This window comes from Sulfitobacter sp. TCYB15, from assembly GCF_040435955.1.
Lineage (GTDB): Bacteria > Pseudomonadota > Alphaproteobacteria > Rhodobacterales > Rhodobacteraceae > Sulfitobacter > Sulfitobacter pontiacus.
Genome location: NZ_CP159193.1, coordinates 2,846,297 through 2,899,774, shown reverse-complemented (window position 1 = coordinate 2,899,774; position 53,478 = coordinate 2,846,297). Strand labels below are relative to the sequence as shown.

The window sequence follows — 53,478 nt, the reverse complement described above, 5'->3', positions numbered from 1 at the left end:
GTCCCTGGTTCAAATCCAGGTAACGCCACCATCTCCCCCCCCCGCACAGATATGACTTTTGTAGGTTAGCTGTTGTTCAGCATGGCCCGTCGTGTGTCGTGTTCCCGAGCTACGTGTTTTTCATCTGCTTGTACCGGAGGTGATTGATAATCCCCTGTCGCTGGTGTCAGAGTGTCACTCAGCTAAAGGCTCGGAACTGCTCGGCAACAGAGCGGTCCGTTTTGACTGAACACGGGAGATTAGAATGATGATGAGAAGAACCCTGATGGGGATCGCGGGTGCGGCCCTTGCCGTTGGCATGAGCGCGACCGGCGCGATGGCGCAAGAGGTTACCCTGCGCATGCACCAGTTCCTGCCGCCACAGGCCAATGTGCCCAAACTTATTCTGGATGTCTGGGCCGATAAGGTCGAAGCCGCCAGCGACAACAAGATCAAGATTGAACGCTACCCCTCCATGCAGCTAGGCGGGAAGCCACCGGAGCTGATGGACCAAGCGATTGACGGTGTGGCCGATATCGTCTGGACCGTGGTGGGCTATACCCCCGGTCGCTATCCCACGACCGAAGTGTTCGAGCTGCCCTTTATGGTCACCGACGCCCGCGCGGCGAGCTCTGCCTATTGGCAGATGTTCGAAAAGCACATGAAAGACACCGAGTTCAAGGACGTACATATTCTGGGCACATGGGTTCACGGCCCCGGCATGCTGCACACCAACACCGAAGTGCGGTCGCCCGACGATATGCAGGGTCTGAAGATTCGCGGCGGGTCGCGTCTGGTGAACCAGCTGCTCGAGATTACCGGCGCGACGCCCGTGGGCATGCCGGTTCCGGCGATTCCCGAAGGTCTGTCCAAGGGCGTGATCGACGGCACCACGATCCCGTGGGAAGTGACGCCATCGTTGAAAGTGCCGGAACTGGTGAAGAACCACACCGAATTTGACGGTGCCGCACTTTATACGCTGACCTTCGTGCTGGCGATGAACAAAGACCGCTATGATGGATTGTCGGATGAGCTGAAGAAGGTTCTGGATGAAAACTCCGGTCTGGAATTCTCGGTCTTTGCGGGGGGCACGCAGGCGGATGCCGATGGCCCTGCGCGTCAGGTCGCGGTTGATCTGGGCAACAACATTGTCGAGCTGAACGAAGAAGAGACCCAGGTCTGGCGCGATGCGTCGCAGCCGATCTACGACAGCTGGATTGCCGATATGGACAGCAAGGGCATCGACGGTCAGGCGCTGATCAATGAGGCGCGTGAATTGATGGATGCCTACGGCAAATAATCCCTGACGACGATAGCAGGCCCGCGGTGCATTCCTGCGCCGCGGGCCTGATTGCTTGATACACCCCAAAATACCTAGACAAGATTGAGAGAACCATGCGTCGGCTGATATATTTTCTTGCCCGCTTTACCGCCGTGATCGGAGGGCTGGTGCTGATGGCGCTGGTGCTGATGACCACGGCCTCTATCATCGGGCGCACGGTCAACAAGATGCTGCATAGCCCCTTCTTTCAGGAGAAGCTGACCGGCCTGTCGCAGGGGCTGATTGACATGGGCATCGGCGAGATCAACGGCAATTATGAATTGCTGGAGGCGGGGGTCGCCTTCGCCATCTTCTCGTTCCTGCCGATCTGCCAGTATTACGGCGCCCATGCCACGGTGGATGTGTTTACCTCTTTCCTGCCGGCGCGGGTGAACCGCTGGATCATGGCCTTTTGGGAGGTCGTTCTGGCCGCGGTGATCGTGCTGATCATCTGGCGTCTCTACGAGGGGATGCAACGCTATCTTGGCAATGGCGAGACGACATTGTTCCTGCAATTTCCGGTGTGGTGGGCCTATGCCGCCAGCTTTGCGTCCGGCGTGATTGCCAGCGTTGTGTCCGTCTATTGCGCCGTGATCCGCGTGATAGAGGCGATCCGCGGCACCGATATTCTTCCCAGCGAACAAGGGGCCCATTAAGATGACCAACCTAGAACTGGGCTTCTGGTCCTTTCCTGTGCTGCTGCTGATGATCTTTCTGCGCGCCCCTATCGGGCTGGCGATGCTGCTGTGCGGGTTTGGCGGCTGGTATCTGGCAATGGGGGGTAACCCCACGCCGCTGCTGTCAAAGCTCAAGTCCGAGACCTATACGACGTTTTCCAGCTATTCGCTGAGCATCATTCCCATGTTCCTGCTGATGGGCCAATTCGCGACCCTATCGGGAATGAGCCAGGCCCTGTTCAAAGCGGCAGAAAGCTTTCTGGGGCATCGTCGCGGGGGTGTGGCGATGGCGGCCGTGGGGGCCTGCGCGGGCTTTGGCGCGATTTGCGGCAGCTCGCTGGCGACAGCGGCGACCATGTCGAAGGTCGCGCTGCCCGAGCTGCGCCGCTATGGCTATTCCGGCGGGTTTTCCACCGCGACACTGGCCGCGGGGGGGACACTGGGCATCCTGATCCCGCCGTCGGTCATTCTGGTGATCTATGCGATCCTGACAGAACAGAATATCGCCAAGCTGTTTCTGGCGGCCTTCCTGCCCGGTGTGCTGGCGGCCATCGGCTATGTTATCACGATCTCGATCTACGTGCGTCTGAACCCCAAATCCGCGGGCGTGCGCCCTGCGGTGCCCATGGGGGACCGCTTCAAGGCGCTGGCGAATACATGGCCGGTGCTGGTGATCTTTTTCGTCGTCGTGGGCGGCATCTATCTGGGGTGGTTCACCCCGACCGAAGGCGCGGCTGTGGGCGCTGCTGGCACTGGTCTGGCGGCGTTGCTGGCGGGCAGTCTGAACTGGACGGTCTTGCGCGAAAGCCTGATGGGCACGGCGAAAACCACGGGGATGATCTTTTTCATCGTGCTGGGGGCAGGGTTCTATAACGGCTTTCTGGCCCTGTCGGGCGTGCCGCAGTTCATGGCTGACTGGGTCGTGGGGCAGGGCTATAGCCCGTGGTTCGTGCTGGTCGTGATCCTTGTCTTCTACCTCGTTTTCGGCTGTCTGATGGACAGCCTGTCGATGATCCTGCTGACCGTGCCGATCTTTTTCCCCGTGATCTCGGCGATGGATTTCGGGATGAGCACAGAGCATCTGGCGATCTGGTTCGGCATCCTTGTGCTGATCGTGGTCGAGGTCGGTCTGATCACGCCACCGGTGGGGATGAACCTGTTCATCATCAACTCGATGGACCGTGAAACCCCGATGACAGAGACCTATAAGGCCGTGATGTATTTTGTCGGCTCCGACATCGTGCGGGTGATCATTCTGGTGATGTTCCCCGCGATTACGCTGTTCCTGCTGCCCTGAGGGGACACAGCGCTGTGACATGAAAAAAGGGCCGCGTCTGACGCGGCCCTTTTGTTTTGGGAATGGCAAACGGGTGGTTACGACGTCCAGGCCATCCGCGCAGGGTGGTATTCAAAGCCGATGTGGTGTCCGGCCCCGACCAGCCCTTCGCGAGTGTGATTATAAAGCGAGCGCCAGTAAGGCTGGATCGTGACGCCTTCGTTCTGGATCAGCGCTTCGCCCTTGGCCATCAGAGCGCGACGTTTTTCGACATCGGCGACCGAGAGGGCCTCGGTCAGGAGGGCGTCGAATTCGGGGTTGGACCAGCCAAATTCGTTCCATGCCTCGCCCGAGCGATAGGCCAGCGCCCAGATCTGCACACCCAGCGGACGCGCGTTCCAGTTGGTCGAGGAGAAGGGGTATTTCGTCCAGTCGTTCCAGAAGGTCGACCCCGGCAGGATCGTGCGTTTCACCTTGATGCCAGCGTCACGCAACTGTGCGGCGACCGCATCTGTGGTGTCCTTGCGCCATGCATCGTCGATCGAAAACAGCTCATGCTCGTAGTCGGCCATGCCGGCTTCTTCCATCAGGGCGCGGGCACCTTCGGGGTCCGCCTCGCGCGGGGGGAGCTCGGCATATTCGGGGTGCATCGGGCCGACGTGGTGGTTTTCGGCCACCAGCCCGCGACCGGCATAGCCCAGTTCAAGCAGCACGGCGTTATCGACCGCCATGGCCAGCGCCCGGCGGACACGCGCATCGGCATAGGGTGTCTTGCCATCCACCTCGGCCAGTTGGTTGGGGCGGATCACAATAGTCGCACCCGTGGCGATTTCGTTCTGGTTCCAGCCGTCCAGCGTGCTGAACACGTCGATGAATTCACCCTCGATGGAATAGGTGGCGTCGATCTCTTCTGCTTCGGCGGCGGCGACAAAGGCCGAAGGGTCAGTGCCGTAGTCGATGTATTCCAGCCGGTCGATATAGGGCCCGCCGTAGACCTCGGTGCCCCACCACGTGTGGTCGGGGTTCTTGACCAACACGGCCTTGATCCCGACTTCGACCGATTCAGGCAGGTAGGCGCCGGTGCCGACAGGGTTGTCGAGCATGGTTTCCGGATCAAACCCTTCGGGGACGATGGCCGCGGGATAATCGGCCATGCCGGGGATCAGGGTGATGTCGGGGCGGGGCAGCGACAGCTTGACCGTATGGTCATCCACCACGGTGATCGCGCCTTCGATCGCCTGACCGGAGTCCTCGTCGATCAGCGTGGCAAAGCGCCCGGCCATCGAGTTGCCCTCGACCGATTTATCGCACCAGCCCGTGATATTGCGCGCCACATCGTTGGCGGTGAAGGGCGTGCCATCGTTCCACGTCACACCTTTGCGCACATTCAGCACATATTCGGTGGCGTCTTCGTTGATCTCCCAGCTTTCGAGCAATGCGGGGGTGAAGGTGCCGTCATTCTCCCAGATCGCGAGATATTCAAGCCAGCCACGGGTGATGTTGGCGATCTGCGACCAGTCGTAGGTGCGCGGGTCTTTCAACGCGCGGACCTCCATCTGCATCCGTACGGTGCCGCCGGATTTATGCGCGGCCGCTTGTGCGGGCGCTGCCATGCCGATCATCGCATAGGCGGTGGTCGCCGTGGCCCCAAAGGCGCTGGCGAGGGCCAGAAATTCGCGTCGGTTGACCGGATCGCGTTTGGCAGCTTCGGCAGAGGCGTGGATGGCGGCGGGTAAGGGGGTGCCGGTACGGGTTAAGAACGTCATGATCTTCCTCTCTGGTCGGGTGCTGCCCCTGTGGTTCGGGCGGCGGATACGAAGCACAAGCACAGGCGCTGGATGCTTTGCGGTGATGCAGCTTTGCTGCGTTTATTGGCTATGAATGTAACTAGCATGTATCACAGAGTTTCAAGCATTGCGCGGCGGTGCGTCAACCCACAGCAGCGGCGGTCCCCGGAGTTTGCACAAAACGCACTGCGCGCCCGATCCGGTTCAGGATCAGACGCGCGATCGGTGGCGCGCTGTTGGGCGCCTCCGGCGGGAGTTTATTTGGCAAAATGAAGCGCGGTTATGGCGTGGGTTTCGCGGGGAGGATCGTACCGGCACAGGCCCCGAAGCCGATGCGATACCCGTCGCCTGCGGCGTGGCCGGTCAGGATCATCGTATCCCCGTCCTGCACAAAGCTGCGGGTGGTGCCATCGTTCAGCGCGATCGGTTCCGCGCCGCCCCAACTGAGTTCGAGCAGGCTGCCGCGGGCATCTTTGTCGGGGCCGGATATGGTGCCGGAGCCGAGCAGATCGCCCGCGTTCATCGCGCAGCCAGACGCCGCGTGATGCGCTAGCTGTTGCGGGGCGGAATAATACATCGTGTTGTAATTGGTGCGCGCGATGACCTGTTGTGCGCCGCCATCGGGCTGGATGATCACCGAGAGGTCAATGTCGTAGAGCATCGGTTTCGGCTCTGCCAGATAGGGCAGCAGATCAACCTCGCGCTCGGGCGTGGAGGCGCGGAAGGGTTCAAGCGCCGCTTTCGTCACGATCCACGGAGAGATGCTGGTGGCGAAGGCCTTGGCCTGAAACGGCCCGAGCGGTTGATACTCCCACGCCTGAATGTCGCGCGCGGACCAATCATTCAGCAGCACATAGCCAAAGATCATCTCGTCCGCTTCGGCCACGCTGGGGGTGTCGCCCATATCGGTGGAGGTGCCGACGATGGCCCCCATCTCGAGCTCGATATCAAGGCGCTGGCTGGGGCCGAAATGCGGGGTCGCGGCGTCCGCCGGTTTGATCTGCCCGTTGGGCCGCCGGATGTCGGTACCAGAGACGACAACGGTCGAGGCGCGACCGTTGTATCCGATGGGCATGTGCAGCCAGTTCGGGGGCAGCGCATTTTCCGCGCCCCGAAACATGGTGCCGACGTTGGTCGCATGGTGCCGGCCCGCGTAGAAATCGGTGTATTCCGAGACGACAATCGGCATGTGCAGGCGGATGTCAGCCATAGGGACAAGATGCGGGGCGACCTTGGCTTGGTCGGGGCTGCCGGTTGCTAGCAGGTCGGTCAGGCGGTCGCGCAGGGTGGCCCATGCGTCGGGGCCCAGATCCATGACGTCATTCCAGTAGGGCACATCGAAGACAGGATCGAAGTGGAGCAGGATCAGATCTTCGGCCTCTACCGCGGCCATGTCGAGCACCATATCCCCGATCGCCACGCCGCAGCGCGGTTCGAGCGTGTCGGTGGAAAACACACCGTAAGGCAGGTTGTTGAGCGGGAAGTCGGTGTCGGCGCTGTTCGCGCTTTCAACCCAAGAGGTCAGCAATGTCATCGGTGTTCCTTGCGTGTCGCTGCGGGTGCGGGAAAGCTACCTTGCAAAATCTGCTTCGTTGGTAATAGTCCTTTGTGTAACTAACAAGCGATTGCCCTGATGCCAGACCAGAATTTCGAGCTGACCCATTTCCTGCCCTACCTTCTAAACCAGGCAGCGGAAGCGAGCAGTCTGGCGTTTCAGCGCACCTATAAAGATCGCTACGGGATGCTGCGGACCGAGTGGCGGGTGCTGTTTCATCTGGGGCTTTATGGCGAGATGACGGCCAGCGATATCGGGCAGCGGGCGAATATGCATAAGACCAAGATCAGCCGTGCGGTGCAAAAGCTGACAGAGCGACGGTTCGTCACGCGGCTGCGCGGGGATCAGGATCGGCGGACCGAGATGCTGTCGCTGACGACACAGGGGCGCGCGGCCTATGAGCATCTTTACGAGGTGGCAAAGGCCTATGACGCACGTCTGACGGCGGATTTAACGGCGGCGGAGCGGGAGACGCTGAAGCGGTTGCTGGTCAAACTGGCGGCGGGACAGGGCAGCGCGGGCTGACGGCGGGCTGACGGCGAGCTGTCGGGGGGCCGGAGGGCGAAGGGGGGAGGGCGACGGGGGGCACATGCCCCCGCGCGCCGGTTCAAAAGTTGATGTCGACGCCGGGTAGGTCGAGCGCTTTCATCAGGTCGCGCAGCTCTTGCCGTGCCGCGACATTCGAGATGTTCAGCTGCTTGACGCCGATATCCTTGAGGTCGAGCAGGGTCAGGCCACGGGGGAAAAGCTCGCGGAAGATGACGCGTTCGTTAAAACCGGGGGCAATGCGGAACCCGATGCGTTTGCTCAGGTTGGCGATGGCGCGTTCCATCTTGTCCTTGTTCACCATGCGCTGCGCGCCCATGCGGTTGCGCACGACGATCCAGTCAATTGGGGCAAGGCCCGCCTGAGCCCGCAACTGCCGCGCGTTCCAGACCATTTCGGAATAGACAGAGGGGCCGGTGATCTTGTCACCCATAGCGTCGGTGCGCGCCAGCAGGTCGAAATCGATAAAGCTGTCGTTCAGCGGCGTGATCAGCGTATCAGCCAGCGAATGCGCCACCTGGCTGAGACGGGTGTGGGACCCCGGGCAGTCGATCAGGATGAAATCGGACGTCGGTTCAAGCTCCGCCACGGCGGCGCTGAGGCGATGGTCATAGATGTTTTCGCCCGGCTGCAAGCTGCTTGCCTCGATCTCTGGCAATTCGTGCATCTCGGGCGACGGGAGGTCGAGCTCGGCACTGGCGAGAAAGGATTTACGGTTGTCGACATAGCGCCCGAAGGTGCGCTGGCGCAGGTCCAGATCCAGCACGCTGGTCTTATGCCCCATCCGCGCAAGGGCTGTTGCCACATGCATCGAAACGGTGGATTTCCCCGCCCCGCCTTTTTCATTCCCGACGACGATGATATGCGCCATTGCCTTTTGTCCCTTTCACTCCCCGTTTTTATCGGGGTCACATTGGGAAAAACCATATGGCAGCGATGGCGCTTTTGAAAGCGTTTGTGGCTCTAGATTGTGGTTATTGTTGCGAAATTCACCCGCAGGAACGCGCCGTGCAAGCGCAGTGCCTGCTAGCCCGATCGGCGCAGCGGCGGGGTGTGCGCACCCATGCCGCCGGTTTCGATCGCGACGGCAGTATCTTGGGGCACAGCCAGATGGGCGCGGCAATCAGCGGCGATCTGGGTCAGCGCATCATGAGGCCCGTGCAGACGTTCTAGTGCGCCAGCAAGCACCAGCGCCTGCGCATAGCAACCACGGGCGACCAGATCACGGGCCGCGGTCAAATCCTCGGCCGGGAGGGGGGCGGGATCAGACTGGGCGCGCGGAGCCTTGCCGCTGTTGGCACCGCGAGGCGGTCGGGGTGGGGAAGAGAGCGGGAAAGCGGGCATCAGCGAACCTTTCGTGGAGGGCTGAGAAGACTATGGGCCGTAGTTGCTTTCTAAAACCTAAACAGCCGCCGCTTTGTTCCGTAAAATGTGACCTGACCCTTGGGTAAGGACGCGATGTCGCGCCTCGGGCTAAGTCACAGTCGCGAAACGAAAAATGGCGCGCCCGCGAGGGCACGCCATTTCTGAATTCCGCAATGGAAAGGGTTTAGAAGCCCAGACCTGCGTATTTGTTTTTGAACTTGGACACGCGGCCGCCGGTATCCATCAGGCGGGATGTGCCGCCGTTCCATGCAGGGTGCACGGAGGGGTCAATATCCAGCGCCAGTTGGTCGCCTTCTTTGCCGTAGGTCGATTTCATTTCCACAACGGTGCCATCTGTCATTTTGACGTTGATGGTGTGGTAATCGGGGTGTGTATCGGCTTTCATGACAGCTCTCCTTACGCGTTCGCGCCAGATTTTGGCTTGTAGTGTACGTTTTCAACGATACGTGCCGACTTACCACGACGCGAGCGCAGGTAGTACAGTTTCGCACGACGCACACGGCCACGACGGACAACGGTGATGCTTTCGATGTTGGTGGAGTGCAGCGGGAATACGCGCTCTACGCCTTCACCAAAGGAAATCTTGCGCACGGTGAACGAACCGGCAATGCCGTGGCCGTTGTTGCGTGCAATGCAGACGCCTTCGTAGTTCTGAACGCGGGTACGTGTACCTTCGGTCACTTTAAAGCCCACGCGGATGGTGTCACCGGCGCGGAAGTCTGGGATTTCTTTCCCCAGTTCGGCGATTTGTTCCGCCTCGATCTGTGCAATCAGGTTCATCTGATCGTCTCCTATGAATGCTCGCGGTTAGTCCACGAAGTTTTGTGCGATCCAATAGCTTCGGTCTGTCTGGCGGGCCCGCCGTGGCGTCCCATCGAAGGTAGGGTCATCTTTGCTTGTCATCTGCGGATGCAGAAAAGACTGGAGCCGCACGTGCGCGATTCCAGACTTGCGCGTCGTATAGGCGGGATGCCCCTTCAGATCAAGAGCGTATCACCCGTACTCGCGCATGTTTTCAGCCGGTGAAATAGGGGCGCAGATTGTGCCGCACGCGGTCCAGCACGGTGTCGCACTCCAGATCGGGGACGAAACGTTGGCCGGTAATCGCCTTGAACGCGTCGATATAGACTTGCGAGGTGGCGGCGATCAGGTCGGCGGGGATTTCGGGGATGTCATCGTGATAGGGGTCGCAGCGGGCATCGACCCAAGACCGGATCACATCCTTGTCGAAGGACGGCGGGCGTGTGCCGTTTTCCAGCGCGGCGTCATAGCCTTCGGCGAGCCAGAACCGCGAGCTGTCGGGGGTGTGGATTTCATCGGCCAGCAGGATATTGCCCTGCGCATCGGTGCCGAATTCATATTTTGTGTCCACGAGGATCAGCCCGTTTTTCGCCGCCATTTCCTGACCGCGGGCAAAGAGTTTCAGGGCGATGTCGCTGATCTGGTCCCATTGCGCCTGGGTCAGCAGCCCTTGGTCCACGATCTCTTGGGCGGTTAGCGGGGCATCGTGTCCGCCGTCGAATTCCTTGGAGGTGGGGGTGATGATCGGCGCGGGCAGCGCCTGATTGTCGCGTAGGCCATCGGGGAAGCGGTGGCCGTACATCTCCCGTTCACCTTTCTTGTATAGCGTCAGCACCGATGTCCCTGTGGAGCCGGCAAGATAGCCGCGCACGACGATCTCTACGGGCAGGATGGTCAGATGCTTGCCGATCACCACATTGGGGTCGGGGTAGTCGAGCACGTGATTGGGGCAGATGTCGGAGGTGTTGTCGAACCAGAACCGCGCGGTCTGGGTCAACACCTGACCCTTGAACGGAATGGAGGTGAGGATACGGTCAAAGGCCGAAATACGGTCAGAGGAAATCAGGATGCGCCGGTCGTCGGGCAGGTCGTAGCAGTCACGCACCTTGCCGAAATAGGGGTTCGGCAGCTCATCAATGCGGGCGTGATCAAGGGTGCGGGTCAGGTCTGTCATGGTCTGCCTTCCGTGGGGGTCACTTCTTGGACGTATATTTCGCCCACATATCGGAGCGTCGTTGTTCTGTCAGGGTTTCTGACTGGGCCTGCCGCCATTTGGCAATTTCGCCATGGTTGCCGGACATGAGAACCGGCGGAATGGGGCGGTCTTTCCATTCGGCGGGGCGGGTGTATTGCGGGTGTTCCAGCAGGCCAGAGGAATGGCTTTCCTCGACCACGCTGTCGGCGTTGCCCAAGACACCGGGCAAGAGACGCACGGTGGCGTCGATCATGGCTTGCGCGGCCAACTCTCCGCCGGTCATGACAAAATCGCCAAGGGAGACTTCGGTGATGCCGTAATGGTCGATCACCCGCTCGTCGACGCCTTCGAAACGGCCACAAAGGATGGTCACGCCGGAGCAGGTGGCCAGATCCTGCGCCATCGCCTGATCAAACCGCCGTCCGCGTGGAGACATATAGAGGATCGGCCAGCGTCCGGCGGCACCGGCCATCGCATCCTCGATCGCGGGGCCGACGACATCGGCGCGCATGACCATACCTGCGCCGCCGCCCGCGGGGGTGTCGTCAACATTGCGATGCTTGCCTACGCCGTAGCCGCGCAGATCATGGGTGCGCAGCTGCCATGTGCCTTCTTGCAGGGCGCGGCCCGTCAGGCTGGCTCCCAGCACACCGGGGAACAGTTCGGGGAAGAGGGTCACGATCTCGGCCCGCCAGACGCCGGCGTAATCGGGCGTGTCCTGCATCAGCTCGCGCGGCTTGAACGTCGGACGGACAGATTGCCGCCCGTGGGAGCGTGAAGGGGTGCTCATGTGATCGCGGCCTGTGTCATGCGGGCCTTTCGTACGGGCTTAGACGTCTTTTGCATCGGGCAGGATGCCCTCGGGCGGGTCGGCGATGATGCGGCCCGTGGCCAGATCGACCGTGGGTACCGCCGCCTTGGTGAAGGGCAGGAACACGGTCTGCGCGCTGCCCGCAAGCTGCGTTTCCAGCAGATCGTCAGCGCCGTGGTTCTGGACGGTCTTGACCTTGCCGATTAGCGTGCCGCCGGTGTCATAGACCTCTAGCCCAATCAGGTCGGTGTGGTAGAATTCATCGTCGGGCAGCGACGGTAGCTGGTCGCGCTGCGCAAACAGCACGGTGCCGCGCAAGGCGTCGGCCTCCTCTTTAGAGGTCACATCGGTGATGCGCGCGACAAAGCCGTTTTTGACCGGACGCACCAGCGCGAGGTTGAAACTGCGCGTGCCATCCTCGCTCGAGAGCGGGCTGTAGCTTTCGATATCTTCGGGCACCGCGCAGTAGCTTTTGATCCGCAGTTCCCCGCGGACACCATATGCGCCAGAGATCGCGCCCACCGAAATTTTATCGCTCACTGCAAAAGCTCCGAGTTTAAGCAAATTGTACCGGTCCACTGACCCTCGCCCGCGCGGCATTCCGATTTCATCAGGGTGCGTTCGAACCAGATGCCGATGGCGACACCGATACCGAGGATGAGAAGAAGGCGCAAAAGACGAAACATTGTCAGCTTCCAATCTGGTCCAGGGGCGGGGCGCAGGGGACCGATGAGGGCGGGCCGCTGCGGCGGGACGTGTCATTTCGTGTACCACGTACATCGGACAGGCTGCACGCGCAAAGATGCGGGCTGTCGGATATACCTGAAATCCCCGGCGCGGCAGGAACCGCGCCGGGGGATGTGCCGATTATTCTTCGGCGGCGTCTTCTGCAGGTGCAGCAGCGGCTTCGGCAGCAGCGGCGGCCTTGGCTGCTTTCTCTTCAACGCGCTCTTGCGCTTTCTTGCCGGGGGTACCCTTCTTGGGGTTGTTCCGCTCGGTTTTCTCTTTCACGCCAGCGGCTTCCAGCATGCGTGCAACACGGTCGGTTGGCTGCGCACCCTGGCTGATCCAGTATTGAACGCGCTCGACGTCCATTTTCACGCGCTCTTCGCTGTCTTTCGCCAGCAGCGGGTTGTAGGTGCCCAGCTTCTCGATGAAGCGGCCGTCACGTGGCATGCGGCTGTCCGCTGCAACGATGCGGTAGAAGGGGCGCTTTTTGGAACCGCCACGGGCGAGACGAATTTTCATGGACATAGGTAGTTTCCTTTAGTTGAGACTGGGGTCAGGGACGCGCCCGGACCTATGATTGGTGTTGTTTGTGGTGCTGAATGACTTCAGCGATGATGAAGTTCAAAAACTTCTTGGCGAATTCGGGATCGAGGTCAGCCTCTTTCGCCAAATCTTCGAGCCGCTTGATCTGGTTCGCTTCGCGGTCCGGATCAGAGGGGGGAAGGTCGTGTTCGGCTTTGAGTTTCCCCACAGCCTGGGTGTGTTTGAACCGCTCGCCCAGAGTATAGACCAGGATCGCGTCCAGACGGTCGATGGAGGCGCGGTGTTCTTTCAGAACCTCGGCGGCGCGGGTGACAGGATCGGTCATGCGGCGGCTCCTTTCACGGCGAAGGGGAGGGCGCGTTGCACGGGCAGGCGCCTCCGGCGGGAGTTTATCTGGCAAAATGAAGCGCGGATCATTTCTTTTTCCCGAAACCGGAGAGGCCGCCGGGCAGGCCGGCACCGCCGCCTATTCCGCCCAGACCACCAGGCAGTTTGCCGCCCATCTGTTTGGCCGCGGCTTCCAGTGCTTTGGGGTCCATCTGGGACGGGTCCATGCCACCGGGCATGCCGCCTTTGCCCATCATGCCCTTCATGGCTTGTTTGAGCATGCCGCCTTTGCCCATTTTGCCCATCTTTTTCATCATGTCGCCCATCTGGCGGTGCATTTTCATGAGCTTGTTGAGTTCGGACACTTCCAGACCTGCGCCTTTGGCGATGCGCTTTTTGCGGCTGGCTTGAAGCAGCGCGGGGTTGGCGCGCTCTTTCTTGGTCATGGATTGGATCAGGGCGATCTGGCGTTTGAGGATCTTGTCGTCAAAGCCCGCGTCTTCGACCTGTTTCGCCATTTTTCCCATGCCGGGCATCATGCCCATCATGCCTTGCATCCCGCCCATCTTGAGCATCTGTTCAAGCTGCATTTTCAGGTCGTTCATGTTGAACTGACCTTTGGCCATGCGCTTCATCATCTTTTCGGCTTGTTCAGCCTCGATGGTTTCTTGCGCTTTCTCGACAAGGGCGACGATGTCGCCCATGCCAAGGATACGGCCCGCGATGCGTTCGGGTTCGAAGGTTTCCAGCGCGTCCATCTTTTCGCCCAGGCCGACGAATTTGATGGGTTTGCCGGTGACGGCGCGCATCGACAGCGCAGCACCGCCGCGGCCGTCGCCGTCCATGCGGGTCAGCACGACGCCGGAGATGCCAATGCGGTCGTTGAAGTTTTCGGCGGTTTGCACGGCGTCCTGGCCGGTGAGACCATCGACGACCAGCAGGGTTTCACGGGGGTTGGCGACATCGCGCACCGCTTCGACCTGGCGCATCAGCTCTTCGTCGATCGACAGGCGGCCCGCGGTGTCGAGCATATAGACGTCGTAGCCGCCCATCGATGCCTGCGTCTTTGCGCGTTTGGCAATCTGGACGGGGTTTTCGCCTTTGACGATGGGCAGCGTATCGACACCGATCTGCACGCCGAGGATCGCCAGCTGTTCCATCGCCGCAGGGCGGTTCACATCGAGCGAGGCCATCAGCACGCGCTTGCCGTCGCGGTCTTTCAGACGTTTGGCGAGCTTGGCCGTGGTCGTGGTTTTACCGGAGCCTTGCAGACCGACCATCAGGATCGGGGCGGGGGGGCTGTCGATTTTCAGCGCGCCGGGTTCGCCTTCGCCTTTCAGCGTGTCGATCAGCGCGTCGTGGACGATCTTGACGACCTGCTGGCCGGGGGTGATCGATTTGGTGACGGCCTGACCGGTGGCCTTGTCCTGCACCGCTTTGACGAAATCACGTGCGACGGGCAGGGAAACATCGGCCTCGAGCAGGGCGACGCGGACTTCGCGCAGGGCGGTTTTCACATCCTCTTCCGAGAGGGCACCCTGTTTGGTGAGACGGTCAAAGACGCCGGAGAGGCGTTCGGAAAGATTCTCAAACATGGGCCATGGCCCCCTTCGATCGGTTGCGGTGCCCCTCAGATAGGATGCCCGCGTTAAATACGCAAATGCCCCCACGGGCGTAACACGCTGGTGGGGGGCGATCTCTGGCCGCGCCAGAGACCGGAAGACATGTTGCTTCCGGAGATTGCGGATCGTTTAGGCGAGCGGCGGGGCTGAGTCAACCCGCCGCGCCGCCCGAGGATTATGCTGCCTTGAGCGCATCCACAGCTTCGTTCGCGCGGGCGATGGTGCCTTCGGCATCTGTTGCCAGCGCGTCGGCGGCCACGATTGTCACGTCGGTCATGCCCATGAAGCCCAGAACGGCCTTGAGGTAGCCGGTGTTGAAGTCCGCCTCGGACCCAGCGGGCACGCCACCGGAGGCCATCGCCACGATCACGCGCTTGCCTTTGACCAGACCTTCGGGGCCGTTTTCGGTATAGCGGAAGGTAACGCCGACACGGGCGACCAGATCGATCCACGCCTTCAGCGACGCGGGCACGCTGAAGTTATAGATGGGCGCGCCGATGACGATGGTGTCGGCGGCCAGAAGCTCTGCGACGAGCTTGTCGGATTCAACCAGCGCTTCGCTTTGTTCGGGCGTGCGGTCTGTCTCGGGGGTGGCGCGGGCGATGGCCCATGTTTCAGTGATCTGGGGCAGGGGTTCGAGAGCCAGATCGCGGACGGTTACATCATTGTCGCCCAGTTGTGCGATGATCCGGTCGGTGAGGCCGCGGGTCACAGAGCTGGTGGTGTTGGCAGAGGAATCGATACGCAAGATAGACATGGGAGGATATCCTTTCGTGTTAACTTTCTTCCCTCTACATGATCCTTGCCCGTACGAACGCAACTGGCGAAACTGCAGGTGATGTGTTCGATAATGCACAGTGGAAGGCGAGGGGCCGAGAATGGACAATTGGGAAGAAATCAAGACGGCCTATCAAGTGGCGCGCATGGGCACGGTCAGTGGCGCGGCTGAGGTTCTGGGGGTCCATCATGCGACCGTGATCCGCCATGTGGATGCGCTGGAACGACGGCTGTCGGTGAAGCTCTTCCAACGGCACGCGCGCGGCTACAAGACGACGGAGGCAGGCGAGGATCTGCTGCGTGTGGCCTCTGCCACGGATGACCAGTTCAGCCAGCTTGCCAGTCGCATCAAGGGGCGCGGCGAAGCGGTGTCGGGCGAGCTGGTCGTGACCTCCCTGATGGAGCTTTCAAGCTGGATGACCCCTTTGTTGGTCGCGTTCCAGAGGGAAAACCCCGATGTGACCCTGCGCTTTCTGACCGGGGAGAGATTGTTCCGGCTGGAGTATGGCGAGGCGCATATCGCGATCCGCGCGGGGCAGGTGCCCGAGCAGCCGGACAATGTGGTGCAGCCTTTCTATCAGTTCCAGATGGGGCTGTTCGCGCATAAGGACTATATCGCGGCCTTCGGGATGCCGTCGGGGGTCGAGGAGTATGGCAACCATCGGTTTGTCGGCCATGACGACGCGCAGATGCGTGCGCCCTTCTTCAAATGGATGCGGGAGGTGGTGCCTGCCCATGCGATCTCCTTTCGCGGTCTACATGCAGACGCGCTCCGCGTTGCGGTGCTGGAGGCGGCGGGGATCGGGTTTGTCGATCTGATCGAGGGGCGCGCCAACCCCGATCTGGTCGAGGTGCACCCGCATCTGCCGGAATGGGATTCGATGCTGTGGCTGGTCACCCATGTTGATCTGCACCGCACGCCCAAGGTGCAGGCCTTGCTGTCGTACCTGAAAAAAGCCGTGAAGACGGGGCTGTGATGCGTTCTGATCTGCAGGGGCATCTGGCGATGCTGGCATTTTCGGCGCTGGTGGCGGGGTCATTTTCGCTTGGGTCGCTGTCGGCCAATCTGATCTCGCCCACGGCGTTGAATGCGGCGCGGTTCGTGATCGCGGGCATGGTGATTGCCGTGGCGGTCGCTGCGACGACGGGTGTGCCGAAAGGGGCCTCGCGCGCGCCCTGGCGCTATCTGGTGCTTGGGGGGCTTTTCGCTGTCTATTTCGTGCTGATGTTTGAAGGGTTGAAGACCGCGCGCCCCGTCAGTGCGGCGGCGGTGTTTACGCTGACGCCCGTGATTGCTGCGGGGTTTGGGTGGCTCTTGTTGCGGCAGGTAACGACAGGGCGGATGGCGCTGGCGCTGGCCATCGGTGCGGTCGGCGCGCTTTGGGTAATTTTTCGCGCGGATCTGGCCGCGCTGCGGCGGTTCGAGCTTGGGTATGGCGAAGCGGTGTATTTCGTCGGCTGCGTAAGCCATGCGCTTTATACGCCGATGGTGCGCAAGCTGAACCGCGGAGAGCCGGCGGTGGTGTTCACCTTGGGCACGCTGATCGCCGGTGGTGTGTTGCTGTTCATCTATGGCTGGCGCGATGTGCTGGGGACGGACTGGACCGCGCTGCCCGCGATTGTCTGGATCACCATCCTCTACGTCGCGATTGCTGCGTCTGCCGCGACTTTCGTATTGCTGCAATTTGCGTCCCTGCGGCTGCCGTCGGCCAAGGTGATGGCCTATACCTATCTGACGCCCAGCTGGGTTATTCTGTGGGAAGTCGCATTGGGCAATGGCGCACCCGGTCCGCTTGTTTTTGGGGGCGTCGGGCTGACGATTGTGGCGCTGTATCTGCTGTTGCGGGACGATACCAAAGCGGTTTGATCAAAAGGGCGGGAACCGATCCGACATATCCAGCGTTAAGATCACATAAAGTTTATAAAGGGACTATTCTAATGCGTAGCATTATTTATCTGATCGGTTTGATTGTTGTTGTTCTGGCGATCCTGCGCTTTGCGTTCGGCGTCATTTAATAACATCAAGTTTGGCCCTTCTGTGTAAAACCTCGTCGCAGGAGGGCCAATATTTACCTACTCTTCCAACGTCTCCGGATCATTCTGCGCCGCATCCCCTGACGTTTCGCGTATCTCGGCGGCCAGAAACCTTTCAAAGTCATCAAGATTGATCGGGTCATATTGACCGAAGCCCTGCATCCACACGGACGGGGCCTTTAGGGCTGCCGGCTCGAGCTTGCACCATTTGAGCCGCCCGCGCTTTTCCTGCACGATCAGACCTGCACGTTCCAGCACCGACAGATGTTTTGATATCGCAGCAAGCGAAATGCCGAAGGGCTCGGCGACGTCTGTGACGGCCATATCATCCTCAAGAAGCATCGCCAGAATGGCGCGCCGCGTCGGATCGGCGAGCGCGGCAAAAATCGCGTCGAGCTGTGTGGCGGGCGGTTGGGGCACGGCTGTCTGGATGTCCTTGATGCGCGGGTAGGGGCGGTTCTTATGAGGTAGCGGAAACCACGCTTAACCAAAAGGTTGAATATGATTGTCACGCGAATTTGCAAGGGGTGGGCGCAGTTTGCACCTGAATATGAACTGCGGCTCAGCGTAAAACCTTTTTATTACAATGCTTTGGGGTGTCGGCTAACAGAGTTGACTCTGAAGCGGTGTGAAAGTAGCTACTGCGCAACACATCCAACAGGGATTTTGGCGTGACCGATCCGGACCAACAGCAGCGGCTAAAGCAGCTTGAGGCAAAGATCGAAGCGGCCAAACGGGCGCAGGCTCCAAAACCCCGGGCGGATGAACATTATTCCCAGGCATCGCTGGCCTGGCGGATGGTGATCGAACTTTGCGCCGGTCTGGGGATCGGTTTTGGCATCGGATACTCGTTGGATTGGTTCTTAGGAACGCTCCCGATTTTCATGGTGCTGTTTGTAATGCTGGGCCTTGCGGCAGGGGTGAAGACGATGCTCCGCTCCGCGCAGGAAATCCAGGAAAAGAAGATGGCCGATGTGGCCGATGAAGAAAAAGGGCCCTGACATGGCGGCAGAAGCACACGGCGAAGAAACAGGCGGTTTGGCTTTTCACCCGATGGATCAGTTCATCGTCAAGCCATTCTTTGGCGACGGCGCTGTATCCTGGTACACGATCACCAACGCAACAGTCTGGATGGCCGTTGCCGTTCTGGCGATCTTTGCGCTGCTGGTTCTGGGCACCTCCAAACGGTCGGTTATCCCGTCGCGCATGCAGTCGGTCGCTGAACTGGCCTATGGCTTCATCTACAAGATGGTCGAGGATATCTGCGGTAAAGAAGGGGTGAAATACTTCCCCTACATCATGACCCTGTTCATGTTTATCGTCTTCTCGAACTTCCTGGGCCTGCTGCCGATGGCCTTTACCCCGACATCGCATATCTCGGTCACCGCCGTGATGGCCTTTGCCGTGTTCTTTGGTGTGACCATTCTGGGTTTCGTCAAGAACGGCGCATCGTTCCTGAGCCTGTTCTGGGTCAGCAGCGCGCCCCTGGCACTGCGTCCGGTTCTGGCCGTGATCGAGCTGATCTCGTACTTTGTACGTCCGGTCAGCCACTCTATCCGTCTTGCGGGTAACATGATGGCGGGTCACGCCGTGATCAAGGTTTTCGCGGGCTTCGCGGCACTTGCTGCCATCGCCCCCTTCTCGGTTCTTGCGATCACGGCGATGTATGGTCTCGAGGTGTTGGTTTCCTTCATCCAGGCATATGTTTTCGCGATCCTCACATGCGTTTATCTGAAAGACGCATTGCACCCGCACCACTAACACCAAGGCGGGATATTCCCGCCTGACCAATCACCAAAATTCCATTGTAAGGAGAAATGACATGGAAGGCGAACTCGCACAAATGGGCCAATTCATTGGCGCAGGTCTGACAGCATTCGGCATGGGTGGCGCAGCCATCGGTGTGGGCAACGTTGCAGGCAACTACCTGGCTGGCGCACTGCGCAACCCATCTGCTGCTGCTGGTCAAACAGCAACTCTGTTCATCGGCATCGCCTTTGCAGAAGCCCTGGGGATCTTCTCGTTCCTCGTTGCTCTGCTGCTGATGTTCGCTGTCTAAGCTTAAGACACCTACGTCCTTACGCTTCGGGCAGTGCGCTATGGCGCGCTGCCCGAAAGACTTCCACGCTTTGACAGGAGCCCGCTATGGCGACGGAACCGATTACTAGGGAAATCGCTGGCACATGTGTCAACGAATTTGGCAGCGCCATTGGTATGCCACAGCTTTGCATTGATTGGTTCGGCAACCAGATTTTCTGGCTTATCGTCGCTCTGGTCGCAATTTACTTTATTCTGTCGCGCGTTGCCCTGCCACGCATCGGCGCTGTTCTGGCGGAGCGCCAGGGCACCATCACCAATGACATCGCCGCCGCCGAAGACCTGAAGGTCAAAGCGACGGAGGCAGAGGCCGCTTACGACAAAGCCTTGATCGACGCCCGTGCAGAAGCACAGCAGATCATCGCCGCCGCGAAAGCCGACATTCAGGCCGATCTGGACAAGGCGATTGCCAAGGCAGACGCCGAGATCGCCGCCAAATCCGCCGAGTCCGAAAAAGCGATCAGCGAAATCCGCGCCTCCGCGATGGAGAACGTTGAAGCTGTCGCCAAAGACACAGCCGAGGCAATCGTCGCCGCCGTCGGTGGCTCTGCTGACGCGAAAACAATTTCCGCGGCCGTCGATGCCCGGATGAAAGGATAAGCCATGCGTTTGACCTTCTCAGCCCTCATCGCCGGTCTGGTCGCCTCCCCTGCTTTTGCAGCTGGTGACGTGTTCTTTTCGCTGCGCAATACGGACTTTATCGTCCTGCTGGCTTTCCTGCTTTTCGTCGGTGTTTTGATCTATTTCAAAGTGCCAAAGATGATGGGCAGCATGCTCGACAGCCGCGCCGAAGGCATCAAGTCCGAACTGGACGAAGCCCGTGCGCTGCGTGAAGAAGCGCAGACGCTTCTTGCCAGCTACGAACGCAAGCAGCAGGAAGTGAAAGAGCAAGCGGACCGTATCGTGACATCGGCCAAGGCCGAAGCGAACGAAGCCGCGGATCAGGCACGTGCCGACCTGGAGAAATCGATCGCGCGCCGTATGGCCGCCGCCGAAGAGCAGATCGACTCCGCTCAGGCTGCTGCCGTTAAAGAGGTCCGCGATCAAGCTGTCGTTGTGGCCATTGCCGCTGCCAAGGATGTTATCGCAAAGAAGATGACAGCCGCGGAAGGCAATGCATTGATCGACAGTGCAATTGCAGAAGTCGACACAAAGCTTCACTAAGTTTTAACGAACTGACTTTAAAAGGCCTCGGTATTGACCGGGGCCTTTTTACGTTGGGCTAGGTGTTTGTCTCGTGTTGAAGACGTTGTCGCGCGACATCTTCATTACGCTCGGCCTTTTGATGATCGCGCAGGGCGTTCTCGACATAGGTCAGATGCGCCTCTACTGCGGCTTGTGCTGCGGCGGGATCACGTGCCTGTAACGCGTCGTTGATGGCGCGGTGTTGATCCAGCAGGGCGGTGCGCGTTGTGCGCTGTTTGAACATGACTTCGCGATTGTAGAACACGCCGCCACGCAGCAGATCATACATCGACCGCATCATATGCAGCATGACGACGTTATGACTCGCTTCTGTGATCGCCATATGAAACTGCGCGTCCAGTTGCGCTTCGTCATCTGCGTTACGCTTCTGGTGCGCCGCTTCCATCTTGTCGAAAACTGCCTGAATGACCCCAAGGTCGGTGTCAGAACCAAGCCGCGCGGCCCGTTCGGCTGCCAGCCCCTCCATGTCGCGGCGAAACGAAAGATAGTCGAACACGGCTTCGTCGTGACGTGCGAAAAGCTCTGTCAGGGCAGGGGAGAACGCGCTGCCGAGCACATCGGCGACATAGACCCCGGCGCCGGGCTTTGCGGCCAGCAATCCGCTGGCCTGAAGCTGGGCAATAGCATCCCGAAGCGAGGGGCGCGAAACGGCCAGACGCTCTGCCAGCTCCCGCTCTGCGGGTAGCCGTTCGCCGGGCCGCAGAATGCCACGCAGGATTAGCTGTTCGACCTGTCTTACGACAGCGGCTGACAGTTTTTCGGAGGCAATAGGCTGAAAGGGCATCGGCGTTTCCTTGGATTGGTCAAATTATATGACCGGAGGGGCGGGGCGGCAACGCGATTGTTTTCTGCACAATGTTGGACCGCATTAACACTTGCTTAGGGTGTCGCGCGTTAGATGGGCTCATGATGATAGATACGCGATTCCTTACGGTCTTGCTGTGGGCCTTGGTGATGGTGTTTGTCACGGGCTGCAACATGCCGAGTGCGCATTTCAGCGGCCTGCCTGCAACTGCCATAACGGTAGACGGTTCTGACTTTGACGTGCGCGTTAACGGCAATCAGGCTGAAGCGATACGCACCAATATGGAATACGCCCCCCGCTTCGGCCCAATCCGCGACCGTGCGGCGCGGGCGATGGCGCAGGTCAGCGGGTGCGAGGTCACGCATGTCGCGGGGGATCAAGCGCTTGCCGTCGGGAAGCTGGACTGCGGATGAGGGGCATAACCGTCAAACAACCATAGCGAAAGGGAAACGCGATAACAGATATAGAATAACAATATCTTGTGGATAAGGCGGCTACTTCCCGCTCTACCTAGCGGGGTCGCGTTGACTCTAAACCCGATGATCCGCAATTCTGGCTATCCATAAGAATCAGGCGGGCACGAACATTGCGGTTTTCCAAACTCAGGCTGACAGGCTTTAAAAGCTTTGTAGACCCTACTGATCTGATCATCTCGGATGGTCTAACCGGCGTTGTTGGCCCGAATGGTTGCGGCAAGTCCAACCTGCTTGAAGCGCTCCGTTGGGTGATGGGCGAAAACCGTCCGACCGCTATGCGCGGCGGGGGGATGGAAGATGTGATTTTCGCGGGCGCGTCCTCTCGTCCGGCCAAGAACTTCGCCGAAGTCGCGTTGCATATCGACAACTCCGAACGTCTCGCGCCGGCTGGGTTTAATGACGGTGATAGCATCGAAATCATCCGGCGGATCACCCGTGATGTCGGTAGCGCCTATAAAGCGGCTGGAAAGGATGTGCGCGCGCGCGATGTGCAAATGCTGTTTGCCGACGCATCAACGGGAGCCCATTCGCCAGCGTTGGTACGCCAAGGCCAGATTTCGGAACTGATCAACGCCAAACCGAAGAACCGGCGCCGTATCCTTGAAGAAGCCGCCGGCATTTCGGGGCTTTATGCCCGCCGTCACGAGGCTGAACTGAAGCTGAATGGTACGGAAGCCAACCTTGCGCGCGTTGACGATGTGGTTGAACAGCTTGCCGGTCAGCTTTCGCAATTGGCGCGCCAGGCCCGTCAGGCTGCGCGTTATCGCGATATCGGGGATGCCCTGCGCCGGACCGAAGGGGTGCTGCTGTATCGGCGCTGGCGCGTGGCCGAGGATGCTCGTCAAACCACGGCCGAAGCGCTGCGCAGCCAGATGGCCGTCGCCGCCGAGGCGGAAAAAGCAGTGCGTCAGGCCACTGTGGCACGGCAAAAAGCCGAAGAGGCTTTGCCGCCCCTGCGTGAGGAAGAAGCGATCGCGGCCGCTATCGTACAGCGGCTTGGTGTACAGCGCGATACCTTGAGCGATCAGGAAAACCGCGCCCGGGCCGCGATTGACGCGTTGACCAAACGCATCGCGCAGTTGACCCGTGATCTGGATCGCGAAGGTGAGCTAAACCGCGACGCCGAAGAAACGATCACGCGGTTGGAGCGGGAAGAACGTGACCTGTCGGATGCGGGCGAGGGCCATGAAGCTGCGGTCGCGGAGGCGGCAGAGCGCGCGAAAGAGGCCGCCGGCGTGCTCGAAAAACAGGAAGCGGATCTGTCAAAGCTGACCGAGGATGTCGCCCGTTTGGTCGCGCGTCACAGCTCTGCCGAACGTTTGCTGAACGATCACCGCAAGACGCTTCAACGATCGGAAGCGGAAGCGGATAAAGCGCGTGCCGCCGTCGCGCAGAGTGCCGCCGCACTCGAGAAGGCAAACGCCGATTTCAGCGCCGCCCAAGCTGCAGAGACACAGGCGCATGCGGCCTCTGTCGCTGCCGAGGAAGCCTTGCAAAAGGCGGAGGACGACCGCGCTGCCACCCAAAGTCGCGAAGCAGATGCCCGTGCCGAACGGTCAGAGGCCGAGGGCGAGCTGAACGCCATTCGCGCCGAAGCAGGCGCGCTGGCGAAGCTGGTAGAGCGTGACACCGCCGAGGGTGGTCAAATTCTGGACCGCCTGCAGGTCGAGCACGGGTTTGAAAAAGCGCTTGGTGCTGCCCTGGCTGATGATCTGCGCGCCCCGGATGTCGATGCGGACGGGCCCTCGGGGTGGGCATATTTACCTGCATATTCAACGGTCCAGCCTCTACCCGAGGGGATCACCCCGCTGACGGCGCATGTCTCGGTGCCTGACGTTCTGAATCGCCGGATGAGCCAGATTGGTCTGGTCGACGCGGACGACGGCACGCGGCTTCAACCGCTGCTGCTGCCGGGCCAGCGTCTCGTCTCGCCAGAGGGCGATTTGTGGCGGTGGGATGGTTTCCGGGCGTGGGCGGAGGATGCGCCCTCGGCCGCTGCGCTTCGTTTGCAACAAATTAACCGTTTAGAGGTACTCAAGCAGGGGCTAGAGCAAACGAATCAACGGGCGGAGGCCGCGCGTGATGCACATGAAACATTGCAAAAGCTTCTGCTTGCTCAGGCAGAGGCAGACAAAAATGCGCGGGCGCTGCGGCGCGATGCAGACCGTGCTGTTGCGGATGCAGGACGGGCCCTAAGCCGGGCTGAGGCGGATCGGAACCTGGCGGAGAGCCGGTTGGACAGTTTGGGATTGGCCGTCGCCCGCCACGAGGAAGAGGCGATCGAGGGTCGACGTTTGGTGACGGAGGCAGAGAATGCGCTTGCCGCGCTTGACGACGTATCAAGTGCCCGCGCCGATGTGGAGATGTTGCGACAGACCGTTGAAGGCGCGCGCATTGCGATGATGACGAGGCGTTCTGCGCTGGACGAACTGCGTCGCGAGGGCACCGCGCGCGAGAGACGTGCCCAGGATGTCGCCAAGGAGTTGGGCGGCTGGCGGAACCGCCTGGACACGGCGGGTAAACGCAGCGCCGAGCTTCTTGAACGTAAAGAAGCGTCTGAAAGAGAGTTGACCGAAGCGAGCTCTGCCCCCGGGGAAATCGCGGCGAAACGTGAAGAGTTGACGGGCGCAATTTCTGCGGCAGAGACCCGCAAGCAGGCGGCCAGCGCAGAGTTGTCTACCGGGGAAGCCGATTTGCGCGATACGACATTGGCTGAGCGTGACGCAGAGCGCTTGGCCTCGGAGGCCCGTGAGGCGCGGGCGCGGGCGGAGGCGCGCGCAGATGCGGCGAAGGAAACGGTAACCCTTGCCGCAGAGCGCATTGATGAAGAACGTGACACGACCCCCGAAGCGCTGGCAGAAACACTTGAGATCAATGCAGATGAGATGTCAGATGTCGAGGTTCTTGAAAACCAGCTGAGCCGTTTGAAGGGACAGCGCGAAGCCTTGGGTGCTGTGAACTTGCGTGCCGAGGAAGACGCGAAAGAGGTTCAGGCGGAACACGACACTTTGGTTGGCGAAAAGGCGGATTTGACCGAGGCGATCCGGACATTGCGCAGCGGTATCGCGAGCCTGAATAAAGAAGGCCGTGAACGCTTGCTGACCGCATTCGAAGAGGTGAACAGCAATTTCTCTATGCTGTTTAAACATCTTTTTAACGGTGGTGAGGCCAACCTTGTGATGGTCGAATCGGACGATCCTCTGGAGGCGGGGTTGGAGATTATGTGCCAGCCGCCGGGCAAAAAGCTTAGCACGCTTAGCCTATTGTCGGGGGGCGAACAGACCTTGACCGCGATGGCGCTGATTTTTGCAGTGTTCCTTGCGAACCCTGCGCCAATTTGTGTGTTGGACGAGGTTGACGCGCCTTTGGATGATGCGAACGTGACGCGCTTTTGTGACCTGTTGGACGAGATGTGCCGACAGACTGACACGCGCTTTCTGATCATCACGCACCATGCTGTCACCATGGCGCGAATGGATCGGCTGTTCGGCGTCACCATGGCGGAACAGGGCGTCAGCCAGCTGGTCTCTGTCGACTTGAAGAAGGCAGAAACGCTGGTGGCCTAACGCCCCTGTCCCTAATCGCGCCCATGTGGGGCGGTGAAATCGACCGTCGGGTTAATCGGGATGATCTGATGCGGGTTCACCGTGGTCTGACTGAAATGGTAGTGCCGAACAATGTGATCAAAATGCACGGTCTCGGCGATATCAGCGTGTTGATAGAGTTGCCGGGTATAGGCCCAAAGGTTCGGGTAATCGGTCAGACGCTTATGGTTGCACTTGAAATGGGTGTGATACACGAGGTCAAAGCGCGCGAGGGTCGTGAACAGCCGCCAGTCGGCCTCGGTCAACTTGTCGCCCGCGAGAAAACGGTTGTTTTCGAGGATGCTTTCTAGCCACGCCAGACTGTCAAAAAGCGGATGGACCGCGTCGTCATAAGCGTCTTGAGACGTCGCGAACCCGGCTTTGTAGACGCCATTGTTAACGGTCTCGTAAACGCGTTCGTTGATGTCGGCGATTTGTTCGCGCAGGTCAGTCGGCCAATAATCATCAGTATTGCCGGTGATTTCATTAAACGCACTGTTGAACATGCGAATGATCTCGGCCGATTCGTTCGATACGATCGTGTTCTGCGCCTTGTCCCAAAGCACAGGCACCGTGACGCGGCCTGTGAAATTTGGATCGGCTTTGATATAAATGTCACGCAAAAAGTCACTGCCAAAGAGGGTGTCTCCGGTCGCGCCTTCGAAATCTGTTGCGAAAGTCCAGCCGTCTTCCATCATATCGGGGTGTACGACCGACACGCTGATATGGTCGGTAAGGTCTTTCAGCGCGCGGAAAATCAGTGCGCGATGTGCCCAGGGGCAGGCATAGCTGACGTAGAGGTGATACCGCCCTGATTGAGCCTGAAAGCCTGATTTTCCTGACGGGCCCGCGCTGCCGTCCGCTGTGACCCAGTTGCGAAATTTGGAGGTGGAGCGTTCAAACTTACCTCCGGTAGACTCCGTATCGTACCATTTATCGCGCCATTCTCCGTCGACCAGCAGTCCCATACACCACTCCTTTACTTGTTTGTGTTCAAGGTAAGTTCAGACGGGCGAAAGGCCATAGCACGCAACGCACAGGGGGGCTGCGTTGATGCACGTCGAATAAATTCTTGGGGCGCACTTGATTTTGAATCCCAGCACGTCACGCTTCATGTTGGAAGCCTTTGGAGGGAGGAAGCTGTGGAAGCCATATTGCCGAAAGACATTCAGGCCGGGCTGGATGCCGCACGGGTGGATAGCCTGCGAAAATCGTCGCGTTTGCGGGTACACGCGGACGGGGTGGAACATAAGGTCCTGCGTTATTGGGACACTGGCTTCTCGCTTGATGCGCAGACGGCACCGCAGTTGCGCGGTCGGGTCGATTTATTCGATGGCGCGGCGCATCTGTTTCAATGTTTGATCGTCGCGGTAGAGCAAGAGGGCGGCGAAATGCTGTTTGATTTCAAACGCGCAACCCGTGTCGCGAAGTCTGCGGCGCTGGATTTCGAACGGGCTGCAGATGCGCCGGCGGGCTTGATCACCGTCGACGCACCGCATTGATTTTATTGCAGGTCTTTGAACGCCTCGCGCAAACGGTTGCAGGCTTCTTCTACCCGGGCGCGCGGGGTGGCGATGTTGAACCGCAGGAAGCTTTCCCCGCCCTTGCCAAAAGTTGGCCCGTGGTTTGCAGCAATCCCAGCGGAGTTTTCGACCCGTTGGGTGAACTCTGATCTGTCCATTCCGGTCCCGCTGAAATCGACCCAAGCAAGGTAGGTTGATTGAAGCGACATGGATTGCAGCCCGGGAATGTCCTTTATCGCAGCGTCAAAGATCTGCCGGTTGCCGTCCAGATAGCTGACCAGATCATCAACCCATGCGGCCCCTTCCGGCGAATAGGCTGCGGTCGCCATAAACAAACCGAAGGAGTTTGGCGAAAGCCCCATCGCTGCAATGCGTGCCGCAAAGGTTTCGCGGAGCTTCGGATCGGGGATGATCACGTTGCCGGAGTGGGAACCGGCAATGTTAAAGGTTTTGGTCGTTGCGGTCATCATGACCAAGCGATCAGCCACGCCATCGATCAGGGCCATTGGGATATGCGTATGACCAGGCATCACCAGATCATGGTGAATCTCGTCCGAGACGAGGACAAGGTCATGGCGTTTGGCAAAGGCTGCGACCTGTTCCAACTCTGACCGGGACCAAACACGCCCGCCCGGGTTATGGGGGGAACAGAACACCAGCATCGTCTCGTTGCCGGTCATTTGCGCGTCATAGGCATCAAAATCGAGCGTATACTGGCCGCCTTCTATCGCCATTTCGCATTCGACCACCTGCCGCCCTGCGGCGGAGATCACACGCGCAAAGGCGTGGTAAACCGGTGTGAACAGGACAACTCCGTCCCCGGGCTTGGTGAAGGCGTCTACGCACATCGCAGTTCCGTTAACCAAGCCGTGCGTGGTGAAAATCCACTCGGGCGCGACTTTCCATCCGTGTCGATGCTCCATCCACCATTGGATGGCACCCAGATATTGGCTGTCATCGCCGAAGTAGCCATAGACGCCATGGTCCAACATATCTTGGAGCGCGGTTTGCACCACCTGAGGCGGGCGGAAATCCATATCCGCAACCCACATGGCAATGCCCGTATCCGCGGGGACGCCGTAGATCGGCTCCATCTTGTCCCATTTCGCGCAATGGGTGCCACGCCGGTCGATGATTTCGTCAAAGCTCATGGGGTTCTCCTGTCAGATTTGGCCGACACGCTAAACCTAATCGACCAGACCGCAAGCCCCGAGGTTGCAGCGGCGCAGGTGTTGGCCTAAATCAACCAAATGATACGCAATATTTTACTACACCCTGACCCGCGGCTGAAAAAGCCATGCGCCCCCGTGACCGATATGACGGACGAGTTGCGCAGCTTGGCTGATGATATGCTCGCCACGATGTATGACGCGCCGGGGATCGGTCTTGCGGCCCCCCAGATCGGGGTGATGAACCGCTTGATCGTCATGGATTGCGTAAAGGAAGAGGGGGAGACGCCGCGACCGCTGGTGATGTTCAACCCCGAAATCATCGCCGCCTCGGACGCGCTGAACACCTATGAAGAAGGGTGTTTGTCGATCCCCGAGCAGTTTGCCGATGTGACGCGCCCCGCAGATGTGGACGTGCGCTGGATCGATATCGACGGGAACGAGCAGACCGAGACCTTTACCAAACTATGGGCGACCTGCGTGCAGCACGAGATCGACCATCTGGATGGCAAGCTTTTTATCGATTATCTCAAACCGATGAAGCGCCAGATGATCACGCGCAAAATGACCAAGCTGAAACGCGAGCTGGCGCGCGGATGAGCGTGTTGGACATCGTGACCTGGCCTGACGCGCGGCTGACAGCTGTGTGCGCGCCCGTCGCCACACGCACGCCCGAGATCGACCGGCTGATCGATGACATGTTCGAGACGATGTATGCCGCGCCCGGTCGCGGGTTGGCGGCCCCGCAGGTTGGCCGGACCGAGCGTATTTTCGTTTTCGATGCGGGCTGGAAGGAAGGCACCCCGACGCCTGTCGCCTGTATCAATCCGCAGATTGTCAGGCTGTCTGACGCCCGCGCGATTGGCGAAGAGGGATGTTTGTCGATCCCCGGCGTGCCGATGGATATTGCCCGCGCAACAGAGGTTACCTTGCGGTGGACGGATGCTGATGGCACCCACGAACGAAAGTTTACCGGCGCAGAGGCCGTGATCGTGCAGCATGAATACGACCACCTTGATGGCATCGTCATTTACGACCGTGTCGCGCAGGAGCAAAGCCAATGACCGTTCGTCGCATTCTTCCGTGGCCGCACGCCTGTTTGCGGACGCCCGCCGCCCAAGTGGCAGAAATCAATGATGAAATTCGTGCGCTCTGGGACGACATGATCGACACGATGGACGCGATGCCGGGGGTCGGGCTGGCCGCACCACAGATCGGGGTGTCGCTGCAGGTCGCCGTTGTCGATGCCTCGCAAGCGCGGGACAAGCGGATCCGATTGGCAAACCCTGTCGTCATCGACGCTTCGGCGATCATGAATGAATACGAAGAGGCAAGCCCGAATTTGCCCGGAATATCGGCCAAGATCCGGCGTCCACGTGGTGTGAAAGTGCAGTATCTTGACGAGCAGGGCGCGACAGTGACGCGCGATTTCGTCGGGTTGGAGGCGACCAGCGTGCAGCATCAGATCGACCATCTTGCCGGAAAAATGTTTGTCGACAATCTGAGTAAAACGCGTCGTGATATGCTGCTGCGCAAGGCGCGCAAGTACAAGGGCTGATTGCCTCTACGGTTTGAAGGGAAGTGTTCGATGCGTGTTATCTTTATGGGAACACCTGATTTTTCAGTGCCAGTGTTGGATGCGTTGGTCTTGGCCGGCCACGAAATCTCCGCCGTCTATTGCCAGCCGCCGCGCCCTGCGGGGCGAGGCAAAAAGGACCGCCCCAGCCCGGTTCAGCAACGGGCAGAGGCTTTGGGGTTGCTGGTACGTCACCCCGTTTCGTTGAAAACCGCCGAAGCGCAGGCGGAGTTTGCAGCGCTCGACGCGGATGTCGCTGTTGTTGTGGCCTATGGTCTGATTTTGCCCCAAGCCGTTCTGGATGCGCCGAAATCCGGGTGCCTGAATATCCACGCTAGTTTGTTGCCCCGATGGCGGGGGGCCGCGCCGATCCATCGGGCGATTATGGCGGGCGACGTTGAAACGGGTGTGTGCATCATGCAGATGGAGGCGGGGCTGGACACGGGGCCCGTGCTGTTGCGCGCCGCGACGCCGATCCGCACCACCGAGACGACGATCGAACTGCATGACCGACTAAGCACCATGGGCGCAGAGTTGATCGTGGAAGCACTTCGGCAACTGCCTGACCTGCAACCGGAACCGCAGCCCGAAGAGGGCGTGACCTATGCCAGTAAAATTGACAAGGCCGAGGCGCGCATCGATTGGTCGCGCCCCGCAACAGAGGTGGACCGGCAAATCAGGGGGCTGTCGCCGTTTCCTGGTGCATGGTTCGATCTGGGCGGCACGCGGGTGAAGGTGCTGGCATCGAAGCTTGCCGATGGCGAGGGTGCAGCGGGCGAGGTTCTGGATGACACTCTGCGCGTCGGTTGCGGGGAAGGTGCGGTTCAGCTGATCCGCTTGCAACGTGCGGGGAAAGCGGCGCAAGATGCGCAGACATTCCAGCGTGGTGCGCAGATTGCTGTGGGCACAGTTCTAAGCAAAGGGTAAATCATGCTTCCGACGCTTATTGGCACGGTTGTGATCGCGGGGCTTGTCGGCTTTTTCGCCGAAAAGTCAGGCTTTACCCGCAACGGCTATCTTGCCTCGATCATCATCTGCGTGGGCGGCGCTTTTCTGTTTTATTTTGTGCGGTTGATGTTCGGCTTCGGGTTTAATTCGGCCGGCATGAACGCCATCGCGTCCTCTATCGGGGCGCTGATCATCGTGCCGTTTCACTGGCGTCGAAAGTAACGTTACACCCGCGGCGGGCGGCTTTTGTACACGGGTAGGTGCCATCCGAAATACAGCGATCCGGCACGCAAAATCCACGTCATACAGGCACCGGCAAACAGCGCCAGCGCATCATCGCCCAGAATGCTACGGATGATGACAGCGGTTGCAGCACCGGCGAAAGCGGCGGTCACATAAAGTTCACCCTGTTGCAGAACAAGCGGGACTTCCCCCACGACAACATCGCGCATCAACCCGCCCATGCAGCCGGTGATCATCCCCATCAGCACCACGACCACAGCGGATTGATCAAGCGAGATCGCCACACCCGTACCCGCAGCAACCGCCACGGCGAGCGCCACGGAATCGAGCCATAGCAGCGCGCTATAGCGACTTTCGAGGAGATGCGCGGTAAAGAAAACCACCATTGCGGCAGTGACGCCCACGGCGAGATGGGTGGGGTTCGCAATCCAGAAAATCGGGTTTCGATCCAGCAACAGGTCGCGCAGTGTGCCGCCGCCCAAGGCCGTGAGGCAGGCGATAAAGGCGAAGCCTACAAGGTCAAGCTGAGCGCGGCTGGCGACCAGCGCCCCCGTAATCGCAAAGACCAGAACGGAGGCATATTCCAGCAGGGTGATCAGGCTCATTTGGTTTTGAACGGGGCCATGCCGGCCCGCGCCAGTTCATCCGCGCGCTCGTTCTCGGGGTGGCCGGCGTGGCCTTTGACCCATTCCCAGGTGACCTGATGCCGCGCATTTGCCGCATCCAGCCGCTGCCAAAGCTCCGCGTTTTTGACGGGCTTTTTAGCGGCATTCTTCCAGCCGTTTTTCTTCCAGCCGTAGATCCAGCCGGTGATGCCATTTTTGACATAGTTGCTGTCGGTGACGATCGTGATCTCGGTCGGGCGGGCTAGCGCTTCGAGCGCGCTGATGGCGGCCATCAGCTCCATCCGGTTGTTGGTGGTGGCGGGTTCGCCGCCTTTCAACTCGCGTTCCTTAACGATCTTGTCGCCATCCATCGCCCGCATCAGGGCACCCCAGCCACCGGGGCCGGGATTGCCGGAACAGGCACCATCAGTATATGCAATCAGCTTGGTCATGGGGCTGCCTTATCCAGTCTGGCGTGGGGGCGTCCAGCCTAATCTACGCCCCGCCCGCAAGTTTCGCTGCTACAGAAAGACGCCCACAGCCAGACACGCCAGCACGACGGCGGTCAGCAGCGTGCGCAGCTTTAGCCACCAGCGCGGCGCAAGACGCCAGTGCCAGAAGGCGGCATCAAGGACCAGTAGACCCGCAAAACCGAACATCAGGTTCAGCCCCGCACCCACGGGGCCGCCGCTTGTCATGAAGAACGCCCAAAGCGCCGGGATCACGGCGAGGATATAGCCGGCCGTCGCCTTCGCCCCGCTGGTCTTGGTTGCGAATCCCCATAGCACGCCGGACATGAAGGAAAGAATAACCGTGCCGTAGAAGAGCTGTATATATGGCCCGACAAAACGGCCGCCGAACGACGCCGCGCCCCAGTTCGCCAAGGGATCGACCAGCCCGGTCAAGGCCCCCCAGATAAAGGGAGTAAGTCCGGCAAGGCCAAGCCAAAGCGGCGCGCGGGGGATGCCGGTCATGCGGGTACCCGCAGCACACGGGGGACTTTGAATTCCACATTCTCTACCGCGGTTTCGACCATTTCGGTGGTCACATCGTATCGGTCTTTGAACGCGTCAATGACCTCGTTGATAAGCTGTTCGGGGGCCGAGGCACCGGCGGTGATCCCGATGCTTTTGATCCCCTCGAGGCTGCGCCAATCGATGTCCGTCGCGCGCTGCACCAGTTGGGCGTAATCGCAGCCCGCACGCGATCCGACCTCGACCAGACGGCGCGAGTTCGATGAGTTTGGCGCGCCCACAACAAGCATCGCATCACACTTCGGTGCCATTGCCTTCACCGCTTCTTGACGGTTGGTCGTGGCATAGCAGATGTCTTCTTTGTGCGGCCCAATGATCTGCGGGAAACGTTTGTTCAGGGCGGCGACAATCTCGGCTGTGTCATCAACGCTTAACGTTGTCTGGGTGACATAGGCCAGCTTGGTCGGGTCGCGCACCTCGACGGTTTCGACATCGGCAGGCGTTTCAACCAGCAAAACCTCGCCCGGGGGGAGCTGCCCCATGGTGCCAATGGTTTCGGGGTGGCCCGCGTGGCCGATCATGATCATCTGCAGCCCCGCGTCGGCGTGGCGTTGCGCCTCGATATGCACCTTGGAGACAAGCGGGCAGGTCGCGTCGACATAGACCATATTGCGGGCCTCGGCCTTGGCGGGGACGGCTTTCGGTACGCCGTGCGCCGAGAAGATCACGGGCCGGTCATCGGGGCATTCCGACAGTTCCTCGACAAAGATCGCACCCCGTTCGCGCAGCCCGTCGACGACGAATTTATTGTGCACGATCTCGTGGCGCACATAGACCGGCGCGCCCCATTTCTCGATGGCCATTTCGACGATCTTGATCGCGCGGTCGACGCCCGCACAGAACCCGCGTGGCGCGGCAAGATACAGGGTCAAAGGCGGTTTGGTCATCACACTCTCCTTGGGCATGGGCCATAGGTAAGGGTTGCGCGGCGCATCGTCCAGACCAGCGGCGGCACAGTCTGATGCTTCAAATGCGCGCGCAGTTATTGCGGGGGCATGAGGGATGCGGAGATTTAGGCGCGCCGTCGCGGTTTATTCGTCAGATGTTTCACGTGGAGGCCGGCCAATAACGTCGCGCAGGTCTTCGAGTTCGATAAAGTTGTCCACTTGGCGGCGCAGCTCGTCCGAGATCATGGGCGGTTGGCTGCGGATCGTGCTGACGACAGAGACGCGCACGCCCTGGCGTTGAAGGCTTTCGACCAACGGGCGGAAATCGCCGTCACCGGAGAAGATCACGATGTGGTCAAGATGTGGCGCAAGCTCCATCGCGTCGACCGCAAGCTCGATATCCATGTTCCCTTTGACCTTCCGGCGGCCCATGCTGTCGGTGTATTCCTTGGCCGGTTTGGTCACCATGGAGAACCCGTTATAGTTCAGCCAGTCGACCAGCGGGCGTATGGGAGAGTATTCGTCATTTTCCAGCAAAGCGGTGTAGTAAAAGGCACGCAGCAGTTTGCCGCGGCGCATGAACTCCTGCCGCAGTAGCTTGTAATCAATGTCAAAACCCAGGTTCTTGGCAGCTGCGTAAAGGTTGGAGCCGTCGATGAATAAAGCGAGCCGTTCGTCCTTGTAGAACATGAAGTGCCTTCCTAATACACGTCGTTCGGAAATTTGCGTCGTGTAGAGCCGCTATAAAACGAAATGTTTCAAATTTAGTTTCCGACTATGAATACAATACTAACTAAGGTTTTTTCGAGAGGCAGCAAGTGAAGACATTGGCCATCCCTGACCCCAAGGGGGGTGAAATCGGCAAGCGCGCGCTGATCGCCCTCGGGAGCAATCAATCATCAGTTGCGGGAGGGCCGGCGGAAACTCTGCGTCGGGCCCTTGATATTATGGTTGGCATGGGCGTGCGGGTTGTCGCTCTTAGCCCGTTTTATTCAACCTATGCGTTTCCTGCGGGGTCAGGTCCGAATTTCGTAAATACAACTGCTAGTATAAGGGTGGAGGGGGAGCCGGATCAAGTTTTAGCTATTCTTCATGCCGTCGAAGCAGAGCTTGGGCGCGAGCGGCAAAGCCGTTGGGCCCCTCGGACGGTCGATCTGGATCTCATCGCGATGGGGGATGTGGTGTTGCCGGATGTACAGACCCAGACCGATTGGCGGGAGATTCCGCTTGAACAGCAGATGGCCAATGCGCCTGACCAGCTGATCCTGCCGCACCCACGGCTTCAGGATCGTGCCTTTGTTTTGGTGCCGCTGGCGGACATCGCGCCGGACTGGTGTCACCCCCTGATCGGCAAAACCGTTCGCGAGATGTTGAATGACCTGCCAGAGGCAGATAAAAAGGGGGTATGGCCGCTGGAATAGGCCCTTGTAAATTCCGCCGATGGCTTCTAAATAGTCGGCTTCTTGCAGCATTCATGATTGGAGCATCCCCATGGCCCGCGTCACTGTCGAAGATTGTGTAGATAAAGTGCCAAACCGGTTCGAGCTTGTCATGCTTGCCGCGCATCGTGCGCGTGAAATTGCGGCTGGTTCTACGGTTACTGTTGATCGCGATAACGATAAAAACCCTGTCGTGTCCCTGCGCGAGATTGCGGATGAAACCCAATCGGCCGACGAGCTGCGCGAGCGTCTGATCGAAAGCAACCAGAACCAGATCGAGGTTGATGAACCCGAAGAGGACGCAATGGCGCTTCTTATGGGGGCTGAGCAAGACAAGCCCGAAGAGGACAGCATGTCCGAAGAAATGCTGCTGCGGCAGTTGATGGCGGCACAAGGGCAGGGCTAAGGCCCGCGCCCTTCGGGGCTTATAGGCAGGACAGGTATGAATACCGCCGACATTACGGCTGACGACCTTATCGCGCTTGTGCGCGCCTATAACCCTAAGACGAACGAAAATCAGATCAGGCTGGCCTATGAGTATGGCCAGCAGATGCACGAGGGCCAGTTCCGCCATTCCGGAGAGCCCTATTTCACGCATCCGGTCTCTGTCGCGGCCATTTTGACCGAACAGCAGCTGGATGACGCGACCATCATCACCGCATTGCTGCACGACACGATCGAGGACACGAAAGCGTCCTATAGCAGCGTCGATGAAAAGTTCGGACATGATGTCGCTGAACTGGTCGATGGCGTGACCAAGCTGACCAACCTGCAACTGAATTCAAACGAGACAAAACAGGCCGAGAACTTTCGCAAGCTGTTCATGGCAATGTCGAAAGATCTGCGGGTTATTTTGGTTAAGTTGGCGGATCGGCTGCATAATATGCGCACGATCAAGTCGATGCGCCCTGACAAGCAGATCCAGAAAGCTCGTGAAACGATGGATATCTATGCGCCTCTTGCGGGGCGTATGGGCATGCAATGGATGCGCGAAGAGCTTGAGGATCTGGCCTTTCGCGTGCTCAACCCCGAAGGGCGGCAGTCGATCATCCGGCGCTTTATCACCCTTCAGCGCGAAACGGGCGATGTCATCCAGCGAATCACCGGCGACATGCGGCACGAGCTTGAGAAAGCCGGGATCGAGGCCGAAGTCTTTGGGCGGGCGAAAAAACCGTATTCGATCTGGCGCAAGATGCAGGAAAAGCAGCAATCCTTTTCCCGTTTATCGGATATTTACGGTTTCCGCGTTATCACCACCTCGGAGGATGAATGTTATCGCGCGCTTGGCACCATCCATCGGCGCTGGCGGGCCGTGCCGGGTCGGTTCAAGGATTATATCAGTCAGCCCAAGACGAACGGTTACCGGTCGATCCATACCACCGTCTCTGGCCGTGACGGCAAACGGGTCGAGGTGCAGATCAGAACGCGGCAAATGCATGATGTCGCTGAATCCGGTGTGGCGGCGCATTGGTCCTATCGTGACGGTGTGCGGTCGCGGAACCCCTTTGCTGTTGATCCGGTCAAATGGGTCGCGCAACTGACAGAGCAGCTCGATTCAGAGGAGGATCACGAAGATTTCCTCGAGGCGGTCAAGCTTGAGATGTACGCCGATCAGGTGTTCTGCTTTACCCCCAAGGGCGAGGTGGTCAAGCTGCCGCGTGGGGCGACGCCGATTGATTTCGCCTATGCGATCCACACGCGAATCGGGTCTGCCTGCGTGGGCGCCAAGATCGACGGGATGCGCGTGCCTTTGTGGACGCGGGTGAAAAACGGCCAGTCGATCGAGATTATCACCGCACAAGGTCAGACACCGCAGGCGACATGGCTGGATATCGCAACGACGGGCAAGGCCAAGACGGCGATCCGTCGGTCGCTGCGTGAACTGGATCGCGCGCGCTTTGTCAGCCTCGGGCGCGAACTTGCCCGCTCTGCCTTCGAGCAGATGAATAAATCGGCGACGGAGAAAGTGCTGCGCACCGCGGCGCGCAACCTGCGCCTCTCCAGCGCGGAGGAGCTTTTGGCGCAACTTGGCTCTGCCGAACTGACGGGCCAAGAGGTTGTGCAGGCCGTCTATCCCAACCTGCGCCCCAAACCCGGCGAACATGTCGACCGCAAGCGCGCGGTGGTGGGGCTGGAAGCGGGGCAATCCTTTGACCGGTCGCCTTGTTGTCAGGCGCTGCCGGGGGAACGCATTGTCGGCATCACCTTCCGCGGGCAGGGCGTCAAAATCCACACCATCGATTGCGAGCGTCTGTCGCATTACGAGGACCAGCCCGAACGCTGGCTGGATCTGCGTTGGCACGACGGGCCACATCCCGCGATCTATGGGGCGACACTGGATCTGACCATCGGCAATGGGGCGGGCGTGCTGGGGCGGATTTGTACGCTGATCGGCCAATCCTCTGCCAATATCGCGGATCTGGAATTTTTGGACCGCAAGCCTGACTTTTACCGGTTGTTGATCTACGTAGAACTGCGAGACATTGCGCATCTGCATTCTTTGATCCCGATGTTGGAGGCCGAGAGCGAAGTCGCCGAGATCAGCCGATACCGGAACCCCGACTTGTTCAAGGCAGGTACCAAAGACGCATGATCCGCCCGGACTGCACTGACCCAAGGACGAACTGTTGATTTTCAAACGCCGCGATCCAAAGCCGACAGTGCGCGCGATGGCTGAATTCATGTGGCCTCGGGGTGGTTGGACGCGGGCGTTTCACTATGTCAAACACCGGATGCGCCGCTTGCCCGACACGCCCGAACGCATTGCGCGTGGCATCTGGGCCGGTGTTTTTACCACGTTTACGCCCTTCTACGGCATGCATTTTATCGTGGCGGCGCTGGTATCGCGTGTCATGCGGGGCAATCTGCTGGCCGCATTGATGGGGACGTTTTTTGGCAACCCGCTGACCTATGTCCCGATCGGGTTGTCATCGCTGTCCATGGGGCATTGGATTCTCGGTTCCCACATGCGGACGGGGGAGCATCGGTCCTTCGGGGGCAAATTCTTTGACGCCGGTCACGACTTGTTGGCCAACTTTGTGGCGATCTTTACCAGCCGTGACATGGATTGGTCAGGGCTTGAGGTCTTCTGGCATCAGGTGTTCTATCCGTATCTGATCGGGGGGATCGTGCCCGGCATGATCTGTGCCACGATCGCCTATTATCTGGCCGTGCCCTTGCTGCGGGCCTATCAAAAGCGGCGCAAGGGCGCGATCAAGGCCAAGTTCGATTTGTTGAAAAAGAAAGCCTCGGCCAAGGCCGAGGCGAAACGCAAGGCAGAGCAGGCGGCTCTGGAGGGGAAAGACCATGGCGGCACAAGGTAAGCTTCGGCTGGGCGTAAATATTGACCACGTGGCGACTGTGCGGAATGCGCGCGGCGGTGCCTATCCGGACCCGCTGCGCGCAGCCCGCGCCGCGCAAGAGGCCGGCGCTGATGGCATCACCGCGCACCTGCGTGAGGATCGACGCCACATCACAGATGCGGATATCGAAGGACTGCAAGAGGTGTTGAACGTGCCGCTCAACTTCGAGATGGCCGCCACGGAAGAGATGCAGGCCATCGCCCTGCGCCACAAACCCCATGCCGTCTGCATCGTGCCGGAAAAGCGCGAAGAGCGGACAACCGAAGGCGGGCTTGAAGTCGCACGGGAGGAAAACCGGCTGGCGCATTTCATTGCTCCTCTGCGCGAAGCGGGCAGCCGCGTCAGCATCTTCATCGCCGCCGATCAGCGCCAGATCGAGGCGGCGAACCGCATCGGGGCAGAGGTGATCGAACTGCACACCGGTGCCTATTGCGACGCCTATGCCGAAGGGCATTGGGAGGAAGCACAAAAGGAGCTGCAAAAGCTCGAAGAGATGTCAAAGTTCGCCCATGATCTGGGGCTTGAGGTGCACGCGGGCCACGGCCTGACCTATGATACCGTCAGCCCCGTCGCAGCTTTCCCCGAGGTGCAAGAGCTGAACATCGGGCATTTTCTGATTGGCGAGGCGATCTTTCTGGGCCTCGGCCCCGCCATCGCCGAGATGCGCCGCCTGATGGATGACGCCCGCAAGGGCTGAGGGCGCGGCATGATTTTGGGCATCGGCACCGACCTCGCGAATATCGAACGGATTCAAGGCACGCTGGACCGCTTTGGCGACCGTTTCCGCAATCGCGTGTTCACCGAGGTCGAACAGCTAAAGGCCGAACGTCGCCGTGATGTCGCGGGCACCTACGCCAAACGCTGGGCCGCGAAAGAGGCATGTTCAAAGGCGCTTGGCACCGGTCTGCGCATGGGGATCGCATGGCGCGACATGGCGGTGAGCAACCTGCGCACCGGCCAGCCCGTGATGGAGGTCACCGGCTGGGCGGCGGAGCGTTTGGCCAAGATGACACCCGACGGCCACGAGGCGATCATTCACGTCACGCTGACAGATGACCACCCTTGGGCGCAGGCCTTTGTCGTCATCGAAGCCCGCCCCAAGGCAGGTATTCAGACCTAACGGCAGATCATAGCCCATTCGGTCGATGGATCGGGGGCAGGGTTGCTTGACTTGCGTCAATGGCACCCGCATGTAACGCTCGAACGCATGAACAGGAGCGCCAAAATGGCCGCCAAAGAGAAAACCGGCAACGCCTTTGTCGAAACCATCAAAACAATCGTCTATGCGCTGTTGATCGCAGGGGTCTTTCGGACCCTGTTTTTCCAGCCTTTCTGGATCCCTTCGGGGTCGATGAAAGAGACGTTGTTGATCGGGGATTTCCTGTTCGTGAACAAAATGGCCTATGGCTATTCCTACGCCTCCTGTCCCAGCGTGATGATGCCGCGGTTCGGCATTGAGGTCGACGCGAAAGACGTCTGCGGTGTGTTTGACGGCGACAACACGCGTTTGTTCGGGTCAGAGCCCGAGCGGGGCGATGTGGTGGTCTTCCGTCATCCCGTGTCTGGTCGCGATTACATCAAGCGTCTGATCGGCTTGCCGGGGGACAAGGTTCAGATCACCGGCGGTGTGGTCAGCATCAATGGCACGGCGGTCGAACTGCGTGACGATGGTGTCTTCGAAGAGGTGATGGACCGTCAGGGCCCGCAGGGTATGCGTCCGCGTTGCGAGAACGGTGCCGTCGGTGCCGGTGGTGTATGTGAAAAATCCCGTCAGATCGAAGTGCTCCCTAACGGGGTCGAACATGCGATCCTGAACATTGGCAATCAGGCGTCGGACAATACCGGTGTCTACACGGTGCCAGAAGGCCATTACTTTTTCATGGGTGACAACCGCGACAACTCTGCCGATAGCCGTCTGGCACAGCAGGCCGGTGGCGTCGGTTTCGTGCCGTACGAAAACCTGATCGGTCGCGCGGACCGGATCATGTTCAGCTCGGCCGGTCGGTCGATGTTGTTCTTCTGGACATGGCGCAGTGATCGTTTCTTTAAGGCGATCAAGTGAAGTTAAATGCTGATCTCCGGGCCTTTGAAGGCCGCATCGGGTACCACTTTGCCAAGCCGGAGCTGTTGAACCGCGCGGTGACCCATGCCTCTATGTCGTCGGCCAATCGTGACGACAACCAGCGGCTTGAGTTTCTGGGGGATCGCGTTCTGGGGCTGGTGATGGCCGAAGCGCTGCTGAAACTTGATCCGGCCGCAACCGAAGGGCAGCTGGCCCCGCGGTTCAACGCTTTGGTGCGCAAGGAAGCCTGCGCCGAGGTCGCGCGCGAGATCGACATGGGCGCTGTGCTGAAGCTTGGCCGGTCAGAGATGTTGTCTGGCGGCCGCCGCAAGCAGGCGTTGTTGGGGGACGCGATCGAGGCTATCATCGCGGCTGTCTATCTGGATGGCGGATTTGACGAGGCCAAAGCGTTGATCCTGCGATTGTGGGGTGACCGTGTGATGCAGGTCAAGCAAGACGCCCGCGACGCCAAGACCGCGCTGCAAGAATGGGCGCAAGCGCGCGGCTTGCCGCCCCCCGCCTATGTTCAGACCGACCGGCAGGGGCCAGACCACGCCCCGGTGTTTACCATCACCGCCCGGATTGAAAACGGGGCCAGCGCCGTCGCGTCAGCCCCATCGAAACGTCAGGCCGAACAGGCCGCTGCCAAGACGCTCTTGGCCCAATTGGAGAGACCCTCATGACCACGCGCGCCGGATTTATCGCCCTGATCGGCGAGCCCAACGCGGGCAAATCGACGTTGCTGAACCGCATGGTCGGCGCGAAAGTGTCGATCGTGACCCATAAGGTGCAGACCACACGCGCCCGTATTCGTGGGGTCGCGATGGAAGGGAAAAGCCAGCTTGTGTTCGTGGATACGCCCGGTCTGTTCCAGCCCCGTCGCCGTCTGGACCGCGCCATGGTCGCCGCGGCTTGGGGGGGCGCTGCCGATGCGGATCTTGTCATTCTGCTGATCGAGGCCAACCGCGGGATCACCGAAGGGGTCGAACGTATCCTGGAGGGCCTCGCTGACATTGGTCAGGGGCGCAAGGTCGCGCTTGCGATCAACAAGATCGACCGTGTCGAGGCACCGGTCCTGTTGGGGCTGAGCAAAGAGATGAACGACCGCTATGATTTTGCCGAAACATTCATGATCTCGGCCGAGCGGGGGCATGGTGTGGATACGTTGCGCCACTGGCTGGCGGGCGAATTGCCCGAGGGGCCGTGGCTCTATCCCGAAGATCAGATCGCCGATCTGCCCATGCGCATGATCGCCGCCGAAATGACTCGCGAGAAACTGACCCTGCGTCTGCATCAGGAGCTGCCCTATCAGCTGACGGTCGAGACGGAGAACTGGGAAGAGCGTAAAGACGGCTCTGCGCGGGTGGATCAGTTGATCTATGTGGTGCGCGACGGTCACAAGGGGATCGTGCTTGGCAGCAAGGGCGAGACGATCAAGGCGGTCAGCAAAGCCTCTCGCGAGGAGCTTGAAGAGTTTCTGGGGCGGAAAGTGCATCTGTTTTTGCAGGTCAAAGTGCGCCCGAACTGGCTGGACGAGGCGGAGCGCTACTCCGAGATGGGGCTGGAGTTCAAAGACGGCAATGTCTAGATCTGGTGCGGCCCGACCCTTCGGGGAGGATTTTACACCATTTGGAACGACGGGGCTGTCATGGCCCGGCTGACCGCGCGGTTCTGGGTCGATGCCTATCTGGCGCGGCTGCGGGTGTATGATATTCCTGCGTTCGTAGTCGCGCATGGGGATGACACCGGCGGCGCTGTTCTAGTGAAGCTTGCAACTCTTGATGGAAATGCACAGCTTTTTCAGAAAAGTTTCGATTTAATCTCTGGTGAGCGGACCTGGGTCGAAATGACAAGCGGACAGGAGCAGGAGGTTGATGCGTCGATCAGCCGACAGCGCAGTTTTGATCCAGACCTCTGGGTGATCGAGGTAGAAGACAGGCAGGGTCGGCATCTGCTGCATGAGGACGGGCTGAGCTGATGGAATGGCGCGATCAAGGCATTTTGCTAAGCGCGCGCCGCCATGGTGAGACATCGGCCATCATCGAGGTGTTCACCCCCGAGCGCGGCCGCCACGCCGGAATCGTGCGCGGCGGTACCAGTCGCAAGATTGCCCCAATTCTCCAACCGGGTGCGCAGTTAGACATCGCATGGCGCGCACGGCTTGAGGATCATATCGGCGCGTTTACTGTAGAGCCCGTCCGCAGCCGCGCCGCATTGGCAATGCATGATCGGCTGAGCCTTGCGGGGTTGAATGCGGTGACGGGGCTGCTTGCCTTTGCATTGCCCGAACGCGAAGCGCATCCGCCATTATATCGCCGAACTGAAGCGCTGCTGGATCTATTGGGGCAGGGGGATCTGTGGCCGTTGGCCTATCTTCAATGGGAAGTCAGCCTGTTAGACGAGCTTGGTTATGGGCTTGATCTGAGCGTCTGTGCGGTGACCGGACGGACCAGCGGGCTGGTTTTTGTATCTCCGAAAACGGGGCGTGCTGTGACCCGAGAAGGGGCGGGGGAGTGGGTTGATAAAATGCTGCCATTGTCGCCCGTTTTACGTGGGGAAGGGGATGCAAGCGATGCGGATATTGCGCTGGCGTTCAAAACCACGGGATATTTCCTAGAGCGGCATCTGGCGCGCGATCTAGGGGACAAGCCCCTACCCGAGGCGCGCGCGCGCTATGTCGAGGCATTTAGTCGACGGCGCGAAACACCATATTAAGGTTCTCGGTGTTAGACAGAATCATGACGTCATTCAGAATCTCGACGAGGGTGGCGTTGTTGAGCGCGTCGATAACAATGTTTTCTTGGCTGAGATCAGGACATGCCTTTTTGGTGGAGGATATGAGCGTGAAAGAAAACCAGGGGTAGGGCAGCGTGTTCGTGCCGGACATCCGATTGCAGGGGCCTTGAACGGTAACCTGTTCTTTTTCTGGAAAGGACATCTGTGTGTTTGCTGAGAACGGGACCCCGTTTAGTTCTTGCAAGCGCCATAGGCGATCGGCGGCCCCATACGCCCGCAGAGTTTCGTCCTGACTGCACTGGGTTGTCAGGGCTATGGCCAGAAAGAGGGAGGTCAGCTTGATCATGGGGTCCGGATAGGCAGCCCGACGATTTCACGCGTCAGGCTGCCCGAACTTCATCCGAGCAAACGGCGCGAGATGACCTGCGCCTGAATCTCTGCCGCGCCTTCGAAAATGTTGAGGATACGTGCGTCACATAGGACACGGCTTATTTTGTATTCGAGTGCAAAACCGTTGCCGCCATGGATCTGCAAGCCATTGTCAGCCGCGGCCCAAGCGACCCGTGCGCCGAGCAGTTTGGCCATGCCCGCTTCGACATCACAGCGCCGGCCTTCGTCTTTTTCAAACGCCGAGAAATAGGTGAGCTGGCGGGCGATCATGATTTCGACCGCCATCATCGCCAGTTTGGACGACACGCGAGGGAAGTTGATGAGAGACTTGCCGAACTGCTTGCGATCAATCGCGTATTGCATCGAGATGTCGAGCGCGGATTGCGCGACCCCGATGGCACGCGCGGCTGTCTGGATGCGCGCGCTTTCAAAGGTTTCCATCAACTGTTTGAACCCTTTGCCCTCTTCGCCGCCCAACAGGTTTTCACCTTTGACGTGGAAGCCGTCGAAACCGAGCTCGTATTCCTTCATGCCGCGATAGCCGAGCACTTCGATCTCGCCGCCGGTCATGCCTTCGGAAGGGAAAGGGTTCGCGTCGTCGCCCGGCGTTTTCTCGGCCAAGAACATCGACAGGCCCTTGTAGTTCGACGTCTGCGGATCCGTGCGCGCCAGCAGTGTCATCACATGGGTCCGGGCTGCGTGCGTGATCCAGGTTTTATTGCCCGTTATCTTATAATCGTCGCCATCTTTCACCGCGCGCGTGCGCAAAGAACCAAGGTCAGAGCCGGTGTTCGGTTCCGTGAAGACGGCTGTGGGCAAGGTCTCGGCGCTGGCGATCCGCGGGAGCCATTTTTCTTTTTGGGCGTCCGTCCCGCCTGCGATGATCAGTTCGGCCGCGATTTCAGACCGCGTGCCGAGCGAGCCCACGCCGATATAGCCGCGCGACAGCTCTTCCGAGACGACGCACATAGAGGCTTTGGACAGCCCAAAGCCACCGAATTCTTCTGGGATGGTCAGGCCGAAAACGCCCATTTCTGCCAATTCATTGATGACTTCAATCGGGATCAGCTCGTCCTTCAGGTGCCATTCGTGGGCAAATGGTTCCACTTTTTCAATAGCGTAACGACGGAACTGTTCGCGGATCATCTCCAGCTCTTCGTCAAGGCCGGACCGCCCGACGGTGATGTTGGCGCTTTGCTCTTGCATGAGTTCGACAAGGCGCGTGCGTGCAGCCTGCGAATTGCCTCGTTGCTGCAGTGTCGTGATGCCAGCATTGGAAAACGCGTTCTGATCTTCGGTAGAGACGCCAAGATCATGCAAGCGCAGAATTTCCCCTTGGTTCATCTGAATGCCGCCGGAAATCTGGCACAGATATTCGCCGAATGCGATTTGATGGATCAGCTGTTCTGTTTCGGAAAACGTGCCATCTGCGTCGAGCTTCTCTGCCCATAGCTGCATCTGGTGAAGCGATTGGGCGTAGGTCGCAAGCCACGCAAGACCATGTGCGGCGGTTTGGTTTTCTTCGACCAGTGCATTCGACACTTTCCCGTCTTGAGAAACGGTCGCACGAACCGCGGATTTAGCGGCTTCTAAAAGGCGGTCTACCGGGGCCAGCGTTGATCTGGTGGTTGCGAGCAGGTCATCGATCACGATGTTCGCGCCAGAAATCACGTCTTGTCCATCATGTGCCATCTGTAAGCTCCCTTGTTTGGTTAAGCACGGCATACCCTTTTCGCAGGTGCAGCACAATAAAGATACGTTTTGCTGCGTCAATTTGGTTTAAAATTACGCTGAGGATTTCGCGTGCGCTCCGCCGCAATCTTGATATGACGTGCGGTATGGACATGTTTTTCAGTTTATTGACGCCGTCAGAATGGGCGTTCGCCTTTGGAATTGGCCTTGTGGCGGGATTCATTAAGGGTGTCGTAGGGTTCGCGATGCCGTTGGTGCTAATCTCAGGACTGACGATGTTTTTGTCGCCTGAGCTTGCCCTTGCCGGGCTGATCTTCCCGACCGTAATTACCAATATGTTTCAGGCACTAAGGCAGGGGGTGGCCGCGGCTTGGGACTCCATCAAAATGTTTAAGGTTTTTCTGATCGCGGGCGGCATAGCGCTTAGCTTGTCAGCGCAGACCGTGCGTTTTCTCGCCGCCGATACGATGCTGCTGGTGATTGGTGTTCCGATCACATTGTTCGCGCTGTGGCAGGTGACGGGGCGTAGCTTCACCCTGTCGCGCCGATCTACAAAACTAGAAGCATTTATAGGTGCCTTCGCCGGGGCGGTCGGTGGCGTATCTGCTGTTTGGGGGCCGCCTACCGTCGCCTACCTGACCGCATTGGGCACGCCCAAGCACGACCAAATGCGGGTTCAGGGTGTCATCTACGGACTCGGCGCGGTGCTATTGTTGTTTTCGCACTTCGGATCTGGCGTGCTGCGCGCTGAAACCGTGCCCTTTTCTGCCGTCATGATCTTGCCGTCGCTCACCGGTATGTGGCTTGGCAGCAAAGTCATGGATAAGATTGACCAAGCGTCCTTTAAGAAAGCGACGCTGGTCATCCTATTGATTGCAGGCGCAAACTTGGTGCGCCGAGGCGTGTTTGGTTAAGGCTTAGCCCTGACGCGCGACCGTTAGCCCAGACACATCTTCGATAAACGTCACAATACGCGTTTTGAGCGCGTCATCGTTTATTGCGGCCAAGGCGCTGACAATCTCGATGCTCGGGTCGGCTTTGGGCGCATCATTCGTGTTGTCATGCAGACCTTCAAAGAAATACGCGGGCGTTACGTCTAAAATCTGGGACAGTTCAAACAGGCGGCTTGCCGCGACGCGGTTTGACCCGATCTCGTATTTCTGGATTTGCTGGAACGACAGGTTTAACCGCTTGGCCACATCAGTTTGGGAAAGCCGACGCAGCGTACGGATCTGTTTCAGTTTTTTGCCGACGTGGATGTCCACTGGATGCGACATATGAATTACCTCCGGTTGTTGTTGAATTAGTCATCCCCAAATCACTCTTTCCGTTCAATTGGATAGATTTATTCAATTTGTGGTTACAAAGTGGCCAAAGGTGTATTATGAATAATGCTTTAATGTATGATTAATTTACCATTGGTGACGAATGAACACTGTCGACAGCCCAAAGCCAGTTGATTTTGACGCGGACCGAATTCCGCCGTTACTATATGAAATGGTTAGATCTTTTACCGTCCTCGCGGATACGTTGAACCTTAGTCAAGCTGTGCGGTTGTTGGGAAGTACACGGCAGACGGTTCGGCGCCATATCGCCCAAATTGAGGAGTTCTTGGGGGCCCCTATGTTTGAGGTTGATGAGCGCCGGTACAAATTAACACAGCGTGGTGAAGAAGCTTTGCCAGAAGCGCGTGAGTTTCTTGCGCGGGGCAAGGTCTGGATCAAGGGCAACACGCGGAGCACGGGTGGGCTTTTACGGTTGTCCCACGAAACACCCAACGGATGGAATTTTTATCAGCAGCAACGGCCACTTACCCAGATTTGGGACGGTGAATCTGAAATGATCAAGGAGGCATTCTTGGCCTGGGTGCAGAGCGAGGGCCGGTTGGAGCATGAGAATTTTCAACAAATTCGCCCCTATGTCCTAGTGTATCGCGACTCACCCAGTGGTTGGATCTGTATCGAAGTCGGACAAGAATCATTTTACACAAGTTGGTGGGGTTGGGAGAATGCGCGCAGCAGTATTGGCCGCCCTCTCGGCAATTTTCCGGGCGGTCCCGAGTTTGAGGCGATGCTGGATTTCCCCTTTCGGGAGGTTCAGGCGAATGGCGGGGTCCGCCTTGACGAGGTTGTGACGCAAATGCCGAGGAACACGGCAGGCGGCGAGCTTATCCCATTGGCCTATAAACGACTTTTGATGGCGAGCCGTTTCCCTGACGGAAGCTTTGCATTGATATCCGCGGTAGATAGATCACGTCACGTCACCATCTCAGGATTGGATCAAGACGTGATGGTTGGCATGCCCGAGGATGCAATCGTCGGCTTCTAGCCGGTTACCTAAAAATCGAAGAAAATTCCCGATAAATAAGCTACCCTTTGATCAGCTTGCATCAAAGGAGAGTTCAGTATGACGTTGTTGAGTTTTCAAGACGGCGAACGGTTTATCGCCAGCAGTTCCGCACTTTTGCAGGAGGCCGGGATCACATTAACGGTCGGTTATGATTTTGCTGAGTATAAGACGATATTGCAGGACGCGCGTCCGGATCACTTGCTAGGGCTGCCGTTTGACCCTGAAACGCACGACCTGAACGAAACCAATGCCTTTTGGATTGTCGGCCGAAATGCCAAAGGCGATGTTATGCATACGCAGGCAATGCGTATGCTGGATTTGAAAGGAGCCAAGCTAGCCGAATATCTTCGTCGGTCATTTGTCGAGTTTCCGCCGCCCGGCGTTGACATCGATTTTCTTCGATCACGGTATCGGGCGGGGCCGGGTGCGCAGCGCATCGCTGGCGACGTGTGCTATCATGGGGAGTTCTGGGTGGGCACAACGCCGCGAGAGTTCAGAAACGCAGGTCTATCTTCTGTGCTGGGGCGCTATGCATTCTGGCAGGCGATGCAGCATTGGGATCCTGACCATGTCATCGCGTTTATGACCAACTCGGTCGTGTATAAGGGCTTTCCAGCGCGGCATGGCTATATGCATACGGAGCCAGGCACGTTGCGGTGGTTCATCAACGGAATGGATGCGCCGGTCGAGGGGTTCATGGCCTATATGGGGCGCGATGATTTGCGCTTTATTCTGGATATGCCGCTCTCGGACCGAGCTTCGAAAGCAGCATAGTCTGCGCATGGAAAAAGAGCCGCGCATTGGCGCGGCTCTAGTAAGCTTTAGCCGATGGCGGCCGCTTTCACGTCGTCATCAATATAAGGGAGGTATTGTTCGAAGTTTTCTGCAAACATCTTGACCAGCTTGTCAGCCTGACGATCGTAGGATTCAGGGTTGTCCCATGTCCGGCGTGGATCCAGCAGGATGTCAGCAACACCCGTAACCGCCACGGGAACGTCAAAGCCGAAGTTTGGATCTTTGCGGTACTCTACCCCGGCGAGCGACCCTTCCAATGCTGCGGTCAGCAACGCGCGCGTTGCTTTGATCGGCATGCGGCTGCCTGTGCCATAAGCGCCCCCAGTCCAGCCGGTGTTTACCAGCCAGCAGGTTGCGCCATGCGCCGCGATCTTCTCGCGAAGAAGGTTCCCGTAAACTTCGGGGCGGCGCGGCATGAAGGGCGCACCAAAGCAGGTCGAGAATGTAGGCTCGGGTTCAGTCACACCACGTTCGGTACCGGCAACCTTGGAGGTGAAGCCAGACAGGAAGTGGTACATGGCCTGCGCCGGGGTCAAGCGCGCGATAGGGGGAAGAACGCCGAAGGCATCACAGGTTAGCATGATGATATTCTTGGGGTGCCCACCCGTCGCTTTTGCCGAGGCGTTAGAAATGTAGTGGAGCGGGTAAGCGCAACGCATGTTGGCGGTGAGGCTGTCATCGTCGAAATCAAGCTCTTTGGTGTCTTCATCAAAGATCATGTTCTCGATCACGGTGCCGAATTTTTCGGTCGTGGCATAAATCTCGGGCTCTGCCTCTCGGCTGAGGTTGATCGTCTTGGCGTAGCAGCCACCTTCGAAATTGAATGTCCCGTTATCCGACCAGCCGTGTTCATCGTCACCAATCAATGTGCGGCCCGGATCGGCGGATAGCGTGGTCTTTCCTGTGCCTGACAGACCGAAGAATACAGCGGTATCAACGGGATTGCCGGTAGCATGGTTGGCCGAGCAGTGCATCGGCATGATCCCTTTTTCCGGCAACAGGTAGTTCAGCAGGGTGAATACAGATTTCTTGTTCTCACCTGCGTATTCTGTGCCGCCGATCAAGATCATCTTCTTGTCGAAGTTCATCGCAATGACGGTTTCCGAGCGGCAATCGTGTTTGGCTGGATCAGCCGAAAAGCTCGGGCAGTTGATCACGGTGAAGTCCGCGATGAAATCATCCAGCGCGTCGCGCTCGGGGCGGCGCAGCATGTGGCGAATGAACAGACCGTGCCAAGCCAGTTCGGTCACCATACGCACGTTGATCGCGTGTTTCGGATCGGCCCCACCGACCAGATCCTGGACGAAGTAATCACGCCCCTGCATATGCGCCAACATGTCCTTGTGAAGCGCATCAAAGCCTTCAGGCGACATCTCGGCGTTGTTTTCCCACCAGATTTTATCGGCAACGCTGTCGGTTTTTACGACATGTTTATCCTTGGGGGAGCGTCCGGTGAATTTGCCCGTCGTCACAAGAAACGCGCCGCCCTTGCCTAACGTGCCCTCTTCCCGTTTCAGCGCGGCTTCGACCAGCGCGGGTTCGATCATGTTGTAATAGACATCACCAAGCCCGCTTATGCCTTGGTCTTCGAGGCGGAATTGCGGATTTACGCGGCCTAACGTCATGTGATGTCTCCTGTAGCTGCACCGAGAAAAGGTGCCAATTCTTGCACAAATGGCTCGACCCAAGGGGTCGTGTCCGCCTCTTAGCACGTTGATTTACAGTATGAACAGGTAGGTTAGTCGCAGTTAGCGCCACCATGTAACTGTTTGCGGAAACTGTCGTTAATTGAACGTAAACTGCTATGGGGTAACGTGGCGTCTGCACCCTGTATGTGCGGCAATTTAGCCATTCATTAGCAAATTGTGGCGTGATTATGGCCAAGATGAGGAGCGATTCGCAGTTTCCGATTGATTCGGCCGCGTAAATTGATGATCAATGAAAGAAAAAATATTATGGCAGTTGAGCAGCATATAAAAGGAACAGGCAATGTCTAAAATTGCATTGGTGGATGACGACAGGAATATCCTGACGTCGGTTTCAATGACGTTGGAAGCCGAAGGTTTCGAAGTCGAGACATATAATGACGGGCAAGCCGCGTTGGATGCGTTCAACAAAAAGCTGCCCGACATGGCGGTGTTGGACATCAAGATGCCTCGCATGGATGGCATGGATTTGCTGCAAAGGCTTCGCCAGAAAACCGCGATGCCCGTGATCTTTCTGACATCCAAAGATGACGAGATTGATGAAGTGCTCGGCCTGCGGATGGGGGCTGATGACTACGTGAAAAAACCCTTTAGTCAGCGGCTTTTGGTTGAACGTATCCGTGCGCTGTTGCGCCGGCAGGATGCGGTGGAAACCAATGAGGTCGGCGACACCGAAGAAACCAAAGTGATCGAACGTGGTGATTTGCGCATGGATCCGTTGCGCCATGCAGTCAGCTGGAAGGGTAAGGACGTATCCCTGACGGTGACAGAATTCCTGCTGCTGCAAGCGCTTGCACAGCGCCCCGGCTTTGTGAAGTCGCGTGACCAGTTGATGGACGTGGCATATGATGATCAAGTGTACGTCGACGACCGTACAATCGATAGTCATATCAAACGGTTGCGCAAAAAAATGCGGACTGCGGATGACGAGTTTTCCGCGATCGAAACACTCTATGGCATCGGCTACAGATACAACGAAGAGTGACCTGAGCCATGGCCATTGTCGAAAGGAATTTTGTGCGAGACATGACCACACCTTATCGGGACGGTGATGTTGTATTGGGCGACGATTGGGTTGCTCCGGACAAAACCGCGACAGATGAATTGCGCAGCAAACGCGCGCGGCGGGGGCTCTTCTCTCTGCGTGCGTCGCCGCTGACGCGCAAGATCATCACATTTAACTTGATTGCGTTGAATGTTTTGGCCGCCGGTATTCTTTATCTTAACTCTTCTCGCGATAGCCTGGCCGTGCAGCGTGGTGCGTCACTGGTTTCGGAAGCTGAACTGATCGCTGACGTTTTTGAGGCGCAGTTGGCAACGGCGGGTACGCCTGACAGCCTGAGCGACGCGATAGATGTGGATGCAAGCCTTGGCCGGCTTGATTTGCGCAGCGGGATCGAGGTGTTTGTATTCGATTCTACCGAAAGCCTTGTTGCGCAGAACGCGGGTGCCGCCGCGCGAAATAACGTCGGTGCCGAAGATGACACGGCGCTGATTTCCGATGGGTTGAGCTGGCTTTGGGGGCTGCTCTCCCGACCCTTCGAAAGCGCCGCCACGGCAGATCCTGCTCCGTTGGCGGAACAGTTGCAGCCGTTGGTCTCGGGTGCATTGGTAGGCGGGACCAAGGTGCGGAACGATCTTGTCGGCACTGGCGGCACGCTTTTCTCCGTTGCTACGCCGATCGTGCAGAACGGATTGCCAGTCGGCGTTGTCGCCGTCACCTCGGCTGCGGGTGAAATTGACAAACTGGTTCGCGGCGAACGGGAGAGGGTGCTCCAGATGTTCGTGATCGCGACGCTGGTTTCGATCGGGTTGAGCCTCGTGCTGGCCTCGACCATTGCAAATCCGTTGTCCGATCTTGCTGCCGCGGCAGAGCTTGGGCGTGATAAAGATGCGCGAAAGATGAACCCGGGCCGCATTCGTATCCCTGATTTGACGGCGCGTCCTGATGAAATAGGGCGCTTGTCGGGCGCACTGCGCGGGATGGTTTCCGCATTATACAACCGCATTGACGGAAACGAACAGTTTGCCGCCGATGTCGCGCATGAGATCAAGAACCCGCTTGCGTCGCTCCGTTCTGCGGTAGGCACGCTGCGTCTGATCAAGCGTGAGGACCAGCGCGAAAAACTGCTGGATGTCATCGATCATGACGTTCGCCGGTTGGATCGTTTGGTGAGTGATATTTCGAATGCGTCCCGTCTGGACAGCGAATTGGTCAAGGAAGAGGAAGAGCCGTTTGATCTGCTGATGATGATCAGCAATCTGGGTCAGTATCTTGGCGAAGATGCGCGCAAACGTGGCATCGATTTTATCACCGATCTGCCCGAACAACCGATCATCGTGCACGGGTTGGAAGCACGCTTGGCACAGGTTTTTGTGAACCTGATCAGCAACGCCGTCTCGTTCTGCGAAGATGGCGATGCCATTCGGGTCTGGGCGCGTAAACGTGAAAATCGCGTTCTTGTGGTCGTCGAGGACACGGGGCCCGGCATTCCAGAGCAAGCTCTGTCGAAAATCTTTAAGCGTTTTTATTCGCAGCGCCCGGAAGAGCATTTTGGCAATAACTCCGGCCTCGGGCTGGCGATCTCGAAGCAGATTGTCGAAGCACATGGCGGCGTGATCTGGGCAGAAAATATCCGGCCCACGGATGCCGATATCTCCTCTGATCCCCTTGGCGCGCGCTTTGTTGTCGGCCTGCCCACCTGATCCGGCCATGACCAAAAGCACGATCCACGGCACCACCGTCGCGATTGATGGGCGTGGCGTGATGATCAGGGGGGGCTCGGGTAAAGGCAAGTCCGCGCTGGCGTTGCAGATGATTGCGATGGGGGCCGAGCTGGTTGCCGATGACCGCACGGATTTGATCGTTCAGGATGCCCAGGTTATCGCGCACCCACCCGCCGCGATCAAAGGGTTGATCGAGGCGCGCGGCGTCGGCTTGCTGACCTTGAAACATCGCAGTGCGATACCGATCTTTCTTATCGTAGACCTTGACCAAGATGAGCCCGACCGTCTTCCCGAAATCACATACCAAAACGTGATGGGCATCCAAATCCGATGCCTGAAACGATGCGACGGGCCTCATTTTGCTGCCTCTGTTTACTTGATGGCAAAGATGATGAAATACACAGCAAATGACTGATGATGTAACACCCAACCGGCGTATGGTGCTGGTGACCGGCCCCGCGGGGGCAGGGCGATCTTCGACGCTCAATGTGTTGGAGGATGCAGGCTTTGAAGCGATCGACAATATTCCCATGCGGATGCTGCGCGCTTTGCTCGAAGCGCCGGGCCAACTGCGTCCGATGGCTCTTGGTGTCGATTTGCGGAACCGCGATTTTTCGACCGATCGCGTGATCGAACTGATGTCGGACATGCGGTCTCGTCCCGATGTAGATATTGAATTGCTATATTTGGATTGTGCGACC

At 58.8% G+C, this 53,478-nt stretch carries 64 protein-coding genes and 1 tRNA gene (2 of these 65 only partly in view); 38 read left to right on the top strand and 27 right to left on the bottom strand.

The features are described 5' to 3' along the window. The 4 genes from ABM428_RS14095 to ABM428_RS14080 all read left to right on the top strand — a co-directional run. Positions 1-31: transfer RNA gene (locus ABM428_RS14095), tRNA-Met, on the top strand (it extends 46 nt beyond the left edge of the window). A gap of 213 nt (positions 32-244) precedes the next feature. Further along, the gene (locus ABM428_RS14090) at positions 245-1,279 is read left to right on the top strand and encodes a TRAP transporter substrate-binding protein (RefSeq protein ID WP_037941222.1); all 1,035 of its coding nucleotides are present in this window, start codon (positions 245-247) and stop codon (positions 1,277-1,279) included. A gap of 95 nt (positions 1,280-1,374) precedes the next feature. Next, on the top strand, positions 1,375-1,956 hold the full coding sequence (locus tag ABM428_RS14085; RefSeq protein WP_005850008.1) for a TRAP transporter small permease: 582 nt from the start codon (positions 1,375-1,377) through the stop codon (positions 1,954-1,956). Between the two features lies 1 nt (position 1,957). Next, positions 1,958-3,274 (top strand): TRAP transporter large permease, encoded by a 1,317-nt coding sequence (locus ABM428_RS14080; protein ID WP_306285167.1) that lies wholly within the window; start codon positions 1,958-1,960, stop codon positions 3,272-3,274. Positions 3,275-3,351: 77 nt separating this feature from the next. Here the strand turns inward: ABM428_RS14080 and ABM428_RS14075 are convergent, their stop codons facing one another. Then, entirely contained in the window at positions 3,352-5,019 is a 1,668-nt protein-coding gene (locus ABM428_RS14075; protein ID WP_037941228.1) for an ABC transporter substrate-binding protein, read from the bottom strand. A gap of 301 nt (positions 5,020-5,320) precedes the next feature. Beyond that, positions 5,321-6,574 carry a fumarylacetoacetase gene (fahA, locus tag ABM428_RS14070; RefSeq protein ID WP_037941231.1) on the bottom strand — a complete coding sequence of 418 codons (1,254 nt, stop codon included), beginning with the start codon at positions 6,572-6,574 and terminating at the stop codon, positions 5,321-5,323. A 99-nt stretch (positions 6,575-6,673) separates the two neighbouring features. Between fahA and ABM428_RS14065 the strand changes: the two genes are divergently transcribed. Beyond that, positions 6,674-7,120 (top strand): MarR family winged helix-turn-helix transcriptional regulator, encoded by a 447-nt coding sequence (locus tag ABM428_RS14065; protein ID WP_132998177.1) that lies wholly within the window; start codon positions 6,674-6,676, stop codon positions 7,118-7,120. 82 nt (positions 7,121-7,202) lie between these two features. On the opposite strand, the gene ABM428_RS14060 is transcribed toward ABM428_RS14065, so the two are convergent. The 12 genes from ABM428_RS14060 to ABM428_RS14005 all read right to left on the bottom strand — a co-directional run bounded on the left by ABM428_RS14060 (position 7,203) and on the right by ABM428_RS14005 (position 15,312). Next, on the bottom strand, positions 7,203-8,012 hold the full coding sequence (locus ABM428_RS14060) for a division plane positioning ATPase MipZ (RefSeq protein WP_005849997.1): 810 nt from the start codon (positions 8,010-8,012) through the stop codon (positions 7,203-7,205). Positions 8,013-8,167: 155 nt separating this feature from the next. After that, on the bottom strand, positions 8,168-8,485 hold the full coding sequence (locus tag ABM428_RS14055; protein WP_132998178.1) for a hypothetical protein: 318 nt from the start codon (positions 8,483-8,485) through the stop codon (positions 8,168-8,170). Positions 8,486-8,690: 205 nt separating this feature from the next. After that, positions 8,691-8,912 (bottom strand): 50S ribosomal protein L31, encoded by a 222-nt coding sequence (rpmE, locus tag ABM428_RS14050; protein ID WP_005849993.1) that lies wholly within the window; start codon positions 8,910-8,912, stop codon positions 8,691-8,693. An 11-nt stretch (positions 8,913-8,923) separates the two neighbouring features. Then, positions 8,924-9,307, bottom strand: a complete 384-nt coding sequence (rplS, locus tag ABM428_RS14045) for a 50S ribosomal protein L19 (protein WP_005849991.1) — start codon at positions 9,305-9,307, stop codon at positions 8,924-8,926. A 235-nt stretch (positions 9,308-9,542) separates the two neighbouring features. Further along, positions 9,543-10,502, bottom strand: a complete 960-nt coding sequence (locus tag ABM428_RS14040; protein WP_132998179.1) for a phosphoribosylaminoimidazolesuccinocarboxamide synthase — start codon at positions 10,500-10,502, stop codon at positions 9,543-9,545. A 19-nt stretch (positions 10,503-10,521) separates the two neighbouring features. After that, a complete protein-coding gene (trmD, locus tag ABM428_RS14035) occupies positions 10,522-11,313 on the bottom strand; it encodes a tRNA (guanosine(37)-N1)-methyltransferase TrmD (protein WP_353628017.1) in 792 nt (263 codons plus the stop codon). A gap of 39 nt (positions 11,314-11,352) precedes the next feature. Continuing rightward, on the bottom strand, positions 11,353-11,874 hold the full coding sequence (gene rimM, locus ABM428_RS14030; protein ID WP_005849988.1) for a ribosome maturation factor RimM: 522 nt from the start codon (positions 11,872-11,874) through the stop codon (positions 11,353-11,355). Beyond that, positions 11,871-12,020: a hypothetical protein gene (locus tag ABM428_RS14025; protein WP_005849987.1), complete on the bottom strand. Its 150-nt coding sequence runs from the start codon at positions 12,018-12,020 to the stop codon at positions 11,871-11,873. Before ABM428_RS14025 ends, rimM begins: the two co-directional genes overlap by 4 nt. A gap of 181 nt (positions 12,021-12,201) precedes the next feature. Beyond that, positions 12,202-12,588, bottom strand: coding sequence for a 30S ribosomal protein S16 (gene rpsP / locus ABM428_RS14020; protein ID WP_005849986.1), 387 nt, complete (start codon positions 12,586-12,588; stop codon positions 12,202-12,204). Positions 12,589-12,634: 46 nt separating this feature from the next. Further along, on the bottom strand, positions 12,635-12,931 hold the full coding sequence (locus ABM428_RS14015; RefSeq protein ID WP_005849985.1) for a chorismate mutase: 297 nt from the start codon (positions 12,929-12,931) through the stop codon (positions 12,635-12,637). A gap of 88 nt (positions 12,932-13,019) precedes the next feature. Continuing rightward, positions 13,020-14,528 (bottom strand): signal recognition particle protein, encoded by a 1,509-nt coding sequence (ffh, locus tag ABM428_RS14010; RefSeq protein WP_132998180.1) that lies wholly within the window; start codon positions 14,526-14,528, stop codon positions 13,020-13,022. Between the two features lie 202 nt (positions 14,529-14,730). Beyond that, on the bottom strand, positions 14,731-15,312 hold the full coding sequence (locus tag ABM428_RS14005) for an FMN-dependent NADH-azoreductase (RefSeq protein ID WP_005849982.1): 582 nt from the start codon (positions 15,310-15,312) through the stop codon (positions 14,731-14,733). A 121-nt stretch (positions 15,313-15,433) separates the two neighbouring features. On the opposite strand from ABM428_RS14005, the gene ABM428_RS14000 reads away from it, so the two are divergent. Beyond that, positions 15,434-16,309 carry a LysR family transcriptional regulator gene (locus tag ABM428_RS14000; RefSeq protein ID WP_005849981.1) on the top strand — a complete coding sequence of 292 codons (876 nt, stop codon included), beginning with the start codon at positions 15,434-15,436 and terminating at the stop codon, positions 16,307-16,309. After that, positions 16,309-17,199, top strand: a complete 891-nt coding sequence (locus ABM428_RS13995; protein WP_037966801.1) for a DMT family transporter — start codon at positions 16,309-16,311, stop codon at positions 17,197-17,199. Before ABM428_RS14000 ends, ABM428_RS13995 begins: the two co-directional genes overlap by 1 nt. Before the next feature lie 206 nt (positions 17,200-17,405). On the opposite strand, the gene ABM428_RS13990 is transcribed toward ABM428_RS13995, so the two are convergent. Continuing rightward, positions 17,406-17,786, bottom strand: coding sequence for a helix-turn-helix transcriptional regulator (locus ABM428_RS13990; protein WP_132998181.1), 381 nt, complete (start codon positions 17,784-17,786; stop codon positions 17,406-17,408). A gap of 251 nt (positions 17,787-18,037) precedes the next feature. On the opposite strand from ABM428_RS13990, the gene ABM428_RS13985 reads away from it, so the two are divergent. The 5 genes from ABM428_RS13985 (at position 18,038) to ABM428_RS13965 (ending at position 20,627) form a co-directional block, all read left to right on the top strand. Beyond that, on the top strand, positions 18,038-18,367 hold the full coding sequence (locus ABM428_RS13985) for an AtpZ/AtpI family protein (protein ID WP_005849975.1): 330 nt from the start codon (positions 18,038-18,040) through the stop codon (positions 18,365-18,367). A gap of 1 nt (position 18,368) precedes the next feature. Further along, positions 18,369-19,127, top strand: a complete 759-nt coding sequence (locus ABM428_RS13980) for a F0F1 ATP synthase subunit A (RefSeq protein ID WP_037941251.1) — start codon at positions 18,369-18,371, stop codon at positions 19,125-19,127. Positions 19,128-19,188: 61 nt separating this feature from the next. Continuing rightward, positions 19,189-19,425 carry a F0F1 ATP synthase subunit C gene (locus tag ABM428_RS13975; RefSeq protein ID WP_005849971.1) on the top strand — a complete coding sequence of 79 codons (237 nt, stop codon included), beginning with the start codon at positions 19,189-19,191 and terminating at the stop codon, positions 19,423-19,425. Positions 19,426-19,511: 86 nt separating this feature from the next. Further along, complete coding sequence (locus ABM428_RS13970) at positions 19,512-20,063, top strand: F0F1 ATP synthase subunit B' (RefSeq protein ID WP_005849969.1); 552 nt, start codon at positions 19,512-19,514, stop codon at positions 20,061-20,063. 3 nt (positions 20,064-20,066) lie between these two features. Continuing rightward, positions 20,067-20,627: a F0F1 ATP synthase subunit B gene (locus ABM428_RS13965; protein ID WP_037941252.1), complete on the top strand. Its 561-nt coding sequence runs from the start codon at positions 20,067-20,069 to the stop codon at positions 20,625-20,627. Positions 20,628-20,685: 58 nt separating this feature from the next. On the opposite strand, the gene ABM428_RS13960 is transcribed toward ABM428_RS13965, so the two are convergent. Further along, a complete protein-coding gene (locus ABM428_RS13960) occupies positions 20,686-21,453 on the bottom strand; it encodes an FCD domain-containing protein (RefSeq protein ID WP_353628016.1) in 768 nt (255 codons plus the stop codon). A gap of 125 nt (positions 21,454-21,578) precedes the next feature. On the opposite strand from ABM428_RS13960, the gene ABM428_RS13955 reads away from it, so the two are divergent. Further along, positions 21,579-21,887: a hypothetical protein gene (locus ABM428_RS13955; RefSeq protein WP_338116287.1), complete on the top strand. Its 309-nt coding sequence runs from the start codon at positions 21,579-21,581 to the stop codon at positions 21,885-21,887. 173 nt (positions 21,888-22,060) lie between these two features. Beyond that, positions 22,061-25,516: a chromosome segregation protein SMC gene (gene smc, locus ABM428_RS13950; RefSeq protein WP_353628015.1), complete on the top strand. Its 3,456-nt coding sequence runs from the start codon at positions 22,061-22,063 to the stop codon at positions 25,514-25,516. Between the two features lie 11 nt (positions 25,517-25,527). Here smc and ABM428_RS13945 read toward each other — a convergent pair whose 3' ends face one another. Beyond that, positions 25,528-26,502, bottom strand: coding sequence for a glutathione S-transferase family protein (locus tag ABM428_RS13945; protein ID WP_037941260.1), 975 nt, complete (start codon positions 26,500-26,502; stop codon positions 25,528-25,530). Between the two features lie 174 nt (positions 26,503-26,676). Between ABM428_RS13945 and ABM428_RS13940 the strand changes: the two genes are divergently transcribed. Beyond that, positions 26,677-27,036 (top strand): hypothetical protein, encoded by a 360-nt coding sequence (locus ABM428_RS13940; RefSeq protein WP_005849957.1) that lies wholly within the window; start codon positions 26,677-26,679, stop codon positions 27,034-27,036. Between the two features lie 2 nt (positions 27,037-27,038). Here the strand turns inward: ABM428_RS13940 and ABM428_RS13935 are convergent, their stop codons facing one another. Then, positions 27,039-28,208, bottom strand: a complete 1,170-nt coding sequence (locus ABM428_RS13935) for a MalY/PatB family protein (protein WP_132998185.1) — start codon at positions 28,206-28,208, stop codon at positions 27,039-27,041. 99 nt (positions 28,209-28,307) lie between these two features. On the opposite strand from ABM428_RS13935, the gene def (ABM428_RS13930) reads away from it, so the two are divergent. From def (ABM428_RS13930) to ABM428_RS13910, 5 genes are read left to right on the top strand one after another with little or no spacing between them, the layout of a single operon-like run. After that, positions 28,308-28,826 carry a peptide deformylase gene (def, locus tag ABM428_RS13930; RefSeq protein ID WP_037941269.1) on the top strand — a complete coding sequence of 173 codons (519 nt, stop codon included), beginning with the start codon at positions 28,308-28,310 and terminating at the stop codon, positions 28,824-28,826. After that, positions 28,823-29,290, top strand: coding sequence for a peptide deformylase (gene def, locus ABM428_RS13925; RefSeq protein ID WP_132998186.1), 468 nt, complete (start codon positions 28,823-28,825; stop codon positions 29,288-29,290). Before def (ABM428_RS13930) ends, def (ABM428_RS13925) begins: the two co-directional genes overlap by 4 nt. Continuing rightward, complete coding sequence (gene def / locus ABM428_RS13920; RefSeq protein WP_037941272.1) at positions 29,287-29,784, top strand: peptide deformylase; 498 nt, start codon at positions 29,287-29,289, stop codon at positions 29,782-29,784. Before def (ABM428_RS13925) ends, def (ABM428_RS13920) begins: the two co-directional genes overlap by 4 nt. A gap of 30 nt (positions 29,785-29,814) precedes the next feature. Then, positions 29,815-30,729 carry a methionyl-tRNA formyltransferase gene (fmt, locus tag ABM428_RS13915; RefSeq protein WP_132998187.1) on the top strand — a complete coding sequence of 305 codons (915 nt, stop codon included), beginning with the start codon at positions 29,815-29,817 and terminating at the stop codon, positions 30,727-30,729. A gap of 3 nt (positions 30,730-30,732) precedes the next feature. Next, positions 30,733-30,972 carry a hypothetical protein gene (locus ABM428_RS13910; protein WP_005849950.1) on the top strand — a complete coding sequence of 80 codons (240 nt, stop codon included), beginning with the start codon at positions 30,733-30,735 and terminating at the stop codon, positions 30,970-30,972. A 2-nt stretch (positions 30,973-30,974) separates the two neighbouring features. On the opposite strand, the gene ABM428_RS13905 is transcribed toward ABM428_RS13910, so the two are convergent. The 5 genes from ABM428_RS13905 to ABM428_RS13885 all read right to left on the bottom strand — a co-directional run bounded on the left by ABM428_RS13905 (position 30,975) and on the right by ABM428_RS13885 (position 34,209). Next, positions 30,975-31,598, bottom strand: a complete 624-nt coding sequence (locus ABM428_RS13905; protein ID WP_132998188.1) for a trimeric intracellular cation channel family protein — start codon at positions 31,596-31,598, stop codon at positions 30,975-30,977. Then, complete coding sequence (rnhA, locus tag ABM428_RS13900; RefSeq protein WP_005849948.1) at positions 31,595-32,050, bottom strand: ribonuclease HI; 456 nt, start codon at positions 32,048-32,050, stop codon at positions 31,595-31,597. The genes ABM428_RS13905 and rnhA overlap by 4 nt, the downstream gene beginning before the upstream one ends. Before the next feature lie 69 nt (positions 32,051-32,119). Further along, positions 32,120-32,572: a DUF3429 domain-containing protein gene (locus ABM428_RS13895; RefSeq protein WP_132998189.1), complete on the bottom strand. Its 453-nt coding sequence runs from the start codon at positions 32,570-32,572 to the stop codon at positions 32,120-32,122. Further along, positions 32,569-33,519: a 4-hydroxy-3-methylbut-2-enyl diphosphate reductase gene (ispH, locus tag ABM428_RS13890; RefSeq protein WP_132998190.1), complete on the bottom strand. Its 951-nt coding sequence runs from the start codon at positions 33,517-33,519 to the stop codon at positions 32,569-32,571. Before ispH ends, ABM428_RS13895 begins: the two co-directional genes overlap by 4 nt. A gap of 144 nt (positions 33,520-33,663) precedes the next feature. Continuing rightward, complete coding sequence (locus tag ABM428_RS13885; protein WP_005849944.1) at positions 33,664-34,209, bottom strand: NYN domain-containing protein; 546 nt, start codon at positions 34,207-34,209, stop codon at positions 33,664-33,666. Between the two features lie 128 nt (positions 34,210-34,337). On the opposite strand from ABM428_RS13885, the gene folK reads away from it, so the two are divergent. The 11 genes from folK (at position 34,338) to recO (ending at position 43,097) form a co-directional block, all read left to right on the top strand. Then, complete coding sequence (gene folK / locus ABM428_RS13880; RefSeq protein ID WP_338120814.1) at positions 34,338-34,940, top strand: 2-amino-4-hydroxy-6-hydroxymethyldihydropteridine diphosphokinase; 603 nt, start codon at positions 34,338-34,340, stop codon at positions 34,938-34,940. 70 nt (positions 34,941-35,010) lie between these two features. Beyond that, positions 35,011-35,364 (top strand): DNA-directed RNA polymerase subunit omega, encoded by a 354-nt coding sequence (gene rpoZ / locus ABM428_RS13875; protein WP_005849941.1) that lies wholly within the window; start codon positions 35,011-35,013, stop codon positions 35,362-35,364. A gap of 36 nt (positions 35,365-35,400) precedes the next feature. Further along, positions 35,401-37,551: a bifunctional (p)ppGpp synthetase/guanosine-3',5'-bis(diphosphate) 3'-pyrophosphohydrolase gene (locus ABM428_RS13870; protein ID WP_009825337.1), complete on the top strand. Its 2,151-nt coding sequence runs from the start codon at positions 35,401-35,403 to the stop codon at positions 37,549-37,551. A gap of 34 nt (positions 37,552-37,585) precedes the next feature. Then, positions 37,586-38,281: a DUF2062 domain-containing protein gene (locus ABM428_RS13865; protein ID WP_005849937.1), complete on the top strand. Its 696-nt coding sequence runs from the start codon at positions 37,586-37,588 to the stop codon at positions 38,279-38,281. Then, entirely contained in the window at positions 38,265-39,017 is a 753-nt protein-coding gene (locus tag ABM428_RS13860; RefSeq protein ID WP_009825335.1) for a pyridoxine 5'-phosphate synthase, read from the top strand. Before ABM428_RS13865 ends, ABM428_RS13860 begins: the two co-directional genes overlap by 17 nt. A 9-nt stretch (positions 39,018-39,026) precedes the next feature. Next, entirely contained in the window at positions 39,027-39,440 is a 414-nt protein-coding gene (gene acpS / locus ABM428_RS13855) for a holo-ACP synthase (protein WP_005849935.1), read from the top strand. A 105-nt stretch (positions 39,441-39,545) separates the two neighbouring features. Continuing rightward, positions 39,546-40,382 (top strand): signal peptidase I, encoded by an 837-nt coding sequence (gene lepB, locus ABM428_RS13850; protein WP_132998191.1) that lies wholly within the window; start codon positions 39,546-39,548, stop codon positions 40,380-40,382. After that, positions 40,379-41,065: a ribonuclease III gene (gene rnc, locus ABM428_RS13845; protein ID WP_005849933.1), complete on the top strand. Its 687-nt coding sequence runs from the start codon at positions 40,379-40,381 to the stop codon at positions 41,063-41,065. The genes lepB and rnc overlap by 4 nt, the downstream gene beginning before the upstream one ends. Then, entirely contained in the window at positions 41,062-41,970 is a 909-nt protein-coding gene (gene era, locus ABM428_RS13840; RefSeq protein WP_132998192.1) for a GTPase Era, read from the top strand. The genes rnc and era overlap by 4 nt, the downstream gene beginning before the upstream one ends. A 60-nt stretch (positions 41,971-42,030) precedes the next feature. Further along, positions 42,031-42,360 (top strand): DUF1491 family protein, encoded by a 330-nt coding sequence (locus ABM428_RS13835; protein WP_037941289.1) that lies wholly within the window; start codon positions 42,031-42,033, stop codon positions 42,358-42,360. After that, the gene (gene recO / locus ABM428_RS13830; protein ID WP_132998193.1) at positions 42,360-43,097 is read left to right on the top strand and encodes a DNA repair protein RecO; all 738 of its coding nucleotides are present in this window, start codon (positions 42,360-42,362) and stop codon (positions 43,095-43,097) included. Before ABM428_RS13835 ends, recO begins: the two co-directional genes overlap by 1 nt. Here the strand turns inward: recO and ABM428_RS13825 are convergent. Together ABM428_RS13825 and ABM428_RS13820 are read right to left on the bottom strand one after the other, a co-directional pair. Further along, complete coding sequence (locus tag ABM428_RS13825) at positions 43,069-43,464, bottom strand: META domain-containing protein (protein ID WP_132998194.1); 396 nt, start codon at positions 43,462-43,464, stop codon at positions 43,069-43,071. The genes recO and ABM428_RS13825 overlap by 29 nt on opposite strands. Before the next feature lie 50 nt (positions 43,465-43,514). After that, complete coding sequence (locus ABM428_RS13820) at positions 43,515-45,200, bottom strand: acyl-CoA dehydrogenase family protein (RefSeq protein WP_132998195.1); 1,686 nt, start codon at positions 45,198-45,200, stop codon at positions 43,515-43,517. A 146-nt stretch (positions 45,201-45,346) separates the two neighbouring features. Here ABM428_RS13820 and ABM428_RS13815 point away from each other — a divergent pair, with 146 nt between their 5' ends. Then, a complete protein-coding gene (locus tag ABM428_RS13815; RefSeq protein WP_132998196.1) occupies positions 45,347-46,114 on the top strand; it encodes a sulfite exporter TauE/SafE family protein in 768 nt (255 codons plus the stop codon). Between the two features lie 3 nt (positions 46,115-46,117). Here ABM428_RS13815 and ABM428_RS13810 read toward each other — a convergent pair whose 3' ends face one another. Continuing rightward, the gene (locus ABM428_RS13810; protein WP_005849925.1) at positions 46,118-46,477 is read right to left on the bottom strand and encodes a helix-turn-helix domain-containing protein; all 360 of its coding nucleotides are present in this window, start codon (positions 46,475-46,477) and stop codon (positions 46,118-46,120) included. Between the two features lie 220 nt (positions 46,478-46,697). Here ABM428_RS13810 and ABM428_RS13805 point away from each other — a divergent pair, with 220 nt between their 5' ends. Both ABM428_RS13805 and ABM428_RS13800 read left to right on the top strand, forming a co-directional pair. Further along, positions 46,698-47,528, top strand: coding sequence for a LysR family transcriptional regulator (locus ABM428_RS13805; RefSeq protein WP_132998211.1), 831 nt, complete (start codon positions 46,698-46,700; stop codon positions 47,526-47,528). Between the two features lie 78 nt (positions 47,529-47,606). After that, the gene (locus ABM428_RS13800; protein ID WP_132998197.1) at positions 47,607-48,323 is read left to right on the top strand and encodes a hypothetical protein; all 717 of its coding nucleotides are present in this window, start codon (positions 47,607-47,609) and stop codon (positions 48,321-48,323) included. Between the two features lie 47 nt (positions 48,324-48,370). On the opposite strand, the gene ABM428_RS13795 is transcribed toward ABM428_RS13800, so the two are convergent. Further along, entirely contained in the window at positions 48,371-49,969 is a 1,599-nt protein-coding gene (locus tag ABM428_RS13795) for a phosphoenolpyruvate carboxykinase (RefSeq protein WP_005849919.1), read from the bottom strand. A 364-nt stretch (positions 49,970-50,333) separates the two neighbouring features. On the opposite strand from ABM428_RS13795, the gene ABM428_RS13790 reads away from it, so the two are divergent. The 4 genes in view from ABM428_RS13790 to rapZ are tightly spaced (at most 41 nt apart) and all read left to right on the top strand, a layout consistent with a single transcriptional unit that may run on beyond the window. Beyond that, positions 50,334-51,035 (top strand): response regulator transcription factor, encoded by a 702-nt coding sequence (locus ABM428_RS13790; RefSeq protein WP_005849917.1) that lies wholly within the window; start codon positions 50,334-50,336, stop codon positions 51,033-51,035. 41 nt (positions 51,036-51,076) lie between these two features. Then, positions 51,077-52,756: a sensor histidine kinase gene (locus ABM428_RS13785; protein WP_240790898.1), complete on the top strand. Its 1,680-nt coding sequence runs from the start codon at positions 51,077-51,079 to the stop codon at positions 52,754-52,756. A 7-nt stretch (positions 52,757-52,763) separates the two neighbouring features. Continuing rightward, entirely contained in the window at positions 52,764-53,192 is a 429-nt protein-coding gene (locus ABM428_RS13780) for an HPr kinase/phosphatase C-terminal domain-containing protein (protein ID WP_353628014.1), read from the top strand. Continuing rightward, positions 53,185-53,478 carry the 5' end (the start) of an RNase adapter RapZ gene (gene rapZ / locus ABM428_RS13775; RefSeq protein WP_009825323.1) on the top strand. It continues 600 nt past the right edge of the window, so only the first 294 of its 894 coding nucleotides appear in the window; it begins with the start codon at positions 53,185-53,187; its stop codon lies off the right edge, out of view. The genes ABM428_RS13780 and rapZ overlap by 8 nt, the downstream gene beginning before the upstream one ends.

What these genes read in the sequence shown, in the direction of transcription:
- ABM428_RS14090 (WP_037941222.1), top strand. Translation starts at nt 245, where the DNA reads ATGATGATGAGAAGAACCCTGATGGGGATCGCGGGTGCGGCCCTTGCC.
- ABM428_RS14085 (WP_005850008.1), top strand. Translation starts at nt 1,375, where the DNA reads ATGCGTCGGCTGATATATTTTCTTGCCCGCTTTACCGCCGTGATCGGA.
- ABM428_RS14080 (WP_306285167.1), top strand. Translation starts at nt 1,958, where the DNA reads ATGACCAACCTAGAACTGGGCTTCTGGTCCTTTCCTGTGCTGCTGCTG.
- ABM428_RS14075 (WP_037941228.1), bottom strand. Translation starts at nt 5,019, where the DNA reads ATGACGTTCTTAACCCGTACCGGCACCCCCTTACCCGCCGCCATCCAC.
- fahA (WP_037941231.1), bottom strand. Translation starts at nt 6,574, where the DNA reads ATGACATTGCTGACCTCTTGGGTTGAAAGCGCGAACAGCGCCGACACC.
- ABM428_RS14065 (WP_132998177.1), top strand. Translation starts at nt 6,674, where the DNA reads ATGCCAGACCAGAATTTCGAGCTGACCCATTTCCTGCCCTACCTTCTA.
- ABM428_RS14060 (WP_005849997.1), bottom strand. Translation starts at nt 8,012, where the DNA reads ATGGCGCATATCATCGTCGTCGGGAATGAAAAAGGCGGGGCGGGGAAA.
- ABM428_RS14055 (WP_132998178.1), bottom strand. Translation starts at nt 8,485, where the DNA reads ATGCCCGCTTTCCCGCTCTCTTCCCCACCCCGACCGCCTCGCGGTGCC.
- rpmE (WP_005849993.1), bottom strand. Translation starts at nt 8,912, where the DNA reads ATGAAAGCCGATACACACCCCGATTACCACACCATCAACGTCAAAATG.
- rplS (WP_005849991.1), bottom strand. Translation starts at nt 9,307, where the DNA reads ATGAACCTGATTGCACAGATCGAGGCGGAACAAATCGCCGAACTGGGG.
- ABM428_RS14040 (WP_132998179.1), bottom strand. Translation starts at nt 10,502, where the DNA reads ATGACAGACCTGACCCGCACCCTTGATCACGCCCGCATTGATGAGCTG.
- trmD (WP_353628017.1), bottom strand. Translation starts at nt 11,313, where the DNA reads ATGAGCACCCCTTCACGCTCCCACGGGCGGCAATCTGTCCGTCCGACG.
- ABM428_RS14025 (WP_005849987.1), bottom strand. Translation starts at nt 12,020, where the DNA reads ATGTTTCGTCTTTTGCGCCTTCTTCTCATCCTCGGTATCGGTGTCGCC.
- rpsP (WP_005849986.1), bottom strand. Translation starts at nt 12,588, where the DNA reads ATGTCCATGAAAATTCGTCTCGCCCGTGGCGGTTCCAAAAAGCGCCCC.
- ABM428_RS14015 (WP_005849985.1), bottom strand. Translation starts at nt 12,931, where the DNA reads ATGACCGATCCTGTCACCCGCGCCGCCGAGGTTCTGAAAGAACACCGC.
- ffh (WP_132998180.1), bottom strand. Translation starts at nt 14,528, where the DNA reads ATGTTTGAGAATCTTTCCGAACGCCTCTCCGGCGTCTTTGACCGTCTC.
- ABM428_RS14005 (WP_005849982.1), bottom strand. Translation starts at nt 15,312, where the DNA reads ATGTCTATCTTGCGTATCGATTCCTCTGCCAACACCACCAGCTCTGTG.
- ABM428_RS14000 (WP_005849981.1), top strand. Translation starts at nt 15,434, where the DNA reads ATGGACAATTGGGAAGAAATCAAGACGGCCTATCAAGTGGCGCGCATG.
- ABM428_RS13995 (WP_037966801.1), top strand. Translation starts at nt 16,309, where the DNA reads ATGCGTTCTGATCTGCAGGGGCATCTGGCGATGCTGGCATTTTCGGCG.
- ABM428_RS13980 (WP_037941251.1), top strand. Translation starts at nt 18,369, where the DNA reads ATGGCGGCAGAAGCACACGGCGAAGAAACAGGCGGTTTGGCTTTTCAC.
- ABM428_RS13975 (WP_005849971.1), top strand. Translation starts at nt 19,189, where the DNA reads ATGGAAGGCGAACTCGCACAAATGGGCCAATTCATTGGCGCAGGTCTG.
- ABM428_RS13970 (WP_005849969.1), top strand. Translation starts at nt 19,512, where the DNA reads ATGGCGACGGAACCGATTACTAGGGAAATCGCTGGCACATGTGTCAAC.
- ABM428_RS13965 (WP_037941252.1), top strand. Translation starts at nt 20,067, where the DNA reads ATGCGTTTGACCTTCTCAGCCCTCATCGCCGGTCTGGTCGCCTCCCCT.
- ABM428_RS13960 (WP_353628016.1), bottom strand. Translation starts at nt 21,453, where the DNA reads ATGCCCTTTCAGCCTATTGCCTCCGAAAAACTGTCAGCCGCTGTCGTA.
- ABM428_RS13955 (WP_338116287.1), top strand. Translation starts at nt 21,579, where the DNA reads ATGATAGATACGCGATTCCTTACGGTCTTGCTGTGGGCCTTGGTGATG.
- ABM428_RS13945 (WP_037941260.1), bottom strand. Translation starts at nt 26,502, where the DNA reads ATGGGACTGCTGGTCGACGGAGAATGGCGCGATAAATGGTACGATACG.
- ABM428_RS13935 (WP_132998185.1), bottom strand. Translation starts at nt 28,208, where the DNA reads ATGAGCTTTGACGAAATCATCGACCGGCGTGGCACCCATTGCGCGAAA.
- def (WP_037941269.1), top strand. Translation starts at nt 28,308, where the DNA reads ATGATACGCAATATTTTACTACACCCTGACCCGCGGCTGAAAAAGCCA.
- def (WP_132998186.1), top strand. Translation starts at nt 28,823, where the DNA reads ATGAGCGTGTTGGACATCGTGACCTGGCCTGACGCGCGGCTGACAGCT.
- def (WP_037941272.1), top strand. Translation starts at nt 29,287, where the DNA reads ATGACCGTTCGTCGCATTCTTCCGTGGCCGCACGCCTGTTTGCGGACG.
- fmt (WP_132998187.1), top strand. Translation starts at nt 29,815, where the DNA reads ATGCGTGTTATCTTTATGGGAACACCTGATTTTTCAGTGCCAGTGTTG.
- ABM428_RS13910 (WP_005849950.1), top strand. Translation starts at nt 30,733, where the DNA reads ATGCTTCCGACGCTTATTGGCACGGTTGTGATCGCGGGGCTTGTCGGC.
- ABM428_RS13905 (WP_132998188.1), bottom strand. Translation starts at nt 31,598, where the DNA reads ATGAGCCTGATCACCCTGCTGGAATATGCCTCCGTTCTGGTCTTTGCG.
- rnhA (WP_005849948.1), bottom strand. Translation starts at nt 32,050, where the DNA reads ATGACCAAGCTGATTGCATATACTGATGGTGCCTGTTCCGGCAATCCC.
- ABM428_RS13895 (WP_132998189.1), bottom strand. Translation starts at nt 32,572, where the DNA reads ATGACCGGCATCCCCCGCGCGCCGCTTTGGCTTGGCCTTGCCGGACTT.
- ispH (WP_132998190.1), bottom strand. Translation starts at nt 33,519, where the DNA reads ATGACCAAACCGCCTTTGACCCTGTATCTTGCCGCGCCACGCGGGTTC.
- ABM428_RS13885 (WP_005849944.1), bottom strand. Translation starts at nt 34,209, where the DNA reads ATGTTCTACAAGGACGAACGGCTCGCTTTATTCATCGACGGCTCCAAC.
- rpoZ (WP_005849941.1), top strand. Translation starts at nt 35,011, where the DNA reads ATGGCCCGCGTCACTGTCGAAGATTGTGTAGATAAAGTGCCAAACCGG.
- ABM428_RS13870 (WP_009825337.1), top strand. Translation starts at nt 35,401, where the DNA reads ATGAATACCGCCGACATTACGGCTGACGACCTTATCGCGCTTGTGCGC.
- ABM428_RS13860 (WP_009825335.1), top strand. Translation starts at nt 38,265, where the DNA reads ATGGCGGCACAAGGTAAGCTTCGGCTGGGCGTAAATATTGACCACGTG.
- acpS (WP_005849935.1), top strand. Translation starts at nt 39,027, where the DNA reads ATGATTTTGGGCATCGGCACCGACCTCGCGAATATCGAACGGATTCAA.
- lepB (WP_132998191.1), top strand. Translation starts at nt 39,546, where the DNA reads ATGGCCGCCAAAGAGAAAACCGGCAACGCCTTTGTCGAAACCATCAAA.
- era (WP_132998192.1), top strand. Translation starts at nt 41,062, where the DNA reads ATGACCACGCGCGCCGGATTTATCGCCCTGATCGGCGAGCCCAACGCG.
- ABM428_RS13835 (WP_037941289.1), top strand. Translation starts at nt 42,031, where the DNA reads ATGGCCCGGCTGACCGCGCGGTTCTGGGTCGATGCCTATCTGGCGCGG.
- recO (WP_132998193.1), top strand. Translation starts at nt 42,360, where the DNA reads ATGGAATGGCGCGATCAAGGCATTTTGCTAAGCGCGCGCCGCCATGGT.
- ABM428_RS13825 (WP_132998194.1), bottom strand. Translation starts at nt 43,464, where the DNA reads ATGATCAAGCTGACCTCCCTCTTTCTGGCCATAGCCCTGACAACCCAG.
- ABM428_RS13820 (WP_132998195.1), bottom strand. Translation starts at nt 45,200, where the DNA reads ATGGCACATGATGGACAAGACGTGATTTCTGGCGCGAACATCGTGATC.
- ABM428_RS13815 (WP_132998196.1), top strand. Translation starts at nt 45,347, where the DNA reads ATGGACATGTTTTTCAGTTTATTGACGCCGTCAGAATGGGCGTTCGCC.
- ABM428_RS13810 (WP_005849925.1), bottom strand. Translation starts at nt 46,477, where the DNA reads ATGTCGCATCCAGTGGACATCCACGTCGGCAAAAAACTGAAACAGATC.
- ABM428_RS13805 (WP_132998211.1), top strand. Translation starts at nt 46,698, where the DNA reads ATGGTTAGATCTTTTACCGTCCTCGCGGATACGTTGAACCTTAGTCAA.
- ABM428_RS13800 (WP_132998197.1), top strand. Translation starts at nt 47,607, where the DNA reads ATGACGTTGTTGAGTTTTCAAGACGGCGAACGGTTTATCGCCAGCAGT.
- ABM428_RS13795 (WP_005849919.1), bottom strand. Translation starts at nt 49,969, where the DNA reads ATGACGTTAGGCCGCGTAAATCCGCAATTCCGCCTCGAAGACCAAGGC.
- ABM428_RS13790 (WP_005849917.1), top strand. Translation starts at nt 50,334, where the DNA reads ATGTCTAAAATTGCATTGGTGGATGACGACAGGAATATCCTGACGTCG.
- ABM428_RS13785 (WP_240790898.1), top strand. Translation starts at nt 51,077, where the DNA reads ATGACCACACCTTATCGGGACGGTGATGTTGTATTGGGCGACGATTGG.
- ABM428_RS13780 (WP_353628014.1), top strand. Translation starts at nt 52,764, where the DNA reads ATGACCAAAAGCACGATCCACGGCACCACCGTCGCGATTGATGGGCGT.